The 55749-nt window shown below is 64.1% G+C and carries 55 protein-coding genes (1 of these 55 cut by a window edge); 26 read left to right on the forward strand and 29 right to left on the reverse strand.

Annotation, left to right across the window (positions count from 1 at the left end; all coding sequences use genetic code 11):
- Positions 1 to 171 precede the first annotated feature (171 nt).
- On the reverse strand, positions 172 to 432 hold the full coding sequence (locus AYJ54_RS40015; RefSeq protein WP_063708003.1) for a PepSY domain-containing protein: 261 nt from the start codon (positions 430 to 432) through the stop codon (positions 172 to 174).
- Between the two features lie 253 nt (positions 433 to 685).
- Entirely contained in the window at positions 686 to 2479 is a 1794-nt protein-coding gene (locus AYJ54_RS40020) for a potassium/proton antiporter (protein ID WP_063708004.1), read from the reverse strand.
- 216 nt (positions 2480 to 2695) lie between these two features.
- Between AYJ54_RS40020 and AYJ54_RS40025 the strand changes: the two genes are divergently transcribed.
- Both AYJ54_RS40025 and map read left to right on the forward strand, forming a co-directional pair.
- Entirely contained in the window at positions 2696 to 4012 is a 1317-nt protein-coding gene (locus AYJ54_RS40025) for a mechanosensitive ion channel family protein (protein ID WP_063708005.1), read from the forward strand.
- A gap of 129 nt (positions 4013 to 4141) precedes the next feature.
- Positions 4142 to 4960, forward strand: a complete 819-nt coding sequence (gene map, locus AYJ54_RS40030; protein WP_063708006.1) for a type I methionyl aminopeptidase — start codon at positions 4142 to 4144, stop codon at positions 4958 to 4960.
- Positions 4961 to 5030: 70 nt separating this feature from the next.
- Here map and AYJ54_RS40035 read toward each other — a convergent pair whose 3' ends face one another.
- Positions 5031 to 5627 (reverse strand): bifunctional transcriptional activator/DNA repair enzyme AdaA, encoded by a 597-nt coding sequence (locus AYJ54_RS40035; protein WP_063708007.1) that lies wholly within the window; start codon positions 5625 to 5627, stop codon positions 5031 to 5033.
- 131 nt (positions 5628 to 5758) lie between these two features.
- Here AYJ54_RS40035 and AYJ54_RS40040 point away from each other — a divergent pair, with 131 nt between their 5' ends.
- From AYJ54_RS40040 to radC, 3 genes are all read left to right on the forward strand, one after another.
- Positions 5759 to 6703: a DMT family transporter gene (locus AYJ54_RS40040; protein WP_063708008.1), complete on the forward strand. Its 945-nt coding sequence runs from the start codon at positions 5759 to 5761 to the stop codon at positions 6701 to 6703.
- A gap of 78 nt (positions 6704 to 6781) precedes the next feature.
- Positions 6782 to 7630 carry an intradiol ring-cleavage dioxygenase gene (locus AYJ54_RS40045; protein WP_063708009.1) on the forward strand — a complete coding sequence of 283 codons (849 nt, stop codon included), beginning with the start codon at positions 6782 to 6784 and terminating at the stop codon, positions 7628 to 7630.
- Between the two features lie 60 nt (positions 7631 to 7690).
- Positions 7691 to 8410, forward strand: coding sequence for a RadC family protein (gene radC / locus AYJ54_RS40050; protein ID WP_063708010.1), 720 nt, complete (start codon positions 7691 to 7693; stop codon positions 8408 to 8410).
- A gap of 154 nt (positions 8411 to 8564) precedes the next feature.
- Here the strand turns inward: radC and AYJ54_RS40055 are convergent, their stop codons facing one another.
- From AYJ54_RS40055 to AYJ54_RS40065, 3 genes are all read right to left on the reverse strand, one after another.
- Positions 8565 to 9746 carry an esterase/lipase family protein gene (locus AYJ54_RS40055; RefSeq protein ID WP_063708011.1) on the reverse strand — a complete coding sequence of 394 codons (1182 nt, stop codon included), beginning with the start codon at positions 9744 to 9746 and terminating at the stop codon, positions 8565 to 8567.
- A complete protein-coding gene (locus AYJ54_RS40060; protein WP_136624263.1) occupies positions 9730 to 10374 on the reverse strand; it encodes a hypothetical protein in 645 nt (214 codons plus the stop codon). Before AYJ54_RS40060 ends, AYJ54_RS40055 begins: the two co-directional genes overlap by 17 nt.
- 107 nt (positions 10375 to 10481) lie before the next feature.
- Positions 10482 to 10988 carry a hypothetical protein gene (locus AYJ54_RS40065; RefSeq protein WP_063708013.1) on the reverse strand — a complete coding sequence of 169 codons (507 nt, stop codon included), beginning with the start codon at positions 10986 to 10988 and terminating at the stop codon, positions 10482 to 10484.
- Positions 10989 to 11252: 264 nt separating this feature from the next.
- Between AYJ54_RS40065 and AYJ54_RS40070 the strand changes: the two genes are divergently transcribed.
- Positions 11253 to 12041: a bestrophin-like domain gene (locus tag AYJ54_RS40070; RefSeq protein WP_063708014.1), complete on the forward strand. Its 789-nt coding sequence runs from the start codon at positions 11253 to 11255 to the stop codon at positions 12039 to 12041.
- A gap of 27 nt (positions 12042 to 12068) precedes the next feature.
- On the opposite strand, the gene AYJ54_RS40075 is transcribed toward AYJ54_RS40070, so the two are convergent.
- Together AYJ54_RS40075 and AYJ54_RS40080 are read right to left on the reverse strand one after the other, a co-directional pair.
- On the reverse strand, positions 12069 to 12374 hold the full coding sequence (locus AYJ54_RS40075; RefSeq protein ID WP_063708015.1) for a YMGG-like glycine zipper-containing protein: 306 nt from the start codon (positions 12372 to 12374) through the stop codon (positions 12069 to 12071).
- A gap of 151 nt (positions 12375 to 12525) precedes the next feature.
- Positions 12526 to 12900 carry a hypothetical protein gene (locus tag AYJ54_RS40080; RefSeq protein WP_063708016.1) on the reverse strand — a complete coding sequence of 125 codons (375 nt, stop codon included), beginning with the start codon at positions 12898 to 12900 and terminating at the stop codon, positions 12526 to 12528.
- A gap of 313 nt (positions 12901 to 13213) precedes the next feature.
- Between AYJ54_RS40080 and AYJ54_RS40085 the strand changes: the two genes are divergently transcribed.
- Complete coding sequence (locus tag AYJ54_RS40085) at positions 13214 to 14590, forward strand: peptidoglycan-binding protein (RefSeq protein WP_063708017.1); 1377 nt, start codon at positions 13214 to 13216, stop codon at positions 14588 to 14590.
- 32 nt (positions 14591 to 14622) lie between these two features.
- Here AYJ54_RS40085 and AYJ54_RS40090 read toward each other — a convergent pair whose 3' ends face one another.
- The 5 genes from AYJ54_RS40090 to AYJ54_RS40110 are packed head-to-tail and all read right to left on the reverse strand — an operon-like array spanning position 14623 to position 18967.
- Positions 14623 to 15315: an AprI/Inh family metalloprotease inhibitor gene (locus AYJ54_RS40090; protein ID WP_063708018.1), complete on the reverse strand. Its 693-nt coding sequence runs from the start codon at positions 15313 to 15315 to the stop codon at positions 14623 to 14625.
- Positions 15315 to 16304, reverse strand: a complete 990-nt coding sequence (locus AYJ54_RS40095; RefSeq protein WP_063708019.1) for a 2-hydroxyacid dehydrogenase — start codon at positions 16302 to 16304, stop codon at positions 15315 to 15317. Before AYJ54_RS40095 ends, AYJ54_RS40090 begins: the two co-directional genes overlap by 1 nt.
- On the reverse strand, positions 16304 to 17122 hold the full coding sequence (locus AYJ54_RS40100) for an ABC transporter permease (RefSeq protein ID WP_063708020.1): 819 nt from the start codon (positions 17120 to 17122) through the stop codon (positions 16304 to 16306). Before AYJ54_RS40100 ends, AYJ54_RS40095 begins: the two co-directional genes overlap by 1 nt.
- On the reverse strand, positions 17119 to 17934 hold the full coding sequence (locus AYJ54_RS40105) for an ABC transporter ATP-binding protein (RefSeq protein WP_063708021.1): 816 nt from the start codon (positions 17932 to 17934) through the stop codon (positions 17119 to 17121). Before AYJ54_RS40105 ends, AYJ54_RS40100 begins: the two co-directional genes overlap by 4 nt.
- Before the next feature lie 10 nt (positions 17935 to 17944).
- Positions 17945 to 18967, reverse strand: coding sequence for an ABC transporter substrate-binding protein (locus AYJ54_RS40110; protein ID WP_063708022.1), 1023 nt, complete (start codon positions 18965 to 18967; stop codon positions 17945 to 17947).
- Positions 18968 to 19145: 178 nt separating this feature from the next.
- Between AYJ54_RS40110 and AYJ54_RS40115 the strand changes: the two genes are divergently transcribed.
- The 6 genes from AYJ54_RS40115 to AYJ54_RS40140 all read left to right on the forward strand — a co-directional run bounded on the left by AYJ54_RS40115 (position 19146) and on the right by AYJ54_RS40140 (position 27212).
- Positions 19146 to 19952, forward strand: a complete 807-nt coding sequence (locus tag AYJ54_RS40115) for a creatininase family protein (RefSeq protein ID WP_063708023.1) — start codon at positions 19146 to 19148, stop codon at positions 19950 to 19952.
- 139 nt (positions 19953 to 20091) lie between these two features.
- Complete coding sequence (locus tag AYJ54_RS40120) at positions 20092 to 20352, forward strand: hypothetical protein (protein WP_063708059.1); 261 nt, start codon at positions 20092 to 20094, stop codon at positions 20350 to 20352.
- Positions 20353 to 20782: 430 nt separating this feature from the next.
- Entirely contained in the window at positions 20783 to 22723 is a 1941-nt protein-coding gene (locus tag AYJ54_RS40125; protein ID WP_082906051.1) for a carbohydrate porin, read from the forward strand.
- A 16-nt stretch (positions 22724 to 22739) separates the two neighbouring features.
- A complete protein-coding gene (locus AYJ54_RS40130; protein ID WP_063708025.1) occupies positions 22740 to 24473 on the forward strand; it encodes an ABC transporter permease in 1734 nt (577 codons plus the stop codon).
- Positions 24474 to 24486: 13 nt separating this feature from the next.
- Entirely contained in the window at positions 24487 to 25803 is a 1317-nt protein-coding gene (locus AYJ54_RS40135; RefSeq protein ID WP_063708026.1) for an ABC transporter ATP-binding protein, read from the forward strand.
- 110 nt (positions 25804 to 25913) lie between these two features.
- Entirely contained in the window at positions 25914 to 27212 is a 1299-nt protein-coding gene (locus tag AYJ54_RS40140) for a hemolysin family protein (protein ID WP_063708027.1), read from the forward strand.
- Between the two features lie 235 nt (positions 27213 to 27447).
- On the opposite strand, the gene AYJ54_RS40145 is transcribed toward AYJ54_RS40140, so the two are convergent.
- The 4 genes from AYJ54_RS40145 to AYJ54_RS40160 all read right to left on the reverse strand — a co-directional run bounded on the left by AYJ54_RS40145 (position 27448) and on the right by AYJ54_RS40160 (position 31667).
- On the reverse strand, positions 27448 to 27687 hold the full coding sequence (locus AYJ54_RS40145; protein ID WP_063708028.1) for a PilZ domain-containing protein: 240 nt from the start codon (positions 27685 to 27687) through the stop codon (positions 27448 to 27450).
- Positions 27688 to 27788: 101 nt separating this feature from the next.
- Positions 27789 to 29408, reverse strand: coding sequence for an FMN-binding glutamate synthase family protein (locus AYJ54_RS40150; protein ID WP_063708060.1), 1620 nt, complete (start codon positions 29406 to 29408; stop codon positions 27789 to 27791).
- A gap of 216 nt (positions 29409 to 29624) precedes the next feature.
- On the reverse strand, positions 29625 to 30497 hold the full coding sequence (locus AYJ54_RS40155; RefSeq protein WP_245329249.1) for a patatin-like phospholipase family protein: 873 nt from the start codon (positions 30495 to 30497) through the stop codon (positions 29625 to 29627).
- Between the two features lie 396 nt (positions 30498 to 30893).
- Complete coding sequence (locus AYJ54_RS40160; RefSeq protein WP_063708029.1) at positions 30894 to 31667, reverse strand: ferredoxin--NADP reductase; 774 nt, start codon at positions 31665 to 31667, stop codon at positions 30894 to 30896.
- Positions 31668 to 32041: 374 nt separating this feature from the next.
- Here AYJ54_RS40160 and AYJ54_RS40165 point away from each other — a divergent pair, with 374 nt between their 5' ends.
- Positions 32042 to 32971: an ATP-grasp domain-containing protein gene (locus AYJ54_RS40165; RefSeq protein ID WP_063708030.1), complete on the forward strand. Its 930-nt coding sequence runs from the start codon at positions 32042 to 32044 to the stop codon at positions 32969 to 32971.
- Positions 32972 to 33254: 283 nt separating this feature from the next.
- Here the strand turns inward: AYJ54_RS40165 and AYJ54_RS40170 are convergent, their stop codons facing one another.
- On the reverse strand, positions 33255 to 34175 hold the full coding sequence (locus tag AYJ54_RS40170) for an amino acid ABC transporter substrate-binding protein (protein WP_063708031.1): 921 nt from the start codon (positions 34173 to 34175) through the stop codon (positions 33255 to 33257).
- 12 nt (positions 34176 to 34187) lie between these two features.
- Positions 34188 to 35483, reverse strand: coding sequence for a dicarboxylate/amino acid:cation symporter (locus AYJ54_RS40175; protein ID WP_063708032.1), 1296 nt, complete (start codon positions 35481 to 35483; stop codon positions 34188 to 34190).
- 209 nt (positions 35484 to 35692) lie between these two features.
- Between AYJ54_RS40175 and AYJ54_RS40180 the strand changes: the two genes are divergently transcribed.
- The 4 genes from AYJ54_RS40180 to AYJ54_RS40195 all read left to right on the forward strand — a co-directional run bounded on the left by AYJ54_RS40180 (position 35693) and on the right by AYJ54_RS40195 (position 40633).
- Positions 35693 to 36694 (forward strand): NADP-dependent oxidoreductase, encoded by a 1002-nt coding sequence (locus tag AYJ54_RS40180; RefSeq protein WP_063708033.1) that lies wholly within the window; start codon positions 35693 to 35695, stop codon positions 36692 to 36694.
- Positions 36695 to 36864: 170 nt separating this feature from the next.
- Positions 36865 to 37680 carry a cysteine rich repeat-containing protein gene (locus tag AYJ54_RS40185; protein WP_063708034.1) on the forward strand — a complete coding sequence of 272 codons (816 nt, stop codon included), beginning with the start codon at positions 36865 to 36867 and terminating at the stop codon, positions 37678 to 37680.
- A 203-nt stretch (positions 37681 to 37883) separates the two neighbouring features.
- Positions 37884 to 39023: an FAD-dependent monooxygenase gene (locus AYJ54_RS40190; protein WP_063708035.1), complete on the forward strand. Its 1140-nt coding sequence runs from the start codon at positions 37884 to 37886 to the stop codon at positions 39021 to 39023.
- Positions 39020 to 40633, forward strand: a complete 1614-nt coding sequence (locus AYJ54_RS40195; protein ID WP_063708036.1) for a benzoate-CoA ligase family protein — start codon at positions 39020 to 39022, stop codon at positions 40631 to 40633. Before AYJ54_RS40190 ends, AYJ54_RS40195 begins: the two co-directional genes overlap by 4 nt.
- 223 nt (positions 40634 to 40856) lie before the next feature.
- Here the strand turns inward: AYJ54_RS40195 and AYJ54_RS40200 are convergent, their stop codons facing one another.
- Together AYJ54_RS40200 and maiA are read right to left on the reverse strand one after the other, a co-directional pair.
- Positions 40857 to 41369 carry a MarR family winged helix-turn-helix transcriptional regulator gene (locus AYJ54_RS40200; protein WP_063708037.1) on the reverse strand — a complete coding sequence of 171 codons (513 nt, stop codon included), beginning with the start codon at positions 41367 to 41369 and terminating at the stop codon, positions 40857 to 40859.
- Positions 41359 to 41991, reverse strand: coding sequence for a maleylacetoacetate isomerase (gene maiA / locus AYJ54_RS40205; RefSeq protein ID WP_063708038.1), 633 nt, complete (start codon positions 41989 to 41991; stop codon positions 41359 to 41361). Before maiA ends, AYJ54_RS40200 begins: the two co-directional genes overlap by 11 nt.
- Positions 41992 to 42218: 227 nt before the next feature.
- Here maiA and gtdA point away from each other — a divergent pair, with 227 nt between their 5' ends.
- Positions 42219 to 43259 (forward strand): gentisate 1,2-dioxygenase, encoded by a 1041-nt coding sequence (gtdA, locus tag AYJ54_RS40210; protein ID WP_063708039.1) that lies wholly within the window; start codon positions 42219 to 42221, stop codon positions 43257 to 43259.
- 313 nt (positions 43260 to 43572) lie between these two features.
- On the opposite strand, the gene AYJ54_RS40215 is transcribed toward gtdA, so the two are convergent.
- From AYJ54_RS40215 to AYJ54_RS40230, 4 genes are all read right to left on the reverse strand, one after another.
- The gene (locus tag AYJ54_RS40215; protein WP_063708040.1) at positions 43573 to 44397 is read right to left on the reverse strand and encodes an ABC transporter permease; all 825 of its coding nucleotides are present in this window, start codon (positions 44395 to 44397) and stop codon (positions 43573 to 43575) included.
- Entirely contained in the window at positions 44390 to 45163 is a 774-nt protein-coding gene (locus AYJ54_RS40220; protein ID WP_063708041.1) for an ABC transporter ATP-binding protein, read from the reverse strand. Before AYJ54_RS40220 ends, AYJ54_RS40215 begins: the two co-directional genes overlap by 8 nt.
- A 111-nt stretch (positions 45164 to 45274) precedes the next feature.
- Positions 45275 to 46279, reverse strand: a complete 1005-nt coding sequence (locus AYJ54_RS40225) for an ABC transporter substrate-binding protein (RefSeq protein WP_063708042.1) — start codon at positions 46277 to 46279, stop codon at positions 45275 to 45277.
- Positions 46280 to 46313: 34 nt separating this feature from the next.
- Positions 46314 to 47678 (reverse strand): FAD-dependent oxidoreductase, encoded by a 1365-nt coding sequence (locus AYJ54_RS40230; RefSeq protein ID WP_063708043.1) that lies wholly within the window; start codon positions 47676 to 47678, stop codon positions 46314 to 46316.
- Between the two features lie 112 nt (positions 47679 to 47790).
- On the opposite strand from AYJ54_RS40230, the gene AYJ54_RS40235 reads away from it, so the two are divergent.
- Positions 47791 to 48675 carry a LysR family transcriptional regulator gene (locus tag AYJ54_RS40235; RefSeq protein WP_063708044.1) on the forward strand — a complete coding sequence of 295 codons (885 nt, stop codon included), beginning with the start codon at positions 47791 to 47793 and terminating at the stop codon, positions 48673 to 48675.
- A gap of 69 nt (positions 48676 to 48744) precedes the next feature.
- Positions 48745 to 49017, forward strand: a complete 273-nt coding sequence (locus AYJ54_RS40240; protein WP_082906050.1) for a hypothetical protein — start codon at positions 48745 to 48747, stop codon at positions 49015 to 49017.
- Between the two features lie 13 nt (positions 49018 to 49030).
- On the opposite strand, the gene AYJ54_RS40245 is transcribed toward AYJ54_RS40240, so the two are convergent.
- On the reverse strand, positions 49031 to 49834 hold the full coding sequence (locus AYJ54_RS40245; RefSeq protein WP_063708045.1) for an enoyl-CoA hydratase-related protein: 804 nt from the start codon (positions 49832 to 49834) through the stop codon (positions 49031 to 49033).
- Positions 49835 to 49994: 160 nt separating this feature from the next.
- Between AYJ54_RS40245 and AYJ54_RS40250 the strand changes: the two genes are divergently transcribed.
- Positions 49995 to 50969, forward strand: coding sequence for a ketopantoate reductase family protein (locus tag AYJ54_RS40250; protein WP_063708046.1), 975 nt, complete (start codon positions 49995 to 49997; stop codon positions 50967 to 50969).
- Between the two features lie 3 nt (positions 50970 to 50972).
- Here the strand turns inward: AYJ54_RS40250 and AYJ54_RS40255 are convergent, their stop codons facing one another.
- Positions 50973 to 51671, reverse strand: a complete 699-nt coding sequence (locus tag AYJ54_RS40255) for an alpha/beta hydrolase family protein (RefSeq protein WP_082906052.1) — start codon at positions 51669 to 51671, stop codon at positions 50973 to 50975.
- A gap of 119 nt (positions 51672 to 51790) precedes the next feature.
- Between AYJ54_RS40255 and AYJ54_RS40260 the strand changes: the two genes are divergently transcribed.
- Positions 51791 to 52936 (forward strand): acyl-CoA dehydrogenase family protein, encoded by a 1146-nt coding sequence (locus tag AYJ54_RS40260; RefSeq protein ID WP_063708048.1) that lies wholly within the window; start codon positions 51791 to 51793, stop codon positions 52934 to 52936.
- Positions 52937 to 52941: 5 nt separating this feature from the next.
- On the opposite strand, the gene AYJ54_RS40265 is transcribed toward AYJ54_RS40260, so the two are convergent.
- The gene (locus tag AYJ54_RS40265; protein WP_063708049.1) at positions 52942 to 53826 is read right to left on the reverse strand and encodes a LysR family transcriptional regulator; all 885 of its coding nucleotides are present in this window, start codon (positions 53824 to 53826) and stop codon (positions 52942 to 52944) included.
- 100 nt (positions 53827 to 53926) lie between these two features.
- Here AYJ54_RS40265 and AYJ54_RS40270 point away from each other — a divergent pair, with 100 nt between their 5' ends.
- Genes AYJ54_RS40270 through AYJ54_RS40280 form a run of 3 tightly spaced genes read left to right on the forward strand, consistent with a single transcriptional unit; the run spans position 53927 to position 55442 of the window.
- Positions 53927 to 54358, forward strand: a complete 432-nt coding sequence (locus AYJ54_RS40270) for a DoxX family protein (RefSeq protein ID WP_063708063.1) — start codon at positions 53927 to 53929, stop codon at positions 54356 to 54358.
- 21 nt (positions 54359 to 54379) lie between these two features.
- Entirely contained in the window at positions 54380 to 54844 is a 465-nt protein-coding gene (locus AYJ54_RS40275; protein WP_245329248.1) for a DsrE family protein, read from the forward strand.
- A gap of 25 nt (positions 54845 to 54869) precedes the next feature.
- Positions 54870 to 55442 (forward strand): TlpA family protein disulfide reductase, encoded by a 573-nt coding sequence (locus AYJ54_RS40280; protein WP_430641461.1) that lies wholly within the window; start codon positions 54870 to 54872, stop codon positions 55440 to 55442.
- 299 nt (positions 55443 to 55741) lie between these two features.
- Here the strand turns inward: AYJ54_RS40280 and AYJ54_RS40285 are convergent, their stop codons facing one another.
- Positions 55742 to 55749 carry the 3' portion of an amidohydrolase/deacetylase family metallohydrolase gene (locus AYJ54_RS40285; protein ID WP_063708065.1) on the reverse strand. 1132 nt of this gene lie beyond the right edge of the window, so the window shows 8 of its 1140 coding nt (coding positions 1133–1140); its start codon lies off the right edge, out of view; the stop codon is at positions 55742 to 55744.

The following is a 55749-nucleotide window of genomic DNA, read 5'->3' on the forward strand; positions in this document are numbered from 1 at the left end:
GCCGCACCAACAGGCCGGACATATGGACGCAAGCGATCCGATCAAACCTCACAAAGCTCTTGTGCCACGGGGGCCGTCCACATATGGGTCCCGGGCTCGCGCTTTGCGCGCCCCGGGACGACAGTTGAGAATGACGCCACTTTATCGCGTCATTTGCAGATCGCGCCAAGGCTACCACCCGCGCTCGACGTTGCGCACGTCGCCGGTGCTGGCGTCGACATAGACCTGCATCCAGCGGCCGGCACGATCGCGGCCCTCGATCCGCCATTCGTCGCCGAGGAACTGAGTGTGGGAGACGGTCATGACGCCGATATCGGTCGCGACGTCGAGCGCGGCCTGCATCGAGATCTGATCGCCTGAATCATAGGCCATCGCCGGCGCGGCCGATCCGAGGCCGATCGCGACAATGGCCGGCAAGATGAGTTTTCGCATGACTGCTCCTGTCAAACAGGTTGACCGTTACGCGGGTAACGGGCGGCATCGGCATGCGTTCCGGCCACCGCCTTCATGGAACAGCGGAAATTTTCAGCCGTTGCGGCAATCTGGTGGCAGGTTCCCTGGCTCTTTACATTCGTCATTCCGGGGCGCCCGAAGGGCGAGCCCGGAATCTATTTCGCCACCCGTTCCTCGGTGAAATGGATTCCGGGTTCTCGCTACGCGCGCCCCGGAATGACTTGTGGAGAGGCTAAATCCCCGCGACCGAGGTCCAGAGGTCGGCGAGCCTGCGCCGCAGGGCCTTCGCGCGCGTCACGGACTCGGGCTTGTCCTCGTCCTCCGGCAGGCGCAGGCCGACGACGTTGACGCGGCCGCCGGAGATCGAGCGGGCCACCAGCACGATCTCGCCGAGCGCAAGCTCCGCGCCCTCTTTCGGTGCGCGGTCGAGATGGACATCGAAATAATCGGCCAGGGTCAGCTGGCACTCGTCCTCGCTCACCTTGACACCATAGATCTCGGCAAGCTCGGCGAGCGTATGCTCGCCGGAGACCATGAAGTCGCCGAGCAGATGCGGATCGGGCGCCGAGCTCGGCTGCATGTCGACGAAGAAGCGGTCGAGCGCCTCGGCCTTTTCCGGCGGGGCGAGCAGATAGATGTAGTCGCCGGGCGCGATCGGATCGGCTTCCGTGGGCGTCAGGATGCTCTCGTTGCGGATCACCAGCGTCGGCTTGGACCAGGACGGGATCAGGCCGCGGCGGAAATACAGGCTCTTGGGACGCACCGAATAGCCGACGAGCTGCTGCTCGAGCTGGCCGGGCAGGTCCAGTTCGACGCGGCGCGGACCGCGCTCGGCGCGCGGCAGCGCCACGTGCAACTTGCGCGCGGCGGGCGCCAGCGTCCAGCCCTGTAGCAGCAGCGAGATGATGACGACGACGAAGGCGACGTCGAAATAGAGATAGGCCTTCGACAAGCCGACCAGCATCGGAATCGATGCGAGGAAGATCGCGACTGCGCCGCGCAGGCCCGTCCAGGCAATGAAGACCTTTTCGCGCCAGTTGAAACGGAAGGGGGCGAGGCACAGGAACACGGCCAGCGGCCTTGCGACCAGCATCAGCACAAAGGCGACCTCGACTGCCGGCAACGCACTTGCGCCGAGCCGTTGCGGCGAGACCAAGAGACCAAGGAGAACGAACATCACGATCTGCGCGAGCCAGGTCGCGGCATCGAGGAACGTCACCACCGAATTATGGGCGCGCGTCGGACGGTTGCCGATGATGATGCCGGCGAGATAGACCGCGAGGAAGCCGGAGGCATGCATGATCTGCGAGCCGCCGAAGAGGACGAGCGCGGCGGTGGTGACGAACGGCGCATGCAGGCCCTGCGGCAGCGCCACCTGGTTGAGCGCCATGACGACCAGCCGTCCGCCGATCACGCCGACGACGGCGCCCAGCAGGGCCTCCTGGACGAATTCGAACAGCACATGGCTGGCCGTGCCCGAACCCAGCGAGATGTATTCGACCAGCATGAGCGTGAGGAAGATCGCGAAGGGATCGTTGGTGCCGGACTCCGCCTCCAGCGTCGCACCGACGCGCGGGCGCAGGCGCAGGCCCTGGGTGTGCACCAAGAGGAACACCGCGGCGGCGTCGGTCGAGGCGACCACCGCGCCGACCAGGAGCGACTCCGCCCAGTTGAGATCGAGCGCGTATTTGGCAAAGGGGGCGGTGATCAGCGCGGTGAGGAGCACGCCAACGGTCGCGAGCACCACCGATGGCGCGAGCACGGTGCGGATGCTCGCAAATCGTGTCCGCAAGCCGCCGTCGAACAGGATCAGGGCGAGCGCCACCGAGCCGACCAGATAGGTCGTGCGCACGTCGTCGAACTGGAGCTGCCCGGGGCCGGAATCGCCGGCCAGCATGCCGATCGCGAGGAAGACGAGCAGCAGCGGCGCGCCGAAGCGCAGCGCGAGCAGGCTCGAGAGAATGCCAGCCATCACCAGGACGGCGCCGAGCAGAATGGCGATGCTGACCGAATCGAGGGAGGCCATCCACCTTCACAGGTACAAATCGTTGGAATGGCATCCTTATCGTCGTCATCCTGCCGCGCCAACCCATTTTCTCCCGCTCGCGGCAATCTGCCCGCATTTTGCGGCCTTAACTCGCATCACATGGAGGTGTATCGATAGTCCCGCCGCTCCCTTTGTGGGATTCTGCGGCGCCCACGAATCAAATCTTTCCCCGGGATCGCCGACGAGACCGCCCGAATGGACATGGACCTCAAAGACCTCATGGAGTTCGTGCAGACGACCGCGCGTAGCGTCGGGGCCGAGATCTTATCGCCCTGGTTCTACCTGCAATTTGGTCTCATTCTGGCTGCGGCCGGCATCGCCTATGCCGCAGAAGCCGGCGTTCGCAGCCGCGTCGAGATGACATCGCTGGCGATGCGGTGGCCGCTGCCGCTTCGCCATTTCGCCCGCGTGATGGTCTCCAGCGCCTCCACGGCGGTGTTCACCGTGCTCGTGATCGTCTCCCGCGTGGTGATGTATCATGCGACCTGGCCCAGCCGGAGCTATCTCCTGATGGTCGCCGCGAAGCTGGGGCTGGCCTGGCTCGCGATCCGGCTCGTGACCTCGGTGCTGCGCAACGCCTTCATCGTGCAGCTGGTGTCGATCGCGGCATGGCTCGTCGCAGCCCTCTCCATCATCGGCGAGCTCGATGCGACGGTGGAGCTGCTCGACTCCTTCGCGATCGTGCTCGGCGGCCTGCGGCTGACGCCGCTGCTCCTGATCAAGGCCGGCGCGCTCCTGATCATCGCGCTCTGGCTCACCAACATCGCGAGCAACTTCGCCGAGAGCCGGATCAACTCAACGACCGACCTGACGCCGTCGGTGCAGGTGCTGTTGGTCAAGATCATCCGGATCGGCCTCCTCACCGTCGCCATCGTGATCGCGCTCGGCGCGGTCGGCATCGACCTCTCCGCGCTCGCGGTGTTCTCCGGCGCGGTCGGCGTCGGTATCGGTATCGGCCTGCAGAAGATTGTCGCCAATTTCATCTCCGGTATCATCCTGCTTGCCGACAAGTCGGTGAAGCCCGGCGACCTCGTTACCATCGGCGACAATACGGGTCGCATCAGCGCGATGAAGACGCGCTATATTTCCGTTGCCGCCGGCGACGGCCGCGAATTCCTGGTGCCGAACGAGGACCTGGTGACGCAGAAGGTCGTCAACTGGACCTATACCGACAAGAACACGCTGGTGAAGATCACCTTCAGCACCAGTTACGACGCCGATCCCAGGCTGGTCTGCAAGCTCGCGATCGAGACCGCCGCCGCCCATCCGCGCGCCCAGAAGGGCAAGCCACCGAACAGCATTTTGACCGAGTTCGCGGAAGCCGGGATGAAGTTCTCGCTGACCCTCTGGCTCGCCGACCCCGACGGCATGGACAACGTCAGGAGCGACGTCATGCTGGCGCTGTGGGACGCCTTCAAGCGCGAGGGCATCCGGGTTCCCTACCCCGTCCGCGAAATCCGAGTCCGCGGCGGCGCCCTGCCGGTCGAAACCATCGTAGAGGTCCCGAATTGAGCGCCTTTCGGACGCAAGGCGGCCAAGCTTGGCTTGCATGAAGGCACGCGATCATTAGATTAAGGCCTGAAATCAAGCCCTTCCACCGACATCGCAACCAGCCTCGAGCCCGTAAAGACCATAACCCGCATGAGCTACGTCGAAGCCACCGATACCTCGCTCCGCAAGACCGGACAGATCAAGCTGCATGGGCCGGGCGCCTTTGTCGGCATGCGCAAGGCGGGTGCGTTGGTGGCGAAGTGTCTGGACGCGCTCACCGACATCGTCGGCCCCGGCGTGCCGACCTCGCGCATCGACGAATTCGTCCGCGACTTCGCCTTCAGCCACGGCGCCTATCCGGCGACGCTGATGTATCGCGGCTATCGCTACTCGACCTGTACCTCGCTCAACCACGTGGTCTGCCACGGCATGCCCGGCGACCGGCCGCTGAAGGAAGGCGACATCGTCAACATCGACGTCACCCTCATCGTCGACGGCTGGTACGGTGATTCCAGCCGGATGTATGCGATCGGCCCGATTGCGCGCAAGGCCGAGCGACTGATCGAGGTGACCTATGAAGCGATGATGCGCGGCATCGCCGCGGTGAAGCCCGGCGCCACCACCGGCGACATCGGCCACGCCATCCAGAGCTTCGTCGAGCCGCAGGGCATGAGCGTGGTGCGCGATTTCTGCGGCCACGGTCTGGGCCGCATGTTCCACGACGAGCCCAACATCATCCATATCGGCCGGCCCGGCGAGGGCGTTCAGCTCAAGCCGGGCATGTTCTTCACCATCGAGCCGATGATCAACCTCGGCAAACCGCATGTGAAGATCCTGTCCGACGGCTGGACAGCGGTAACGCGGGACCGCTCGCTGTCGGCGCAGTTCGAGCATTCCGTCGGCGTGACCGCCACGGGCGTCGAGATCTTCACGCTGTCGGAGCGGCACGGCGAACAGCAGATCGGCTGACTGCCTGCGTGTCATTCCGGGGCGCCCGCATGAGCGAGCGAACCCGGAATGACAGCGAAGTAGGCGTCCCCTATTGCCGACGGCGGAATGACGATGGTGGCCGCTTGTAGGTCGCGGCAAAGGCTTCGTTGAAGCGGCGAACGCTGCCGAAGCCAGCCGCGAACGCGATCTCCGCCAATGTCATATCGGTCCGGTCGATCAGGCGTTTGGCGTCCTGCACGCGCCGCGTCGCCGCAATCTCGCTCGGGCTTGCACCGGCATGGCGCATGAACAGGCGCAGCAAATGGCGCGGCCCGACGCCTAGGGCTTCGGCAAGCTCCGTCACGGACGCACGGTCCAGAAGACCGTCGTTGATCAGGCGCATCCCGCGCGCAACGGTGGTGGCTGTGCCCATCCAGGCCGGTGATCCCGGCGCCGCTTCCGGACGGCAGCGGAGGCATGGGCGAAAGCCGGCCCGCTCGGCAGCGGCCGCGGTCGCATAGAAGGTGACGTTCTCGGAGCGCGCCGGGCGAACCGGACAGACCGGCCGGCAGTAGATGCGCGTCGTACGAACGCCGGAAAAGAACAGGCCGTCGAACGCGCGGGCACGCGCCAGCCGCGCCCGATCGCAGGTCTCCCGGTCGAGATGCGGTGGCAGCGTTTGCCGCTGCGCCAAAGCCTTCGCCATGACGAAATCATAGTTTCACCGCGACCCACCGAGTAGCTGAAATCGGACTCGATCGGACGATGAGGTCCGAATTCAGCCAGCCTGCGCCGCCGCCCCGGATCATGGTCCCGACAAATCCCGGAGCGAATCGCATGAGCACGCAGGCGCCACAGGCAGCATCAGATCAAACCACCCTCACGCTCGAGATCGGGCTTTTGCTGCTGCTTTCGCTGATCTGGGGCAGCTCATTCACATTGATCAAGATTGCGATCCCCACGATTCCGCCGTTCACCATGGTTGCCGCACGGGTTGCAATCGCTTCAATCCTCCTGATCCTGATCGCAGGCGCACAGGGACATTCCCTTCCCCGCCGGGGATCGGTCTGGGGAGCTTTCTTCGTGCAGGGGCTGCTGCAAAGCGCGCTGCCGTTCACTTTGATCAGCTGGGGCGAGGTGCATATCGCAAGCGGGCTCGCCGGCGTGCTCAATGCAACCCCGCCGATCTTCGTGCTCGCGATCGCGACGATCACGGGGCGCGGGCGCCGGACGATAAGCGGCCAGAAAATCATTGGCGTCGGTCTCGGCCTCGCCGGCGTCGCCGTGACGATAGGTACCGATGCGCTGTCCGGGATCGGCACGACGGCGCCGCCGGCGCAGGCGGCCGTACTCGGCGCCAGCCTCTGCTATGCGCTGGCGCCGATCTGGGGACAACGGTTCTCGAACCTTCCCGCAATCGTCACGGCGGCCGGGGCCATGAGCTGCGCCGCGATCCTGATGCTCCCGACAGCCGCCCTGCTTGAGCGGCCATGGACGCTGCTCCCGCCGCCGGCGCAGGCGATCACGGCGGTCATCGCTCTCGCGGTCATCTGCACCGCGCTTGCGATGGTGATCTATTTCCGGCTGATCCGCACGCTCGGCCCGCTTGGCACGACCAGCGGCAGCTACCTGCGCGCGGGATTCGCCGTGGCGCTGGGCACCGCATGGCTCGGCGAGCGCTTTACCTGGTCCAGCCTTGCCGGAATGACGCTCATTCTGATCGGGGTGGTCGCCGTGACGGTCCCCCTGCCCGCGCGAAACGGCGAGAAACAGCCGGCCTGATTGCCGCCACCGCCGCAGCTTGATCTTGCCATCCTCCCTTCTGATGACGATCTCTTGTCGATACGAAGGGAGAGATGCGTGAGCCAGTCGACGCGTCGTGGCTTTCTCGGAGTCCTGTCGGCCGGCGCCGCCGGCCTGCTGCAAACCCGCGCAGAGGCGGCTCCTGCCACCGCGGACGTCGAGACGACCTGCATCCTGACGCCGCAGGCGGAGGAAGGGCCGTTCTATGCCGACCCGAAGCTGGTTCGGTCCGACATCACGGAGGGCAGGCACGGCGTGCCGCTGACGCTGCGGCTGCGCGTGATCGAGGCCGGCCCCTGCACGGCCATCAGGGACGCGCGGGTCGACATCTGGCATTGTGACGCGAAGGGACTCTATTCGGCCTTCCCCGGCCAGGGCGACGGCCACAACATCGACGCGACCGGCAAGACGTTCCTGCGCGGCACGCAAATGACCGACGAGGCCGGCTGGGTCGCGTTCGATACCATCTATCCCGGCTGGTATGACGGCCGCACCACGCACATCCATTTCAAGGTGTTTCTCGACCAGCGCACGGTGCTGACCGGGCAGACCTTCCTGCCCGACGCCCTGAACGAGTTCATCTACACCAACGTGCCCGACTACACCGACCGCGCGCGGCAGCGCATGGTGATCAATGCCAATGACCACGTCATCGAACGCTCCGACCCCGAGCATCGTGCCTTCTGCGCGGTGAAGGAGGAGCGCGACCGCTACGTCGCGACGCTGACGCTCGGCGTCGACCGTCGTGCCGCGCCGACCGTCGGGCGCGCCGGCCCGCCTCCGCCGGGGACGCGCGGCGGACCTCCGCCCGGTCCACCCCCACCGGGCATGGGCAGACCGATGTTCGGACGTGCGATCAAGGACCGTCTCGCCGCGCTGGTGCCAGGGTTGAAGCCCGGGCGCTAGAGCAGCGCCGTCGCAATTGACGGTTGCAAAAGAAGTGGCCCGCAGCGATGCTGGCTGGCGATGCCCGCCAAATCCAGCGACCCGTCCAAAGCGCCCGAACCTTCCGAACCGCCGCACTATCTCGGCCATCGCGAGCGGCTGCGCGAGCGCTTCTACAGCGCGGGCGCGGATGCGCTCAGCGACTATGAACTCTTGGAGATGGCGCTGTTTCCGGCGCTGCCGCGCCGCGACACCAAGCCGCTCGCAAAAGCTCTGATCAAGACGTTTGGCTCGTTCGCCGAGGTCATTCATGCGCCTGTCGCGCGGCTGCGCGAGGTCGAGGGCGTGGGCGAATCCGCGATCAACCAGCTCAAGCTGATCGCAGCCGCTGCGAGCCGCGTGACCAAGGGCGAGGTCAAGAGCCGCAATGCGCTGTCGTCGTGGAACGAGGTGATCGACTATTGCCGCTCCAGCATGGCCTTTGCCGACAAGGAGCAATTCCGTCTCCTCTTCCTCGACAAGCGAAACCAGCTCATCGCGGATGAGGTGCAGCAGACCGGCACCGTCGACCACACGCCGGTCTATCCGCGGGAGGTCATCAAGCGCGCGCTGGAACTATCGGCGACCGCGCTGATCCTCGTGCACAACCACCCCTCCGGCGACCCCTCGCCGTCGCAGGCCGACATCCAGATGACCAAGGCCATCATCGACATCGCCAAGCCGCTCGGCATCGCCGTGCACGACCACATCATCGTCGGCAAGAGCGGGCATGCGAGCCTGCGCGGGATGCGGCTGATCTGAGATCCGGAATATCAGCCTCGACCCCCGTGATGGAAATTGCCATGCGCGGGCTCACGATAGCGCACTACCTCTTCGGACTGCTTCGCGGCTGGATACACGATGAAAATCATAACCGCGCTCTCGGTTCTCTCTGGATAACTCTGCTCGAGCTTTCCTAGCATGCCGCGCTAGGACAAACAGTTCGGCCTGTTGGGCATTGCTTGGCTGCATCCGGAGAAGAAAACCTCAGCTCGCGCCGGCTGCTGCTCGCCGTAAAGTGTATGCATGTGTTCGCCGCAACGATGTGATCAAACATGTCAGCCCAGGTTGCCGCCCGGTAGGTGCCCATCACTGATAGCCGGCCGACGTCGTTGATCGCGGAGGCATCACCCGAGATCTTGAGATTAAATCCATCTCGCCTGGCAGTCGGAAGCGAGAATTGACGGATAAGGCTATCAAGTCTTTCCCAAGCTCCCGGTCCCGAACCCCATTCCTTGAAAGGTACTGCTGCATGGGCCTCCGAAGCCTCTTCAATTCTGTGTTTCACCCAATCGTAGACGCGCGAATTTCGATCTGCAGGTTTTACGATTGAGAGATGATCGGCTGTGACGGGATAGGCGCGATCGTCCTGCGGCGTCTCCGTGTACAACTGCGGAACTACCAGGTAGCCATGAGTAGGCTGCGTTTCATAGGCAACGAACACTCGCGGGACCCGATCTCTTCGGCCTCTGTCTACATAATCCTTCCACTGGTTTTCGAGAATCTGAAGATACGTATTTACGTCATACGTTCGCAAATCTACCAATGGCCGTACTCCGCCGAGGCGGGCCAAGAGCTCGAGGTAGTTGGCTCCATTTGCTCCTTTCGCTGGGGTCGAAATAAAGACTATGCCACTCACCTGCTGTTCAAGGAACGCGCTTCGTGCCTGCCACAGGTCAATCAGCATTCGCTTCACGACTAAACCGCCCATGCTGTGACATACAAAGTAAATCTCATTGTAATCGTCAAAGACTCGATGATCCTCCAGCGTGGTTCGCACCACAGTCGCGATCTGTTCGATGCTCATTTTTGACGTGAGGGCTGCATCGTAGTTGATTGCGAGAATATCAAAAGAATCCATATCAGGATCTTCGGCGACGAGCCGTGGCCAATACGCCTGGGTTGTCTCGTTTGTGAAGGTCCCCTGCGCATCCCCCAGGATTCCGTGCACAAAAACAACGATCTTATCTGTGCCCTTCCTTTTGACGAATACGTCCGGCTCTTGGGGAGCTACATGCGGGGTCAGGAACAAAAAGCCCGCCAACAAGCAAACAACACCCGCCACCAGAAGGTAAAAACGTCTACCGCGCACCATCATCGCAGTCCCTCCGCGCCCTTGCGTATTGCGTCTTCAGCATGAGTAGAAACTGCTCGTCCCGAAACTGCACACAGCCGAAGGTGATGGCGACGCTGTAGTTCCTGCCTCCAGCAGAAAGCTGATCTCGTTGGATTTTTTCTGCCGATTCCGGCCCAAATAGCGAGCGGAAGCGAGAATCTGAATAGCGCTCAAGAAAGGCACGATACAGCGGAAGCCGATCGGGAGCGTTACGCCCGAGCGCACCGGCTAACAGCGTCGCCATTGCAGGAACAACACTATCCAGCCGCGATGGATCGAGTAGGGCGATGGCGGCGCGGTCAAACGGATCGTCGCCGCGACCTCCCACATCAGGCACGGAGCTCCCTTGACGTTGCAGCTCATTCAAAAGGCGGACGTGCTGGTCTCGATTCCCGGCGGCACCTGCATTCCAATCCATTTTGCACGACTGACTGCCGCTTTGCGTCTTCGTACATGTACCACTTGCTGATGAGTCGGCTGGAATCGCGTCGCGACAGGTACACTCTGTAGCCAAGGCTGACGCGCTCATGGTGAGAGAAAGTGTCATAACCGGGAGAATTCGCCCTAAGCGCAGCGCCACTCCTGACGCTTCAATCGGACCAATCGTCATTCGACGCTCCCCCTGCATCGCAGGTTGCGGACAGCTGTGCTTGATGTGACACGAGCGGCGCCAGCGCGATGTGACGGCAGCAAGCGGCCGGCGTGCCACTCTACCTGCTAGTTATTGCGCTTCAGATATTTCGCGGCTTCCTGACGAGCCACCATGTAATGATCGTCGAGGTACAGGCCCATCTTCTCGACAAATGTAAGCACCTTGATCAAGGGGTCGCTCATCTGTCGTGCAAGGTATCCTAGTTGGCCTCTAAGTCCGCCGACGTCCATCCCGCTCGCTAACGCCCTCTGCTCGTATACAGAGAGCCATTGACGTTGGTAACTGTCCATCGCGCGCCCGGGGGTCTCAATGTATTCCCGGTCGCCGTCGGAGAGGCGCTCGCATAACTGCTTATAAGTCACCGTTTGATATAATTGAGCGCTTTGGCGCGACCGAGCCACAAACGCGTTTTGATGGGGACTATTGACATCGGCGAAGGCTGGCGGCGGTAGCGTTGGGACAGTAGGTACCCTCTTAAGAACGTCCATGTACCCGCGAAAAACCTTGTCAAAAGCGCCGACGGCGTCAGAAACTATCTTTGCAATCACCGCTGCTGTGGCGAGATCCACCATAGCACCCTCCCCGGTGGGATCGTTTCAAGATGATCTGCTGCATCCACTTCAACTCGTGGCTCACGCGCAATAAATCGAATCCGTTGCTCTACGAACGCTAGATGAAAAGCTGTCCAGCACTATATCGAATCTTTTGTCAACTTTAAATAGATAGTTCAGTGCCGACAAATGTGTTGCGAGTGCGAAATGCAGTCGATGAGCTGACATCACGGTCGTGGCCGTCGGTGATCGCAAAGGAGCTCCGAATCAAGTGACAAGGACACAATGAGCGACTGGCTGCACAACCTGCCGGTGCCCTGGATGGCGCTGGTGATTTTCGGATTCACCTACCTGCTTGCCGCAGTCATATTCGCGGCCGTCGCGATGGTCGCGACGGAGGAGCGCGCAAAATCGCTGAAGGCGATCTCGCCCGGCATGCTGCCGGTGCTCGGCATCATCTTCGGCCTGTTCGTCGCCTTCACCGCGGCGCAGGTCTGGGGTGACAGCGACCGCGCCAGCGCGGCGGTGAGCCGCGAGGCCAGCGCGCTGCGGAGCGCCGTGCTGCTGGCTGCGGGCCTGCCGGCGGAGCAGGAGACCCGGTTGCGCGGGCTGGTGCGCGACTATATCGGGCACGCCGCAACGGTGGAGTGGCCGATGATGGCACATCAGGAGGTGTCGCTGAGGGTAACCCCGCCGGCGCTCGCCGAGGCTTTGCAGCTCGTCGTCGCGATGACGCCGCAAGGCGGGGGGCAGGAGACGGTGCAGCGCGAGATCATCGCCGCGCTCCAGCAGGCGCTGGATGCACGACGGCAGCGGATCATCGTCAGCCTCGCCGCAGTGAATTCGGTCAAATGGTGGTGCCTGTACCTCCAGGGTGCCTGCGCACTTCTGGCGATCGGTCTGGTCCATTGCGACAACCGCCTCGGAGGGGCAATCGCAATGGGACTATTCGCAACCGGCGTCGCCACCTCGGTGCTCTTGATCGCCGCCCATGACCGACCATTTGCCGGCCAGATCTCCATCCATCCGGAGCCGCTGCTCCAGATCATGCCGGACGCAGCGGCAAAGAACTAGAGCGCGAGGGCTCGTGGCAGGATCTCGTCAGTAGCAATACCTGGGATCGACCCGCACATAGTAGCCGTCGGGACGCTGCATGTAGCAGCCCCGCTGATAGGCATAATAACCGGAGCGGCGCCGCTCGCCTTCGGAGGCGATCGCAGCACCCGTGCCGGCGCCGACAACCGCGCCGATCGCGGCCCCGCGGCCTCCGCCAAGCGCGCCGCCGAGGATCGCCCCGCCGACACCGCCGATGATGGCACCGCCGACGGCATCCTGAGCCGCCGCCTCATGGACCGGCATCGCCATGGCAACCGTCAGACACGTCATAATTCCAAGACTTCGAAGCATTTTCGGCCCTCCCGATGCTGACGCAAGTCATAGCGCCCGACGCGGATTCGAGCCAGAACAATTGCCGTCAGGAACTGGCGCGTCAGGCGATGTCGCCGGGAGCGCCGATCAAGGATCGCGTCCAGCCATATCGCGCGACGAGCAACGGATGTCAGGGGTCGATCCAGCGCTGCACGGCTTCAGCCGTGTCGGCAGGAGTCGTGTTGAAGCAGATCGCAGCGCCCGGCGCGAGCCGGTGGACGAGGTTGAGCACCCTCTCGAACAGAAGGAGGCGCTCCTTCGGCTCACGCAGGCCGGCGCCGATAACGATGCAATCGAAACTCTCGTCGCGCAGCGCCGCCGTGACACCGGCTTCCGCGGTCGCATCGAGATCGATCAGGCAGCTCGTGACCTCGTAGCCAAGATCGCGCAGGCGCAGGAGTTGCGCGTCGATGTAAGTGCGGACGAGTTCAGGCGTGAGCTGCGGGAACGCGCTGTAGTCGGCGTTGCCGGGTTCGATGCCGATCGCAAGAACACGCTTGGCCATACAGGGCTCTCCTTGCGGATCATCTCTGTCGCTAACGGATGACGGGTCCGGCCGGTTCCCCGGATTTCGGCGAAGTCGTATCGCAATGGGACAGCTTTGGAGGCGCTTGCGCGATATCTTCCTGAGATTGCGGCGTTTGATCGCAGCCACTCTGCGGATTTCGCGCTCGACGTGTAAGCCATTTCACACTCGGTTGCGCCGGCAGGCTGCAACATTGCAGCATTACGCAGAGAGCTCATGCCGTGACGACGGCACAGCTCACACCAGACTTGCACAAAGACCCAGCAATTTAATTATTCGCGGGAGCGGGGAAATGGTGTCATTTCAGGATTTGAAAAGCGAATACGAGAGGAATTGGGCCAATCTCAAGATCCGGCCATCGCGCCTCGATGACGCGAACGCGGTGGCGCATCGGGCGATCAACGGCAAGACGACCTACCAGCAGATCGAGCAACGCACCGGCGTACCCTGGCATTTCGTCGCTCTCTGCCACTATCGGGAATCCAATTTCGATTTCGATACCTATCTAGGCAATGGCCAGTCGCTGCATCGCACGACGACGATCGTCCCGAAAGGGCGCGGCCCGTTCGGCTCGTTCGTTGACGGCGCCGTCGACGCGCTGAGGATTCAGGACTTCGTCGGCACGAGCGACTGGAGCATCGCGCGAACCCTGTTCCGGCTCGAGGCCTTCAACGGCTTCGGCTATCATGCCAAGGGCGTCAACTCACCCTATCTCTACGGCGGCTCGACGCTCTACGGCCCGCCCGAGGCAAGGGCTGGCAAGTTCGTCCGCGACCATGTGTTCGATCCGAGCAACGTCGACGTGCAGCTTGGCACTGCCGTGATCCTGCATGCGATGATGGCGCTCGATCCCTCGATCACCGTCGACGGCAGTCCACCGGGCACGGGCAATCCGGAGCCCGACGACGAGATGGCGGCGACGGTTCTTCTGGTGCAGCAGGCGCTCAACCGGCTCGGCGCCAATCCGCCGCTCGCCGAGGACGGCATCAGCGGACCGAAGACCATGGCCGCGGTCTCGCGGTTTCAGCAGCAGCACGGCATCAACGATTCCGGTCTCCTCGACGGCGCCACCATTGCCGCCATCACGCGGGCGGCCCAGCCGGGAGCGGTCGTGCCGGCTGTCGATCTGTCGCAGATCCTGAAACGGCTGGAGGACCTCGCGCAGCTCGTGCGGCCACAAGCGGGAGGCACGGCACCGGGCGGCACCACACCGGCGACCAACGATCCGATCAACCTGTTCGAACGCCTCCTCTCCCTCGTCAACAGGACGGCCCCCATGCCCGGAACAGTCACCCCGACCAACCCCGCACCCGTCGACCAGTTGAAGCAGGTGGTGGATCTGGTCGGCGTCCTCCTCAACAACGGCAACGGCAAACCCGTCCTCGGCCAGGTCAACGGCGCGCTCGGCGAGACGATCGGCAAGCTCCTGGACGGCAGGAAGACCGCCCTCGGCGTCGGCGGCACGCTGATCACCGCCCTGCTCTCCGCGGTGACGGCAAGCCCCAATGCAGGAGGCCTTGCCGGGCTGTTCGGAACGATCGTGTCCGCCGTGCCGGGACTGGGCCAGTTCGCCATGCCGATCTTCCTGGCGCTTTCGGCCTGGGGCGTGCTCGGCAAGCTGGAGAAATGGGCGCAGGGAACCGCGCCGCCGCCCAAGCTGACAACCTGAGCGCGATCGAAAGGTCGCGCAATGTGGCGCGTCTACTGACGCAGCATGATCAGGGGATCGGCGGTGTCGGGAACGCGCCGCCATTGCGCGTTGTCATCGGCCTCGAACTGCCAGGTCTCGCCGGCCTTCGACATCAGGATGATCTGGCCGCGTTCGAGCCGCCATTGCGTCGGATTGAACTGCGCGATGACGGGATCGCATTTCGGCTTGAGGAAGACCTGGAAATTGTCCGGGCCCGCCTCTGTGTTGGTCAGCGTCAGACCGCAGATCGGCTGGCCGTTGCCGCGTACCATGGCCCAGTCACCGATCATCTGGTCCATCGACTTGGCCATCGAGCGTGCCGCGGCGAGATCTTGCAGGATGTAGACGCCCTCGCCCTGCCGCAAGCCTTCGAAGATGCCGGCCTCGACCTCGGTGAAGTCGATGACGGCTTCACCGGTCGCATCCTGCAGGCGAACGATATCGAGGCCCTTGACGCTCCAGGCAACGATGTCCTTGGTGAAGGGCAGCGCGGTCTTGCAGGCCGGCTCAAGCTCCAGCTTGAGGCCGTGGCCCGCAGCGTCACCCTTCAGCGTGACGACGCAGGTCTTGCTGCGCTCGGTGGTCGAGAGCTCCCACTGCCCGACCATTTCTTTCTTCAGGGTCGTCGCATCCTGCGCTCGCGCAGGGCTCATCGCGGCGACACATGCCGCGATGATCAACGCAAAGCCCCGTAGAATTATCATCAGCGGCCCTTCACCGGGGTTTCCGCCACCGGCGTCAACGGCGCCTTGCCGGCGAACCAGGTCTTGAGATTGTCGACCACGAGCTGGTCCATGGCGTTGCGCGTGACCACTGACGCCGAGCCGATATGCGGCAGCAGCACGACATTCTGCATGGACTTGAGCTCGTCGGGCACGTTCGGCTCAGCCGCGAACACGTCGAGGCCGGCAGCGAGGATGGTGCCGGACTTGAGCGCCTGGACCAGGGCCGGCTCGTCGACCACGGAGCCGCGCGCGACGTTGATCAGCACACCACGCGGCCCGAGCGCCTTCAGCACCTCGGCGTTGATCATCTTGTTGGTGCTGGCGCCGCCGGGCACGATCACCATCAGCGTGTCCACCGCCTTCGCCATCTCGATCAGGTCGGGATAGTGCTCGTAGGAGACATCCTTTGCCGGGTTGCGCGAATGATAGACCACTGGCACCAGCGAGGCGTCGAGCCGGCGCGCAACGGCCTGGCCGATCCGGCCCATGCCGACAATGCCGACCTTGCGGTCGCGCAGCGAGCCGACGCTGAGGGGATAGTTCTGCGTCTGCCAGAGCCCGGAGCGCACGTAGCGGTCGGCCTTGATGAATTCGCGCAAGGTGGCGAGCAGAAGGCCCATCGCGACGTCAGCGACCTCTTCAGTCAGAACGTCGGGCGTGTTGGTGACAATGACATTGTGCTCGCTGGCATATTTGGCATCGATGTGGTCATAGCCCACGCCGAAGCTCGCCACGATCTCGAGTTTCGGGAAATGCGACAGCGAATCCTTGTCAGCGCGCACGGTGTGATAGGTCACCGCGACGCCGCGGATCTTCTCGCGAACCGCCGGCGTCAGCCGCTCCAGATCGGCGCGGGTCTCGGCCTTATGGACGACGAAATGATCGGAAAAGCCGTTGTCGAGAATCGGCCGCACCGGCCCATAGATCAGAAGGTCGATCTTTTCGGACGAAATCGAACCGGTGGTCATCAGCTTTCCTTTCCAAGCGCGCTCTCATGCCAGCGCCGCAAAACGAGGTGCGAAATTAGCGCCAGCAACCCATAAATGACAATCCCGGCCAGCGACAACAAAAGCAGCGCCGCGAACATGCGGGGTATGTTGAGACGGTAGCCGGACTCGGCGATCCGGTAGGCGAGTCCTGAGCCCGCGCCGGCGGTGCCCGCCGCAATCTCGGCCACGACAGCACCGATCAGCGACAACCCGCCGGCAATGCGCAGGCCGCCGAGAATATAGGGCAGCGCCGATGGCAATTTCAGGAAGCGCAGGGTCTGGGGTGCGGACGCGCCATAGAGCTGGAACAGCCCGGCGAGGTTGCGGTCGACCGAACTGAGCCCGAGCGTTGTGTTCGACAGCACCGGGAAGAAGGCGACGATGAAGGCGCAGACAACGACGGCTGTCTGCTGATCCAGATAGATCAGGAGCAGTGGCGCAATCGCGATCACCGGCGTGACCTGGAGGACGACGGCGTAGGGGAACAGTGAATATTCCACCCATTTCGACTGGTTGAACAACAGCGCCAGCGCGATGCCGCCGATGCTTGCTGCCACAAAACCTTCAAGCGTGGTGAGCAGTGTGGTGGCGAGCGATTGTGACAGCACCGCCCAGTCATTGATCAGCGTCAGGAAGATGGCCGACGGCGCCGGCAGCACATAAGGCGGGATCTCCTTGACGCGAACCACGAGTTCCCAGGCTGCAAGGCCGGCCGCGAAGACGATCACGGGAAGCACGAAGCGCACCGCGCGCTGCGCCGCGGATGGCTTTGCAGTGATGGAGGGCTGCGCGCTCATAGCATCGACTGCCCCGAATAGGACGGCGCAAGCGCGCCCGACACTTTTCTGCAATAATCGGCGTAGGCGGCTGAGGTACGAAATTCCTCGCCGCGCGGCTCGACAGTCTCGATGCGGACGTCGGCCTGGATGCGGCCGGGCCGCGCCGTCATGACCACGACGCGCTGCGACAGGTAGACGGACTCGAACACCGAGTGGGTGACGAAGATGATCGTCTTGCCCAGGTCTCGCCACAGCGTCAGCAGGTCGTTGTTGAGGCGAAAGCGCGTGATCTCGTCGAGCGCCGCGAAGGGCTCGTCCATCAGCAGGATATCGGGATCGGTGACGAGCGCGCGCGCCAGCGACACCCGCATCTTCATGCCGCCGGAGAGTTCGCGCGGGAAGGCCGCGGCGAATTCGGCGAGGCCGACGCTCGCCAGCGCCTCATCGACACGCGCGCGCGCCTCGGCCTTCGGCACACGTGCGAGCTTCAAGGGCAGCCGCACGTTTTCGCGGACGCTGGTCCAGGGCATCAGGGTCGGCTCCTGAAACACGAAGCCGATGCCGTGGCCCGGCTGCGCCACGCCCTCATGGCGCGACACCCGCACCGTGCCGGACGAGGGCGCGGCGAGGCCCGCGATCAGGCGCAGCGCGGTGGACTTGCCGCAGCCGGACGGCCCGAGCAGCGAGACGAACTCGCCCTTGCGCACGGCGAGATCGAGCGGACCAAGCGCCATGACGCCGTTGTCGTAGGTCTTCGTCACGCCGCGCAGCCTGACGGCCAGGGCCGTCAGGCCGGTCTCGCCCCCGGACGAAGCTCTGGCGTCTGACATCAGCTTTGCGTTACGGCTTGGCGGGACGCAGCTCGACGCCGACGCCCTTGTTGACGAAACGCAGCGTATAGGATTTGCGATAGTCGAGATCGCGCTTCACGACGCCGGCCTTCACCATCTTGTCGAAGAACGAGGTGTAGCGCTCATCGCTCATCGCGCCGATTCCGTTCTTCAACGACTCGCCGGAATCGACGATGCCGTATTCCTTCATCTTGGCGACGGAATAGGCGAGCAGCTCGTCGGTCATCTCCGGATTGAGCTTCTTGATCATCGCGTTGCCGGCGGAATTGTCGCCGTAGATGTAGTTGTACCAGCCGACGATCGAGGCATCGACGAAGCGCTGCACGAGATCAGGCTTCTTCTCGACCATGTCGCGGCGGGTCTCGATCAGGGTCGAATAGGTGTTGAAGCCATAATCGGCGAGCAGGAGCACGTTGGGCTTGAAGCCGGCTGCCTTCTCCACCGCGAAGGGCTCGGACGTTACGTAACCCTGCATTGCGCTCTTGGGATTGGCGATGAAGGGCTGCGGATTGAAATTATAGGGACGGACGTTCTTCTCGCTGAAACCGTATTCGGACTTCAGCCACTGGAAGTAGCTGGTCATGCCCTCCTTGGAGACGAACAACGTCAGCGGCTTGAGGTCCTCGATCTTCGTGACCTTGGCATCCGGCTGCGTCAGCATCACCTGCGGATCCTTCTGGAAGATCGCGGCGATCGTGACCACGGGGACGTTGTTGGTCACGGCATCGAACGACATCAGCGTGTTTGCCGCCATGAAGAAATCGATCTTTCCCGCGATCAGCAGCATCCGGTTGTTCTCGTTCGGCCCGCCGGGGACGATTGTGACGTCGAGCCCGTAGCGCTTGTAGGTGCCGTCGGCGACCGCCTGGAAAAAGCCACCATGCTCGGCCTCGGCGACCCAGTTGGTGCCAAAGGAGACCTTGTCCAGGGTCTCGGCGCGCGCCGGGAGAAGCGACACGAAGACGGCCATCAAGCCCGCCGTTAACGCTCGCCGCAGATGAGAGGGGCTCATGATTGCACTCCGTCGATCGCGTCTAGCCCAAGTGACTGGCCCAAGTGACTGGCCCATGTGACTAGCCCATGTGAAACCAACGCGATAAAACCGCAAGAAGTTCGGGGACGCAGCCGGCCGGGCCCGCGTCCCCTCGATATGTACAAACTACGTGACAAATTCGCGCAAAGAAACCTCGATGACGCCTCCCCGCGACTGGACCGAGATCGGCTGGACTGAGGCTAGCCCTGCGGAGGTGTCGCGCTGGATCGCGGTGCTGCCGTTGGCGGCGACCGAGCAGCACGGCCCGCATTTGCCGTTTGAGACCGACGTCCTGATCGCGGACGCCTATCTGGCGCGCGTGCGCGAGCTCTTGCCCGCAAACGTCCCAGCGACCTTCCTGCCCGTTCAACCCGTCGGGATTTCCACCGAGCATATCGACTATCCGGGCACGTTGACGCTGCCGACCGACGTCGCGCTCAAGACCTGGACCGGACTTGGCGAAGACGTCGCGCGGCGCGGCGTGAAAAAGCTCGTCATCATCACCAGCCATGGCGGCAACAGCGCAGCAATGATGCTGGTCGCGCAGGATCTTCGCGCGCATCAGAAGTTGTTCGTGGTCACGACATCCTGGTCGCGGCTGTCCGCAGCAGACAAACTGTTCCCGGCCGAGGAAGTGCGCCATGGCATCCATGGCGGCGCGGTCGAGACGTCGATCATGCTGGCGCGCTATCCCGATCAGGTGCGCATGGATGCAATCGCGGATTTTCCCGCGAGCAGCATCGCGATGGAGAAGCAGTATCGCTGGCTGTCGACACAGCGGCCCGCGCCGTTCGCCTGGCAGGCGCAGGATCTCAACGCAAGCGGCGCCGTCGGCAACGCGACGCTGGCCTCGCGCGAGCAGGGCGAGCAGCTTGTCGACCAGGGCGCGCGCGCCTTCTGCGAGCTGCTTGCCGAGGTCGATAACTTCGACGTGAGCCGGCTCGCCAGGGGCCCGCTCAGCTAGGCCGCATCCTTCTGTAATCTTTCAGGAAAGCGTTGGACTCGATGGCCGCATTTGGCGGCTTCGAACCGGACGCGAAGAGCCTCCGTCCAATTGGGCACGCGGACCACAACGCACCGCCTCAAGCCGGATGGAGTTTCAAATGTCGGTCAAGACCAAGATTGCCGCAATCGCTCTCGCTGCCCTCACTGTGGCCGGCAGTGTCGTGTCCACCACCTCGCAGGCCGAGGCGAAGCCGCTCGGCTGGGGCTGGGGGGTCGGCGCCGGCATCGCCACCGCCGCCATCGTCGGCAGCGCGATCGCCGCCAGCGACCCCTATTACAATGGCTATCACCGTTGCGGCTGGGTCGCCCAGTACAACGCCTTCGGCCGGTACGTCGGCCGCGTCCGTACTTGCTACTGATTTGAGTAGCTGAGGCCGATCTCACGTGGATCCTGCGTTCGACACGGGCGCCTCATCCACCCCGTGTCGTGCCCCCGACCCGCCCGGCTGTCCCCCCGGGCGGGTCTTCCATTTTTGGGGCCAGGATTTTGTTGCAGTCCCGTCACACAAGGATGCCAACCATCGTCTGCGGCAGACCGCGCCAGTTGCTATTGCGAATTACTCGCAATAAGGTTCGCAACGAGCGCAGGGACTTGGGAAGAAATCGTACCGGGCGGGGATCATCTCGCCGGTTCGGACGAACAACCAGGACCTGATGACAGGATCGCCGCGAATCGGCAGTGATATCGCGCCGGTTGGGGCACATTTGCGTCTGGGGGACGTGCGTTTGACGTTGAGAGGTCACCGACACCGGGTCTTGCGGACGGCTGCGATCGCCTCCAGCGTGCTGATGCTGCCCGCCGCGGGTTTTGCGGCCGACCTGCCGCTGAAAGCGCGGGCAGCAAGAACTCTCTATGACTGGACCGGCTTCTATGTCGGCGGCCATTTTGGCTATGGCGATGCGAGCTTCGGTCCCGGCACTCACCCGCTGCCGGAGCAGGGCGTGTTCCTGCCCCACAGCGCGATGGGACTGAACGGCGGATATCAGCTCGGCTATAATCGTCAACTCGCCAACAACGTCGTTCTCGGCATCGAGGCGGACGCCACGTTCCCCGGCCCGCTGGATACACCGGCGCTGGAACGGGACCCTCAACCCTTCAACACCACCATTGACTATGTCGGCACCGTGCGCGGCCGCATCGGTTACGCGTTCGGCCGCTTGATGCCTTACGTCACCGGCGGCTTCGCCTGGGGACACACCCATGTCGACATCAACGATCCCCCCGTCAGCGACGTCATTGCGCGCGTCGGACACTACCAGACGGGCTGGACGGCAGGACTTGGCCTGGAATACGCCGTCAGCGGCAACTGGACCGCAAAGGCCGAGTACGAATATGTCGACTTGTCTCGTCGGACCTACGACCTAAGCAGCTTCGGCTTCGGCGACCTCAACGTCGAACCGCGCGTCCATCTGTTCAAGCTCGGCCTGAACTATCAATTCGGCGACACGCCGTGGATGCCGCCCGTCGACGGCAAGACGAAGCTGCCTGAGTCCAGCGACTGGAATGTCCACGCACAGACGACGTTCCTGCCGCAGGGCTATGGTCCCATCCATTCGCCCTATGCCGGCCCGCAAAGCCTTCCCGGCGGTGGCCAGCTGCAGGCGACGTGGACGACGACGGCCTTCCTGGGCGCACGCCTGTGGGACGGCGGCGAGTTCTATTTCAATCCCGAGCTGGCGCAGGGTTTTGGCCTCAACGGCACGCTCGGGCTTGGCGGCTTTTCCAACGGCGAAGCGCAGAAGGCCGGCGCGGCTTTCCCGAAGATCCGGCCGCAACGCTACTATTTCAAGCAGACGTTTGGCCTCGGCGGCGAGCAGGAAGATGTCGCCGATGCGCCGAACCAGCTCGCGGGCAAGCGCGACATCGACCGCGTCACGCTGATCGTCGGCCGCTTTGCCATCGGCGATTTCTTCGACGGCAATGCTTATGCGAAGGATCCGCGCGCCGACTTCATGAACTGGGCAATGTGGGCGTCGGCAGCATACGACTTCCCCGCCGATCTTCCCGGTTATACCCGCGGCGCAGTGGTCGAGCTCAACCGCAAGGACTGGGCGATCCGCGCCGGCCTGTTTCAGGTGCCGTCCGCGCCCAATAGCGACATCCTTACCTTCAAGACGGGCGGTACCGCGGTCGAGTTCGAGGAACGCCATGCGATCTTCGAGCAGCCCGGCAAGCTGCGCGTCGGCGTCTTTGCCAACAGCGGCAACACCGCCAACTACCGCGAGGTGGTGGACCTTGCTGCGGCAAATCCGGCGCTCGACATCAACGACATTGCCACTGCGACCCAGCGCAACCGGCCCAAATACGGCTTCTACGTCAATCTCGAACAGCAGATCGTCAACGACGTCGGACTGTTCGCCCGCGCAAGCTGGAACGACGGGCAGAACCAGATCCTGTCCTTCACCGACATCGATCGCAGCATTTCAGGCGGCCTTTCGATCAAGGGCAGCCGGTGGGGACGGCCGGACGACACGGTCGGCATCGGTGGCGCGATCAATGGTTTGTCGGCCGCGCATCGCGACTTCCTTGCGGCCGGCGGGCTCGGCCTCCTGATCGGGGACGGCCAGCTCAACTATCGCACCGAACGCATCCTCGAGGCCTACTACGCCTATTCGGTGGTCAAGAACGTGACGCTGACCGCCGACTATCAATTGATCACAAACCCGGCCTATAACGCCGACCGCGGGCCGGTCTCGATCTTCTCGGGCCGCCTGCACGCCGAGTTCTAGCCCAAGGGCGGGCCCCATGAAGCCGAGATATATCCGCACGGCCGCGATCGGCCGGGCGCTGCGCCCCAATGTCTGGGACGTCGTCGCACTGATCCTGGTGATTGGCGCCATGGTGCTGATCGTCTACGGCGGCGAGCAAACCACCGCGCCCCTGTCCGAGCTGGAGCGCACGCCGGTCTCGCTCGATCCGGCAAACCTGCCGCTCTACGCGCTGCGCACCGTCTTGCGCATGCTGCTTGCGATCGTGTGTTCGACGGTCTTCACCTTCATCTACGCAGCGATCGCCGCCAAGAGCCGGCGGGCAGAGATGGTCATGATCCCGGTGCTGGACATCCTCCAGTCGGTGCCGATCCTGGGCTTCCTGACCTTCACCGTCGTCTTCTTCATGAACCTGTTTCCGAGCCAGGTGCTCGGCGCCGAGCTCGCCTCGGTGTTCGCGATCTTCACCAGCCAGGCCTGGAACATGACGTTCAGCATGTACCAGTCCATGCGCAACGTGCCCAAGGATCTGGAAGAGGCCACGCAAAGCTTTCACTTGTCCGGCTGGCAGCGCTTCTGGCGCCTCGACGTGCCGTTTGCGATGCCGGGGCTGATCTGGAACGCAATGATGTCGATGTCGGGCGGCTGGTTCTTCGTAGTCGCCTCGGAAGCGATCACTGTCGGCAATACCACGGTGACCTTGCCGGGCATCGGCTCCTATGTCGCGCTGGGCATCCAGCAGCAAGATTTGCCCGCGATCTTCTACGCCATCCTGGCGATGCTGCTCGTCATCATCGCCTACGATCAATTGCTGTTCCGTCCGATCGTCGCCTGGGCCGACAAATTCCGCTTCGAGCAGACGGCGTCCGGCGAGGCGCCGGCTTCCTGGGTACTCGACCTGTTTCGCCGGACCCGGGCGCTGCGCGCTCTCACACTTCCCTTTTCGGCGATCAATCGCGCGATCTCGAATTTACGGGTTCCGCTGCCAGAACTGCGGCCGGCGACCAAAGCCAAAGGCCGGCCGTCGCGGCTGATCGACGGGGTTTGGATTGCGCTCATCCTCGCCGGGACCGCCTATGCGGCCTGGCTGAGCTATCGTTACCTCTCGGCGAGTCTCGGCATGCCCGACGTCCTCATAGTGATCCGTGACGGGCTGATCACGTTGTTGCGCGTCGCCGTCCTGATCACCCTCGCAACGCTGATCTGGGTGCCGGTCGGCGTCTGGATCGGTTTGCGTCCGAAACTTGCCGAACGCATCCAACCGCTGGCACAGTTTCTCGCCGCGTTTCCGGCCAATCTCGCCTTTCCCGTCTTCGTCGTCGCCATCGTCAGCTTCAGGCTCAACCCCAATGTCTGGTTGAGCCCGCTGATGATCCTGGGCACACAATGGTACATCCTGTTCAACGTCATCGCGGGCGCCAGCGCCTTTCCGACCGATCTGCGCGAGGCCGCGAGCAGTCTCCACCTTGGTGGATGGCGGTGGTGGTTCAAGGTGATCATTCCCGGCATCTTCCCCTATTACGTCACCGGCGCGATCACCGCTTCCGGCGGCTCCTGGAATGCGTCGATCGTCGCGGAGGTCGCGAGCTGGGGCGACACGCATCTGAAGGCCACCGGGCTCGGCGCCTACATCGCTTCTGCGACGGAAGCCGGCGACTTCCCACGCGTCGTTCTCGGAATCGCCACGATGTGCATCTTGGTAACGTTGTTCAATCGTCTGGTCTGGCGGCCGCTCTACGCCTTCGGCGAGCGCCGCCTGCGGCTCGGGTGACGAGGAGGCCATCATGCTCGATAAAGCTTCTGCCCTTATCGATATTCGTGGTGTCTGCCGATCCTTTCCGAAGGGCAGCGGCGAGGAACTGTTGGTGCTGGAGAAGGTCGATCTGACCATCCGCTCGGGCGAGATCGTCGGCCTGCTTGGCCGTTCCGGCTCCGGCAAATCCACGTTGCTGCGGATCATCGCCGGTCTGGTAGCCCCATCCTCGGGACAGGCAACCTGCCGGGGCGAGACCATCATCGGGCCGCCGAACGGCGTCGCCATGGTGTTTCAGTCGTTCGCGCTGTTTCCCTGGCTGACGGTGCTGCAAAACGTCGAGCTTGGGCTCGAAGCGCTCGGCGTGGATGCCACGGAGCGCCGCACGCGCGCGCTGGCGGCGATCGACCTGATCGGCCTCGACGGGTTCGAGTCGGCCTATCCCAAGGAACTCTCGGGTGGCATGCGCCAGCGCGTCGGCTTTGCCCGGGCGCTGGTCGTGCATCCGGACCTACTCTTGATGGACGAGCCGTTCTCGGCGCTCGACGTGCTCACGGCCGAGACGCTGCGCACAGATCTGATTGATCTCTGGATGGAGGGCCGGCTGCCGATCAAGTCGATCCTCATGGTGACGCACAATATCGAGGAAGCAGTCTTGATGTGCGATCGCATCCTGGTGTTCTCATCGAATCCAGGTCGTGTCGCCGCCGAGATCAAGGTCGAACTCACGCATCCGCGCAACCGGCTCGATCCGCATTTTCGCCAGCTCGTCGACAGCATCTACGCGCGCATGACCCAGCGCGCGGAGCCCAAGGCGCCCGCCATCGAAGGCATCCCCGGCTCCGGCGTCGGCATGACCCTGCACCACGCATCCTCCAACGTGCTGTCCGGCCTGATCGAGACGCTGGCGGGGGCGCCCTATCACGGACACGCTGACCTGCCGGTGCTCGCAAGCCAGCTTCAGCTCGAGGCCGACGAGATCCTGCATCTCGGCGAGTCCCTGCAGCTGTTACGGTTCGCCCAGCTTAGCGAAGGCGACCTGATGCTCACCGAAGCGGGTAAGCGCTTTGCCAATCTCGAGACCGACGCGCGCAAGAGGCTGTTCGCCGAACATCTCGTCACTTACGTTCCGGTGATGGGGTTGATCCGCCGCGTGCTGGACGAACGTCCCTCGCACACCGCACCCGCAGCGCGCTTCCGCAACGAGCTCGAGGACTATATGTCCGAAGACTATGCAGACGAGACGCTGAAGACGGTGGTTTCCTGGGGCCGTTACGCAGAGCTGTTCGCCTATGACGAGCAGTCCGAGACGTTCAGCCTGGAAAACCCCGGCGGCGAGAGCGCCTGAATTTCGCCTGCGACATTTTGATCGGAACCGGCGAAACCGGCCATGAAGATCATATATTGAGGGTTCGGCCCGGCGCTCCGCCGGACCGTTAACCCATCCATTTGCGAACAATGCTCTCTGTCGAACTCGTCATCGTCGTTGTCCTGATCGTCATCAACGGCCTCTTGTCCATGTCCGAGCTGGCGGTCGTCTCCTCCCGCCCTGCGCGGCTTTCGCTGCTGGCCGCCAGGGGCGTGCGCGGCGCCGAGCGGGCGCTGATGCTGGCGGCCAATCCCGGAAAGTTCCTCTCGACGGTGCAGATCGGCATCACGCTGGTCGGCGTGCTCTCGGGCGCCTTCTCGGGCGCAACGCTGGGGCAGCGGCTGACGCAATGGCTGGTCGAACTCGGCCTGTCGGCCGGCATCGCCGACATCGTCGGCGTCGGCATCGTCGTCACCCTCATCACCTATGCGACGCTGATCGTCGGCGAGCTCGTGCCGAAACAGGTGGCGCTGCGCGACCCCGAGAGCATCGCGGTCAAGGTCGCGCCGGTGATGGACTGGCTGGCGCGGATCTCGCTGCCGCTCGTCGTTCTGCTCGATCTCTCCGGCAAGCTGATCCTCACCCTGCTCGGCCGCGGCGGCAAGGCCGAGGAGAAGGTGTCGGAGGACGAGATCCATCATCTCGTCAGCGAAGCCGAAAGCGCAGGCGTGCTGGAGCCCGGCGAGAAGGAGATGATCGCCGGCGTGATGCGGCTCGGCGACCGGCCGGTCGGCGCCGTCATGACGCCGCGCACGGAAGTCGACGAGATCGACCTGAACGACAGTCCGGAAGAGATCCAGGCGCTCATCACGAAAAGCCCGCATTCGCGCTTCCCCGTCTCGGACGGTGACCGCGACAAGCCGATCGGTGTGCTCCAGGCCAAGGACCTTCTCGTGGCCTATATGCGCGAGCGGACGCCCGATTTGCGCGCGCTGGTGCGAGAGACGCCGATCATTCCGGCCTCGGCCGACGCGCGCGACGTGCTCGCGATCCTCAAAGAAGCGCCCGTGCATATCGGCCTCGTGCATGACGAGTACGGTGCCTTCGAGGGTGTGGTGACGGCGGCCGACATTCTGGAGTCGATCGTCGGCGCGTTTCATTCCGAGGAAGGCCCGCCGGAGCCCGCCTATGTCCGGCGCGCGGACTCTTCGCTGCTGATCTCCGGCTGGATGCCGGTCGACGACTTCGGCGAGCTCCTCGGCATCGAGCTGCCGCCGCACCACCGCTACAACACGGTGGCGGGCCTCGTGCTGCAGCAGTTCAACGTGCTGCCGAACGTCGGCGACGCCTTCGATCTCGGCGACTGGCATGTCGAGGTCGTCGATCTCGATGGCCGCAGGATCGACAAGATCCTGGCGAGCCGGAGAGATGAGCGGGCGGCGGCGTAAATTTCGCTGCAAAAGCTACACGTCCGGAGTGCGCTTTTGTCTGGCGTAAAGGCATAGCCGCGCACCAACCTCCGCTCGTCGTCCCGGCGAAGGCCGGGACCCATACCCACAGGGAGAAGTTTGGTGCGAGATCTCCGTCGACGAGCCTTCGCCTAACTCGATCCTGGGGTTGGGTCCCGGCCTTCGCCGGGCAGACGATTGAGTTGTGTCAGGGGCTCGCGTCAAACGCCAGCCCTCAGCCGAACTGCACCCCGATCCGCTTTTCCTTGCGCCAGACGACACGGCAAGACAGATGCGTTCCGTCGGCCTGGATGAACAGCGTGAAGTGTTCGGGGATGCCGACCGGGCTGGTGACGTCGAGCGCTGCGCCGGTGTGCGAGAAATTGCGAACGGTGCAGTCGATCGCGCCGCCGCCGAACTCGATCGTTCCGGCCTTCAGTACGCGATGCCTAGCTTTGCTGCGTCGTTCGTCCATGGGACCAATTTGCACCCAAAGCTGACACAGACCTTAAACCTTGGCTTGGCTCGCGACGAATCCACGCCGCCGGCGGGGATATCATGCGGTGGGCCGGCGCCTCAAAGCGCCGGCTGGAACGTCTCCGCCCGCGCCATCCGCCAGGCGTCGCGGAAGCGCGAGTCCTCCGTGCCTTCGAGCAGCTCGCCCGGGCGGAGCGACGGATAGAGCTGTGCAAAGGACTTCACCTCGGTCGTCGAATTGCGCTGGGTGAAGTGGATCGGGCGCAGCTGCTGCGGATGTTCGAGGCCGGCGGCGGCGATCAGCTCGGATAGCGAGTGCAGCGTCGCATGGTGATAGTTGTGCACGCGGTCGATCTTGAGCGGCACATAGAGCGCGCGCGCCCGCGTCGGATCCTGCGTCGCGACGCCGGTCGGGCAGCGGTCGGTGTGGCAGCTCAGCGACTGGATGCAGCCGAGCGAGAACATGAAGCCGCGCGCCGAATTGCACCAGTCGGCGCCGATCGCCATCGCGCGCGCCATATCGAAGGCGGTGGCGATCTTGCCGGACGCGCCGATCTTGATGCGGTCGCGCGCATTGATGCCGACTAGCGCATTGTGGACGAAACTGACGCCTTCCCGCATCGGCATGCCCAGATGATCCATGAATTCCAGCGGCGCGGCCCCGGTGCCGCCCTCATTGCCGTCGACGACGATGAAGTCGGGGTAGATGCCGGTCTCCAGCATCGCCTTGCAGATCGCCAGGAATTCCCAGGGGTGACCGATGCACAGTTTGAAGCCGGCCGGCTTGCCGCCGGACAGCCTGCGCATCTCGGCGACGAACTGCATCATGCCGACCGGGGTCGAGAACGCGCGGTGCGAGGCCGGCGAGATGCAATCCTCGCCCATCGAGACGCCGCGGATCTTGGAGATCTCTTCCGAGACCTTGGCGGCCGGCAGCACGCCGCCATGGCCGGGCTTGGCGCCCTGGCTGATCTTGAGCTCGACCATCTTGATCTGGTCTTCGCTGGCAACACGTGCGAACGCGTCCGGATCGAAGCTGCCATCGAGATGACGGCAGCCGAAATAGCCGGAGCCGATCTCCCAGATGATGTCGCCGCCCATCTCGCGGTGATAGGGGCTGAAGCCGCCCTCCCCGGTATCATGCGCGAAGCCGCCCTTTTTCGCGCCGGCGTTCAGCGCGCGCACCGCGTTCGGGCTGAGCGCGCCGAAGCTCATCGCGGAGATGTTGAACACCGACGCCGAATAGGGCTTCTTGCAGTCGGGGCCGCCGATGGTGATGCGGAATTTCTCCTCCGCCCGCATCTTCGGCGAGACCGAATGATGCATCCACTCATAGCCCTCGCGGTAGACGTCCTCCTGGGTGCCGAACGGACGCTTGTCCAGCTCCATCTTGGCGCGCTGATAGACCACCGCGCGGGTGTCGCGCGAGAACGGCATGCCGTCCTTCTCGCTCTCGAAGAAATACTGCCGCATCTCGGGCCGGATCTCCTCGAGCAGGAAGCGTATGTGCGCCGAAATCGGGTAGTTGCGCAGGACCGCGTGACTCTTCTGGAGCAGATCGCGGACGCCGAGCAGCGTCAGCGCGCCGAAAATCAGGATCGGTGTCAGCAGGATGTCGAAGATCTTGCGGTCGGCGATGCCGATCAGGAGCGCAGTGACGACCGCGCAAATCGTCAGGACGATGAAGCGCGGCGAGAATGGAAGCAGCAGAGTTTCCATGACACTCTCTTCCATGTCCCCCTTCATGGCCCCCTGCGGGGAGTTTAGTTCTTTGTTGTCGTCGGCCACGATCACATCCTCTCGTCGAAAATGACGGGATACGGTACGCCCGCGTCGTCCTGCGGTTATGACGCGATTAAGGTTCAGGCTACCGAATTCGGTTGGCGCAAATCAATCCATCCGGTGGGCGGCTTTTGCGGTGCAAAAGATGACAAGTCAGTGACCATGCGGCATCGCCTCATGGGGAATATGGCCGTGTCGTTCGAGGCCATCCTGCGCCAGCCAGGCATCGGTGCTCCTGATGGCGCGCTCGATATGGTCGTCGGTCCGCGAAAAATCGTAAGGTGAACCCACCAGCGGACAGAGCGGCGGCACTACGACATATTCGATATCGGAGGCGAGTCCCTTGAGCTCCCCCACCAGCTGCCGCGCGATCAGCAGCGTCAGCGCATGCAGGGCGTTGGCGACAGCACCCACCGGGGGATTCTCGATCGCGCAGGCATGCCCTGCAGGCAGCACGATCAGCCGCTTTGCGCCCTTCTGCACCGCGACCCGGATCGGCGTGTTCGACGAGATCGCGCCGTCGGCGAGGAACTGATTGCGATAGTGGACTGGCGTGAAGGCGCCGGGAATCGCCGTGGACGCCAGGATCGCCTCCAGCGCCGGCCCCTCCGAAAGCACCACGCTTTCGCCGGAGATGAAATTGGTGGTGACGATGTGGATGGGAAGCCCGGCATCCTGGAGGTTGCGATAAGGCAGGTGATCCTCGACCAGCTTGCGGATGCCGTCATGCGAGATCAAAAAATCCCGCCGCCACATGAAGCCGAGCAGGGTCCGCCAGGTGACCGGAAAGACGTCGCGACGCTTCAGGCCGCGCCAGATCGCCTCCAGCCCAAGGACCCCCTTGAGCGAGGGATCCCCGGCATAGTAGGCGCCGTTGATCGCACCGACGCTGGAGCCGACCACAAGATCCGCGACGACCCCGTGCTTGGCCAGCGAATGCATCATGCCGACCTGGATCGCCCCGAAGCTGCCGCCGCCCGCGAGCACGAAGGCGGTCGGCTTCGCCGAACGACCATGGTCGATCACGGACAAGGCGTGCGCAGCTCCCCCAGCTCTCGCACCGCAACATCGCCGCGAGATTTTGGAGCGAACTTATAGCAAGGCCCGCGCGAAGCGCGCCAATAACAAAGTCGGGGGAGGATGGTGAGTGGGGAGAGAGAGGGAGGCGAATGCTTGAGATGAAGCGAGGACCGAGCCTTACACTCCGGTGTCGTCCCGGCCTAGTGCGCAATTGCGCACGGGGGGCCGGGACCCAACCCCAGGGAGTTGTTGTGGCGCGAAGCTAGTGGTTACAAGTCTTCGCCAACTCAATCTTGTGGTTGGGTCCCGGATCTGCGCTTCGCTTGTCCGGGACGACGGCCGTCTGAGTGGCAACGCCTCAAATCGACGGCGGCAATGATCAGAGATCATCGCCCGCGGCGATCAGCGCTCCACGAACGCCTTCTCGATCACGAAATGGCCGGGCGAGTTGCTTGCGCCCTCGACGAAATCGCGGCCTTCGAACATGACGCGCAGCTCTTCCAGCATCGCCGGGCTGCCGCACATCATGATGCGGTCGGTGGCGATGTCGAGCGGGGCCTGGCCGATGTCGTTGAAGAGCTGCTCGGAGTTGATGAGGTCGGTGATGCGGCCGCGATTGCGGAACGGCTCGCGGGTCACGGTCGGATAATAGACGAGCTTCTCCGACAGCAGCGGCCCGAACAGCTCGTCTTCACGCAAGTTGGCGACGAGCTGCTCGCCATAGGCGAGCTCGGAGACCTGGCGGCAGCCATGCACCAGCACGATGGTCTCGAACTGGTCGTACACGTCGGGATCCTTGATCAGGCTTGCGAATGGCGCGAGCCCGGTGCCGGTCGACAGCAGCAGGAGCCGCTTGCCGGGAATGAGGTTGTCGGTGACGAGCGTGCCGGTCGCCTTGCGGCCGACCAGGATGGTGTCGCCTTCCTTGATCTTCTGGAGGCGCGAGGTGAGCGGGCCGTCCTGAACCTTGATCGAGAAGAACTCGAGCTCCTCCTCGTGATTGGCGCTCGCCATGCTGTACGCGCGCAGCAGCGGGCGGCCGTCGACCTCGAGGCCGATCATTGCGAACTGGCCGTTCTGGAAGCGGAAGCCGGTATCGCGGGTGGCGCGGAAGCTGAACAGCGTGTCGGTCCAGTGGTGGACGGAAAGAACCTTCTCTCGGTAAAACGCGCTCATGATTTTCGATATTCCGAATATTTGCGGTTTTAGAACAAAAGCGTTGCCCGGCCCCTGAAAGCGAGGCGAACACCACTTGTCATGGCGGAGGATTTCGCGTGTGTGATCTACGCCATTGAGGCCAGGAATCAACCTCGTTTCTGCTGCAATTGGCGCCGATCAGACCGGCTTTTCCGGCGGATTAGGCCTATCACTAACGAATTTTCCGCGCCGTGCGCGCAGCGGGCAATTTCTTTTCCCTGCAAGCCTCGATCGCAGCACTTAATTTCCAACCTGCTCGCGAGAATTTCATTAAGAATAGCTCTGATTTTCAGCCCGGTTTGGCGCCGTTTCCCGCATTTTTGCGGCTTTCGGCAGGTGGAACGCTTCAAGACATGGCAAGCGAGCGAGTCTTCGTCCAGGCAATCAGGCGCTATTGCGCCCGCCACAACGTCACGGTCGATGTCCGCCCCGGTGGCTGGCTGGTCGCAATGCGCCGGGGCGCAAAATGCCACTTCGCCTTCGGCTACGACATCGGCCTCAACAGCGCCATCGCACATCGCCTCGCCAACGACAAATCCGCGACCGCGGAGGTGCTGGCGCTCGCGGGCGTGCCGTGCATTGCCCATCACCTCTTCCTCAATCCGAAGATGGGTGTGCACGTCGTCGGTTCCACCTGGCGCGAGGCGATGCTGGCGCTGCTTGTGCAGAATCCGCAAGGCGTGGTGGTGAAACCCAATGAGGGCACCTCGGGACGCTACGTGTTCAAGGCAACGAGCCGCGACGAACTCGACCACGCGGTCGGCGAGGTCTTTTCATCGAGCCTCGGGCTCGTGATCTCGCCCTATGTCGCGATCGAGGAGGAAGTCCGGGTGATCCTGCTCGATCAGACGCCGATGATCGTCTACAGCAAGAAGCGTCCGTTGGTCGTCGGCGATGGCGTGCACAGCCTGCGCGAACTGGCGCGTGCGGCGGGACACGACGGGCGTCTCGGCGAGTGCGATGCGCAGACGTTGGACGCCGTCGTGCCCAGTGGCGAGCGGCGCGTCCTGACCTGGCGGCACAATCTCGACGCCGGCGCGCAGCCGGTGCTCGTGGAGGACGGTGCAGCTCAAGCGGCCTGCGTGAAGCTCGCCATCGACGCCGCAAGCGCCATCGGCATCGCCTTCGCATCGATCGACGTGATCCGCGTCGATGGCGCCTGGCAGGTGCTCGAAATCAATTCCGGCGTGATGATGGAGGCGCTGGCAAAGCTCTATCCGGAGCTGGTGCAGGCGACGTACGATGCGGCGCTGGATCGGGTGTTTGGGGAAACGGTGTGTTGAACGCGGAGTTAGATTCTTCTTCAGCCACGCGCTCGCCGCCTTCCCTTCTCCCCTTGTGGGAGAAGGTGGCATAGGCGGCCTTCGGCCGCCGTTCTTAAGAGAACGCCGAAGCGAAGCTTCGGCTATGGCGCCGGGGATGAGGGGTTGCATCCGCGTGTCCTGCTGCGAGAGGCGCACTCGTGGAGAGAGACCCCTCACCCGGCTTCGCTACGCGAAGCCACCCTCTCCCACAAGGGGAGAGGGTGCACCGAGCCTGCGGCGCGATCACAGCAACGCAAACGCACTAATTATTCGCGCTGGCTGAATCGTCCATCGCTTTGAACGCCTCTTCCAGCTGCAGCGAGATCGGCACGTTCAGCCGCTCGCCGGTGGGAAGCCGTGCGGTGAACCATTTGTTGTAGAGCGGCACCAGGTCGTGGTTGGAGCCGAGCTTGCGGAAGGTACGCTCGACCACGGCGGAGAGCTGCGGCTCGCCCTTGCGGAACATGATGCCGTAGGGATCGTAGGACAGATAGTCGCCGGTGACGCGGAACTTGTCCTGCGCCTTGTGGCGCACGATCAGACCGTAGAGCAGGATGTCGTCGGTTGCGAACGCGTCCGCCTTGCCGTCGGCGAGCGTCTGGTATGACTGCTCGTGGTCGGCTGCGGTGATGATGTTCAGTCCCAGCGAGAACTTCTTGTCGGCCGCATGCATCGCCTGCTCGTTGGTGGTGCCCTTGGTCACCACCACGGTCTTGCCCTTGAGATCTGTGACGGCCGAAACGCTCGAGGCTTTCGGCACCATAAGCTTGGTTCCGGCGACGAACATCAGGGGCGAGAAAGCGACGCGTTTGCCGCGCTCGGCATTGGCCGTCGTCGAACCGCATTCCAGATCGATCTTGTTCTGAAGCACCGCGTCTATGCGGTCGTCGGATGTGACCTTGACGTACTCGATCTTCAAATTGGGATCGTCCACCTCGATGCCGATCTCCTCGACGATGGCCTCGCAGAGCTCGAGGCTGTAGCCGATCGGACGATTGGCCTGGTCGAGGAAGGAGAACGGCGGCGAGCTCTCGCGATAGCCGAGCCGCACGGTGTGCGCATTCTTGATGGCCGACAGCGTCGGGCTAAGCCCTTCACTGCCGCCGCCCTGGGCGGAGGCGCCGGTTGCCAGCAGACAAGCCGCCAGCAACAGACCGCCCGAAATCGCCGTTAAGGGGCGCATGAGGCACTCCCATCAATGGCCGGCCATCGCGGGCACTTCGCCGGGCACCATGTCGCCCGGCACGACCTCGTCCGGTCCGAGCGCATGCTCAGGCCCGAGTTCGCCTTCCCACTTCGCGACCACGGCGGTGGCGAGCGAGTTGCCGATCACGTTGGTGGCGCTGCGGCCCATGTCGAGGAAGGTGTCGATGCCCATGATCATCAACAGGCCCGCCTCGGGAATGCCGAACTGGGCCAGCGTGGATGCGATCACCACCAGTGAGGCCCGCGGCACGCCGGCGACCCCCTTGGACGTGATCATCAGCGTTGCCAGCATCGCGAGCTGCGTCGCGAGCGACATCTCGATGTGGTAGGTCTGCGCGATGAAGATGCTGGCGAAGGTGCAGTACATCATCGTGCCGTCGAGGTTGAAGGAGTAGCCGAGCGGCAGCACGAAGCTCGATATCCGCGAAGAGGCGCCGAACTTGGTCAGACCCTCCAGCGTCTTGGGATAGGCGGCCTCCGAGCTCGCGGTCGAGAACGCGATCATCAGCGGCTCGCGGATCAGTCTGAGCAGATGGCTGTATCGCGGCCCGATCACGATGAAGCCGACGATGACCAGGACGCCCCACAGGATCAGGAGCGACAGATAGAAGCCGCCCATGAACACGACGAGCTTCCACAGCACCAGAAGACCATTCTTGGCGACCGTCGCGGTGATGGCAGCCCAGACCGCGAGCGGCGCGAACAGCATCACATAGCTCGTCACCTTGAGCATGATGTGGGAGATGTCGTCGATCAGGCTGAGGATCGGCTTCGAGCGCTCGGGCATCGCGCCCATCGCCACCGAGAAGAACACGGCGAAGATGACGATCTGCAGGATCTCGTTCTGCGCCATCGCGTCCGCAATCGAGGTCGGGATCAGATGGGTCAGGAATTTCTCGATCGAGAAGGCCGAGACCGGCAGGCCGGTCGACTGCGCCTTGTCTGGCAACGTGCCGGGGAAGTTCGCACCGGGCTGGAGCAGGTTGACCATGATCAGCCCCAGCATCAGCGACACGAAGGAGGCGCTCACGAACCAGCCCATGGTCTTGGCAAAGATGCGTCCGAGCTTCGAGCCCGAACCCATATGGGCGATGCCGCCGACCAGGGTCGCGAACACCAGCGGCGCGATGATCATCTTGATCAACCGCAGGAACATCATGGCGATCAGGTTGATGGACGCAGCCCATTCGGCTCGCGTATCCGGGAGGAAGTTGTAGATCGCCGAGCCCATGACGATGCCCAGCACCATCGCGGCCAGAATGTATTGCGTAAACCTGTTCGACATCGCTTACCCCCAGGTACACCGGCGCTTCATGATGTCGCAGATATTACAACTACGCAACACGCTTGGCGTGCGGTCGCAACGCCTGGATGTTCCCGTTGCGAAACTGAGGCCACCGCTCTAGCCTTCATGCAGCGCACAACGAATGCGGCTTGCACGTTTTCCTTGCGGCGGCTGCATCAATAATCGTCAGACGATCAAGGGGGAATGCAATGAGCGGAAACGTCAATCGCCAGATTCTTCTGGTTGAAAAGCCGAGCGGCAAGCTCGGTCCCGAGCATTTCAAGATGGTGGAGAGCGTGGTGCCGGAGCCGAAGAACGGCGAGGCCTTGCTGCGCGTGCGATACATCTCGCTCGATGCCGCCAACCGCGCCTGGATGCACGGCGCGACCTACCGCTCCGCGGTCGAAGCGAACAGCGTCATGGCCGGCGGCGCCATCGCCGAGGTCGTGAGCGCGAAGGCGCCGGGGCTCGCGCCCGGCGACATCGTGTTCGGCGACACCGGCTGGCAGGATTATGCCGCGGTGCCGGCGAAGCACCTCACGAAAATGCCGAAGCTCGAACCGCTCACGCACTTGCTCAGCGTGTTCGGCATCGCTGGCCTCACCGCCTATTTCGGCCTGCTCGAGATCGGCAAGCCAAAAGAAGGCGAGACTGTCGTGGTCTCGGCCGCGGCGGGCTCGGTCGGCTCGATCGTCGGACAGATCGCGAAGATCAGGGGATGCCGCGTCATCGGCATCGCCGGCGGCGCGGACAAATGCAACTGGCTGACCTCCGAGCTCGGCTTCGATGCGGCCGTCGACTACAAGGACGGCGCGGTCTTCAAGGCGCTGCGCGCGGCCGCGCCAAAGGGCATCGACGTCTATTTCGACAATGTCGGCGGTGACATTCTCGAAGCCTGCCTGCCGCAGATGAACAATTACGGCCGCATCGCCTGCTGCGGCGCGATCTCGCAATATGACGGCGTGCCCTCCGCGCACGGCCCGCGCGGCGTGCCCGGGCTGATCGTGGTGAAGCGGCTCGTCATGCAGGGATTCATCGTGATGGATTTCATGGATCAGCGCGATCGCGCGCTTGCGGAGCTCCAGGCCTGGGTCAAATCCGGCAAGCTGAAGGTCCAGGAGGACATCATCGACGGGCTGGAGAACACGCCGAAGGCGCTGATCGGATTGCTTGCGGGCGAGAACCGCGGCAAACGCATGGTCAAGCTCTGACGTCGTTACGTCGTATCCGACCGGTACAATCTACTTGCGGTAGCGGCCGAAGCGGCCAATGATGAGGCTTGCGAGGCCATAACTCGCGACGATTGCGATCGCATCAATTTTGAATTTTGGGAGCGGCGAGCAGAACGCCGCGCGCTTCCTGACAGGGCAGGATTTTGCAGATGTTCAAGACATTGAAACATGTCGCAACACGCCGGGCGTTGCTGGGGGCGGCGCTCTTCGCAGTTGCAACACCAAGCTTCGCACAGGCCCCGACCGATGCCCAGAAGAGCGCGATCCGCTCAGCATGCCGGGCCGACTTTCAGGCACATTGCTCGAGCGTTACGCCGGGCGGCGCGGAGGCGCTGCAATGTCTCCAGAGTCACATGTCGAACCTGTCATCGGCGTGCCAGAGTGCGGTGCGAGCGATCCAGCCTGCGGCGGCACCCAATACTGAACCCAAGGCCGAAGCCGCGCCCAAATCTGAACCGGCAAAGTCTGAAGCGGCCCCTGCCGCTGAACCCGCGGCCAAGCCGGCGGCCGCGGCCACTCCGAAAGCCGCCGCGCCAAAGCAGCCGAGCAGCGCGCAGGTTGCGGCGATCAAGAGCGCCTGCCGTGCCGACTATCCCAAGGTTTGCGCCGGCGTACCGCCGGGCGGCGCTGCCGCGCTCGAGTGCCTGGAGAAGAACAAGGCGAAGGTGTCGCCGGCCTGCGAGAGGGCCGTGAGCGCCGCATCCGGCGGTGGCGCGGCAGCGGCCGCGCCTGCAGGTGCCGCGACCGCGGCCGCTCCCGCGGCGGCTCCCACCGTCATCGTGCTCCGGCCGTTGCGCCCGCGCGAAGAGCTGTTGATCGTCCGGTCGGCGTGCGGCGGCGACATCCGCACGGTGTGCGCCGGCGTGGCGCCGGGCGGCGGCCGCATCGCGCAATGCCTCGCATCCAACGCGGCATCGCTGTCGCCCGCCTGCAAAGAGGTCCTCGCGCCATTCGCGGCGCGATAGGGCCGCACGCGACCGCGCGCGGCCCGGGTGGTCAGGCCGGCACAGTTTGGCTATGCTGGCCGGCATGAACTTTCGCGTCGAGCGCGGGGCCGGACCATGTTCCGGCGCGCCGTGCCTTGCCGATAATTCCTCTGGCGCCGGACGCTGGAGGAGATTAGTCTAGCCCTAGATAGTAAGTATACTGTCAATTAGGGAGGCAGACTTTGCAGATCGCCGTGATCGGCGGGGGGCCCGGCGGGCTCTACTTCGCCTATCTCTGGAAGAAGCGCCACCCCGATGACCAGGTCGACCTGTTCGAACAGAACCCGGCCGACGCGACCTGGGGCTTTGGCGTCGTGTTCTCCGACCAGGCGCTGGAGTTCCTGCGGGCCGACGACCCCGAGACGGTCGACGCGATCGCGCCGCATATGGAAAGCTGGGAGAACATCACGCTGAACCTGCGCGGCGACAGCGTGGCGATCGACGGCGTCGGCTTCTCCTCGATCGGCCGGCTCGAACTCCTGAAGTTCCTGCAGCAGCGCGCGCTTGATGCCGGCGTCACGCCACGCTTCGATACTCAGGTCAATTCGATCGACCAGCTCAACGGCCACGATCTGATCGTCGCGGCCGACGGATTGAACTCGCTGGTGCGCCGCGCCTACGAGGGCGATTTCGGCACCTCGCTATCCTACTCCTCCAACAAGTTCGTCTGGTATGGGACGTCCAAGCGCTTCGACACGCTGTCGCAGACCTTCGTGAAGACCGACCGCGGCGCCTTCAACGCCCATCACTACCGCTACTCGCCGAACATGAGCACCTTCCTGGTCGAGTGCGACCACGCCACCTGGCACGCTTATGGCTTCGCCTACAAGGACGTCGAGCAGTCCAAGGGCATCTGCGAGGAAGTCTTTGCAGATACGCTCGGCGGCCACTGCCTGGTCTCCAACAAATCGGTCTGGCGCAATTTCCCCTGGGTCTGGAACGAGCACTGGTCTTTCAAGAACATGGTGCTGATCGGCGATGCCCTGCACTCGGCGCATTTCTCGATCGGCTCGGGCACGCGGCTCGCGATCGAGGACGCCATTGCGCTGGTCAAGGCGCTGGAATCGGATGCGCATCTTGCGACCGCGCTGCAACGCTATCAGGCCGAACGCAAGCCGGTCGTGCAGAAGCTCGTCGATGCCGCGCGCACCAGCGCCGACTGGTACGAACATTTCGCCGACCACATGAAGCTCGACCTGATGGATTTTGCCTACAGCTACATCACCCGGTCCGGGCGCATCGACGATTCCCGGCTGCGCGCGATGTCGCCGGCCTTCATGGCGCAGTATGAGGTCGCCAAGAACGGCGGGAGCCCGGAATGAACAGCGAGATCCCCGACCACGTGCCCGCCGGCAGCCCGGGCGCGCGCGAGATCGGCTTTGCCGTTCCGCAAACCTACAATGCGAGCCGCGTGTTGTTCGACAACCTCGCCAAGGGGCGCGGTGACAAGGTCGCACTGATCGGACCGGCCGGCACGCGCACCTATGCCGAACTTTGCGCTGAAGCTTGCCGGTGGGGTAACGGCTTCGCCTCGCTCGGATTGAAGCGCGGCGATCGCGTGCTGCTGTTCCTCGACGACACGCCGGCCTATCCGGCCGCTTTCTTCGGCGCGGTGCGTGCCGGCTTCGTGCCGCTGCTGATCAACACGCTGACGCCGCCCGATCTCCTGCAATTCTATCTCGCCGATTCCGGAGCGAGTGCTGCGGTGGCGGATGCCGAATTCGCCTCGCGCTTCACTGCGGAGGCCTGCAAGGCTACCTCTCTGCGCGCGCTGGTCGTCGTCAACGGCGCAGTTCGCGATCACGCCGCGCCTGCGGCGATCGCCGCAGCCAGCTGGCTCGCGCAGTTTCCGACCGAGCTCGCTGAAGCTGCGACGCATCGCAACGAGATGGCGTTCTGGATGTACTCCTCCGGCTCGACCGGCCGGCCCAAGGGCATCGTGCATCTCCAGCACGACATGGCCTATAGCGACGTCGCCTTTGCGCAGAGTGTGTTGAAGCTCACGCCGGACGACATCTGCTTCTCGGTGCCAAAAATCTTCTTCGCCTATGGCTTCGGCAACTCCGTCACCTTTCCGTTCTCGGCCGGTGCGGCGACGCTGCTCCTGCCGGGCCAGCCGAAGCCCGCAGCGATCTTCGCCGCAATCGAACAGTACAAGCCGACGGTCTTCTTCGGCCTGCCGACGCTCTACACCTCGCTGACCAAGGCGGAGGGCGCGCAACAGACGGACTTCTCGTCGCTGCGCATGGCGCTCTCGGCGGCAGAAGTGCTCTCGGCCGAAGTCTTCAACGGCTGGAAGAAGCTCACCGGCCTCGAGATCGTCGAAGGCCTCGGCTCGACCGAGGTGCTGCACATCTATCTCTCCAACCGCGAGGGGCAGAAGAAGCTCGGCGCCGCGGGCCTGCGCGTGCCCGGCTACGAAGTCGCGCTGCGCGACAAGGACGGCCGTGATGTCGGCGACGACGAGGAAGGAATCCTCTGGGTGCGCGGCGATTCCAACACGCCGCTGTACTGGAACCGGCCGGACAAATCGGCGGAAACAATCCGCGAGGGTGGCTGGATCTACACCGGCGACCGCTTCGTGCGCGATTCCGACGGCTTCCACTTCTTCCGCGGCCGCGCCGATGATCTCGTCAAGATCTCCGGCCAGTGGGTCTATCCGCTCGAGGTCGAGCTGTGCCTCGCCGATCACCCCGACATCCGCGAATGCGCGGTGTTCGCCGCCGAATTGCCGGACCGCCGCATGACGCTGAAGGCGGTGGTGGTGATGAACCAGCGGGGCGTCGACCAGAGTGAGACGACGCGCAGACTGCAGGACTATGTGAAGGGCAAGCTATTGCCGTACAAATATCCGCGCGAGGTGATATTCATCGACGAGCTGCCGAAGACGGGCACGGGGAAGATCGACCGGCAGGCGTTGTTGCGGATGTGAGGGGCGGACGATCGTGAGGAACGCAACGCGCCACCACATTCTCAACTGTCGTCCCGGCGAAGGCCGGGACCCATAACCCCAGGGAGAAGTTGTGGTGCGAAGTCGGTAACCACGAGTCTTCGCCAAACTACTCCCTGTGGTTACGGGTCCCGGATCTGCGCTTCGCTTGTCCGGGACGACGACTGTGTGTGAGGCCGCTCACGACCTCCCTAACTACATCCCCTCACCCCGACTTCCCCAGATGCTCCAGCGCATCCTCGGCGCGCAGCGGAACCCGCGACGCTTCATTGTTGAGGTCGACGAGCTGCACAAGCAGCGTCATCAGCGCCTTGCGGTCGGCGGGCTTCAGCGGCTCCAGCATGCGCGCCTGCGCGCGTTCGACGGCAGGAATGATCTCGCGCAGGATCGCGGCACCCGGCTTGGTCAGATAGAGCAGCTTGATCCGCTTGTCCTCGGGCGCGGGCTTGCGCTCGATATAATCCTTGGCCTCCAGCCGCTCGATCACGCTGCCGAGCGTGGAACGGTCGAAGGCGATCACCGCCGACAGCCGCGTCGCATCGATGCCCGGGTGTGTGTGGATCGCGATCAGCGCCGCATATTGCACTGGGGTGAGGTCGAACGCCTTGCACTCCTCCATGAAGATCGAGACCGCGATCTGTTGCATGCGCCGGAACAGATAGCCCGGCGCGGCATAGACCGCGTCCATCGTGATCGGAGGAAGAGGCTTACTCGGCATCGGGCTGCTTCTCCGGTGCGGCGTTGGCAAACGCTGGCAGCGCCTTCGCCGCGGCTTCCGCCTTGAGCAGGCGCGGATAGGCCGAGACATCGACGCCGAAGCGGCGCGCATTGCCGAGCTGCGGCACGAGGCAGAGATCGGCGAGCGTCGGCGCCTCGCCGAAGCAGAATGGCCCCGGCTCGTCCTTAATCAAGGTTTCGCAGGCCGACAGCCCCTCGCGGTTGACCCAGGCCGCCCATTCCTGGACCTTTTCCTCGGGCAGGCCGAGCTCGCGAAGCCGCGCCAGCACCTTCAGGTTCTGCACCGGATGGGTGTCGCAGGCGATCGCCAGCGCAAAAGCCCTCACCTTGGCGCGTTGCAGCGGATCCTTCGGCAGCAGCGGCGGGTTCGGGTGGATCTCGTCGAGCCATTCGATGATGGCGACCGACTGGGTCAGCACGGCGCCTGCGTCGTTCTCCAGCGCCGGCACCAGGCCCTGCGGGTTGATGGCGAGATAGGCGGGCGCGCATTGCTCGCCCTTGCGCAAATGATGTGGCAGGTGCTCGGCCCCGAGCCCCTTCAGGTTCAGCGCGATCCGCACCCGATAGGCGGCGCTGGAACGGAAATAGCCATGCAGCTTCATCGGAACCCTCCCTCTCAGTTTGGTTTGTCATTCCTGGGCGACGCGCCAGCCTCGAGCCCGGAATCCATAGCCACTATCGGGAGTATGGATTCTCAGATGCGCAATTGCGCATCATAGCTCGCGCCTTTCGGCGCGCCCGGAATGACAGCCGCTATATAGCTGCCATTGACGCTACAAAGATTGTCAGTATGCTGTCAATCTAGACAAGAACGAACAGGAGGCGCGCCATGGAAGCCGTGACCAAGACGCCGGAACGCGAAGCGTTCTACCGGAAGATCGACGGCGAAAATCTCACCGCACTCTGGACGGTGATGAGCGACCTGATCACGCCGGAGCCGAAGAGCGCCTGCCGGCCACACTTATGGAAGTTCGACGTCATCCGCGACTACATGACCGAAGCCGGCAAGCTGATCACGGCCAAGGAGGCCGAGCGGCGCGTACTGGTCCTGGAAAATCCGGGCCTGCGCGGGCAATCCAAGATCACGACGTCGCTCTACGCCGGCGTGCAAATGGTGGTGCCCGGCGACGTCGCGCCCGCCCACCGGCACAGCCAATCGGCGCTGCGCTTCGTGCTCGAGGGCAAGGGCGCCCACACCGCAGTCGACGGCGAGCGCGCCGCCATGGAGCCCGGCGACTTCATCATCACGCCGTCGATGACCTGGCACGATCACTCCAACGAGACGAGTGAGCCGATGTTCTGGCTCGACGGCCTCGACATCCCGCTGGTGCAGTTCTTCGACTGCTCCTTCGCGGAAGGATCGAAGGAGGACCAGCAGAAGATCACGAAGCCCGCCGGCGACAGCTTTGCGCGCTACGGCCACAATCTGCTGCCGGTCGATGTGAAGCGGAATTCGAAGACCTCGCCGATCTTCAGCTATCCCTATGCCTACACCCGCGAAGCGCTGGAGAAGGCCAAGGCGCGCGAGGAGTGGGACGCCTGCCACGGCTTGAAGCTGAAGTTCAGCAATCCCGAGACCGGCGATTTCGCGATGCCGACCATCGGCACCTTCATCCAGCTCCTGCCGAAGGGTTTTGCGACCGCACGCTATCGCTCGACCGATGCGACCGTGTTCTGCCCGATCGAGGGCAAGGGGCGCACCCGCATCGGCGAAGCGACCTTCGAATGGGGCCCGCGCGACCTGTTCGTGGTGCCGAGCTGGCACTGGGTCACACATGAGGCCGACACGGATGCCGTGCTGTTCAGCTTCTCCGACCGTCCGGTTCAGCAGAAGCTCGACCTGTTCCGCGAGGATCGCGGGAACGCGTGAGGCTTGCGCGGCTTGCTTCACCTTCGGTGTCGTCCCGGCGAAGGCCGTGAGCCCCGCGCGAGCGCTTGCGCTCGTCGCGATAACCCCAGGGAGCAGTTTGGCGAAGGCTCGAAGTCAAACCTTCGCCGGTACGAACACCGCCCTTACTCGATCGATCACGCGGTATGGGTCCCGGCCTTCGCCGGGACGACGGTGGAGGTTTTGGCGCGCGTCTCCATCCACATCGTCATTGCGAGCGAAGCGAAGCAATCCAGAATCTTTCCGCGGAGACAGTCTGGATTGCTTCGCTGCGCTCGCAATGACGGAGAATGCTTCACCGCCAGTGCAGCAGTTTGGTCTCGAGAAGATTGATCACCTTCCCCACCGCCAATCCGAACACCGACAGGATCACCACGCCCGCGAGCAACTGATCCGTCTGCATGAGATTGCCGGCCTGGAGCACGAAGGCGCCGATGCCGTACTGGGCGCCGATCATCTCGGCGCTGACGACCAGCAGCAGCGCGACCGAGGCAGTGATGCGGAAGCCGGCGAGGATCGAGGGCAGCGCGCCCGGCCAGATCACCTTCCGCACGATGGTCGCAAACGGCACGTTGAAACTCTGCGCCATGCGGATGAGGTTGCGCGGCACCGCATCGACGCCGCTATAGACCGAGATCGCGGTCGAGAAGAACACGCCGAGCGCAATGGTCGCGATCTTCGGCTCTTCGCCGATGCCGAGCCAGAGGATCAACAGCGGCAGCAGCGCGATCTTCGGGATCGGAAACAGCGCAGAGATGAAGGTGATGCCGACGCTGCGCGCGAGCCGGGACAGGCCGATGGCAAAGCCGACGGCCACGCCCGCCGCCGTCCCCAGCAGCCAGCCGACACCGATGCGAAGGAGAGAAGCGGACAGGTGCTGCCAGAGCGCGCCCGAGATCGCGAGCTCGTAGATCGCCCGCGCGATTGCCGACGGCGCCGGCAGGAACAGCGGGTTGACGATTCCGGCACTGCCGGCCGCCTGCCACACCGCGATCACCAGCGCGAGCGCGATCCAGCCGCCAAAACGGCTGCTCGCCGGCACGAAGCCCGCGCCGCGGAAGCGGACGCGTCGCGTCGCTTCGTCTTTCGCCGGTATTTCCGTCGCCGCGCGATCAAGCATGTTGGACCTCGCGCTCGGCATCGATCGCCTCGTTGCGGATCAGCGACCAGATCTGGTTCTGAAGCGCGAGCAGCTTCTCGCGCGCAGCCGTCTCGCCGCGCGCCGCGCGCGTCATCGGCACGGTCACGACCTCGCGAATGCGCCCCGGCCGCCGCGACAGCACCACGATGCGGTCGGCGAGCCGCGCCGCCTCTTCGAGATTGTGCGTGACATAGACCGCGCCCATGCCGCCGTCGGCGAGCAGGCGAACGAAGTCTTCCATCAGGAGCTCGCGCGTCTGCGAATCCAATGCCGAGAGCGGCTCGTCCATGAGCAAGATGGCGGGACGCACCGCAAGCGCACGCGAAATGCCGACGCGCTGACGCATGCCGCCGGAGAGCTGCTTTGGATAAGTCTTGCGAAAATCGCTGAGGCCCGTGCGGCGCAGGGCATCGTCGACCAGCGCGCGGCGCTCAGCGGGCGAGAGCTGGGTGTGCAGCAGCGGGAATTCGACATTCTCCTCCACCGTGGCCCAGGGCAGCAGCGCAAAATCCTGGAACACGAAGGTCAGCGGATTGAGACTGTCCGCCGGCGGCGCCCCGCGCAGCTCGGGCGCGCCCGACGTCGGCTGCAGCAGTCCGCCGAGGATCGACAAGAGCGTGCTCTTGCCGCAGCCCGACGGCCCGACGATCGCCACCACCTCGCCTGCGCTAACCGTGAACGAGATGTCGTCGAGCACGGCAAGGTCGCCGAAGCGGTGGCTGATGTGGTTGGCGATCAGGTCCATTCTGTCTCGTCTATTTTCTGCTCCGTCGTTCCGGGATGGTCCGTAGGACCAGACCCGGAACCTCGAGATTCCGGGTTCGATGCTTCGCATCGCCCCGGAATGACGAAATCATCAATCCGCCTTCACAAAATCCTTGGCGATGATCGCATTCGCATCAAAGCCCTTGTCGGCAAAGCCCTGCTCCTGCAGCCATTTGATCTGGTTGTCGACATTCTTCACGTCGAGCTTGCCGTCCGGATCGATATAGGCGCAGTTGCCGACCACCTGCTCGACCGGCAGGTTGGTGTATTTCGCGATGATCTCCAAGAGCGGCTTGGTCTTGTCGTTGATCGGCGCGACGCCGTCCTTCATCGCGGCGAGGATGACGTCGTGATATTCGCGGTCGGCCTTGGCGAGCGCGCCGAGCAGCTTTGTCACCAGCACCTTGTTGGTCAGCGTCTTCGGCGAGGCGAACACGGCGCCCAACTGCCAGGGCGTCTCGTCGCCGACCCAGCCCAGAAACTTTGCGCCGCCTTCATCCATCAGCTTTCGCGCGGTGGAGATCGGAAGCAGCGCGGCATCGACGGTCTCGCCCTTCAGCGCGGCAGCCGCATTCGACAGCGATTGCAGCGGCACGATCTTCACGTCCGCGAGCTTGAAGCCGTATTTGTCGGCGAGCAGCCCCAGCGAATAGTGGAAGGAGGAGCCGACCTGCGTCACCGCCACGCGCTTGCCCGCGAGGTCCTTCGGCGTCTTCAGCCCGGCCGCGTAGGCGTTGTTGCTGGCGAAATAGCCGATCAGGGGATAGCCGGCCTTCTCCCGGCTCATGCCGCCGATCACCTTCAGCGTGCCCTTGCCGGCGAGATTATAGAGACCGGCGGTGAAGGCGGTCACGCCGAAATCGACGTCACCCGAAGTGGTGGCGACCGCGATCGGCTGCGCCGCATCGAAGAATTTCAACTCGACGTCGAGACCGGCCTCGCGAAAATAGCCCTTGTCCTGCGCGATGAAGACGGGCGCGGACGACGACAGGCGGAGCACGCCGATCTTGGCCTTCAGCATGTCGTCGGCCCGCGCCGTGCCCATCGCCATGATCGCCAACAGGCCCGCAAGTGCGAACCGCGCAATCCCGATCATCCCGTGTCCTCCGTCGTTATTCTCTTGCAGTCCGTTACAGCCCCTCGGGCACGGGCTGGTCCCGCCCGATGAAAGCGCCCTGTTGTTTCAACGTTTCCTGCAATTTTTCAACCGGGATGTCACGCGGGATCCGGTTTCCAGAGAGCGCCAGCGCCGCCGCGGAACCGGCTGCCTCGCCCATCACGAAACAGGCACCGGAGACCCGCGCCGCCGACTGGCCCTCATGGGTCATCGAGGCGCAGCGGCCGGCGACCAGCAGATTGTCGACGCCTTCGGGCACCAGCATGCGGTAGGGCAGCTCGTTGTAGCCGCGCGACTCCGGGATCGGCGGGAAGGTGAAGACGACGTCGCCGGGAACATGGGCCTCGATCGGCCAGCCATTGACGCCGATGGAATCCTCGAACGAGGCACAGCCGAGCACGTCCTCACCGCTGAGCTGATAGCCGCCCTTGATGCGACGGGTCTCGCGGATGCCGAGCTGCGGCGGCAGGTCGACGATGTAGGACTTTTCGAAGCCTGGCACGGTGCGCAAGAATTCGAACGCGGCAAGCGCCTGCTTGCGGCCCTCGATCTCGCCGCGGGTGAGATCGTCGGGCTCGATGCCGTTGATGGCATGGCCGTCCTCGCGCGCGACCTGCGTGAAATTCACCCGCCATTCAATGCCCGACTTCTGCGGCCGCACGATCGCGCTTTTGCGCGGGAATTTGTGCGTGCCGGCGGCGATTGCCTTCTCCATCAGTTGCGGGATGGTCCGCCAGGCATCGCCCGCCTTCTCCGGATCGATGCCGTTGAGGCGGAGCATCATCGACGGGTAAAGCGGATGCCCATGCTCGTCGCCGACCTCGAACGGCGCACCGGCCCAGGCCGCGAGATCGCCGTCGCCGGAGCAGTCGATGAAGATCTCGGCGCGCACCGCCTGCCGACCGGCCTTGGTCTCGACCATCAGCGCGTCGATGCGGCGATCGTCGCCCATCACCACGCCGGCGCCGAGGGCATGGAAGAGGATATGCACCTTGTGACTTGCAAGCAGTTCGTCGGCCGCGATCTTGTAGGCGGCGGTGTCATAGGCCTGGGCAAAGACCTTGCCGAGGATCAGATGCGGCGCGTTCAGACCGTTCAACAGATCGATCCGCGCCAGGAGCTCGGACGCCATGCCCTGCACCAGCCGATGGGCCTTGCCGTAGACATTGCCGTGCAGACCGCAGAAATTGGTGACGCCGGCGGCGGTGCCCATGCCGCCGAGAAAGCCGTAGCGCTCGATCAGCAGCGTCCGCCGCCCCGCGAGCGCCGCAGACGCTGCCGCCACGATGCCGGCCGGTCCGCCGCCGAGCACGACGACTTCATATTCGCCGTAGAGCGGCACCTGGCGTGCCGGTTCCTCGATCGTCGTGGCCCGCATGGCGCGTCCTGCTCCCAAAATCCTTTGCTTGAGCCCGACTATGAATTAACGCGGGCAGCGCTACAATCCACCAAAATATGCGATCAGCTTTCGCGAATCGAGAAAGGTCGAGATGGACATCCTGGTGAACCTTCAGGCGTTCCTCGCCACCGCTGATACGGCCGGCTTCTCCGCCGCCGCGCGAAAGCTGGGCGTCTCGACCTCGGTGGTCGCCAAGCGCGTCACGCAATTGGAGGCGCGGATCGGCACGCCGCTGTTTCACCGCTCGACCCGCCAGTTGCGGCTCACCGAAGCCGGACAGCGCTATGTGCATCGCGCGCGCGGCGTCGTGGCTGACGCCACCGACCTGCTGTCGCGCATGGGCGAGAAGGGCCACGATCTCGTCGATCATCTGCGCATCAAGGCGCCGACCTCGCTCACCGTGGCGCGGCTCGCCGATGCCTTCAGTGCGTTCCAGACGCAGAACCCGCGGCTCAAACTCGAAATCGTGCTGATCGATCGCCCCGTCGATCCCGTCACCGAAGGTTTTGATATCGCCATAGGTGCCTTCCCGCATTCGTTTGGCGGCGTGGTCGACGAGCCGTTGTGTCCGCTGAAGCGGCTGCTCTGCGCTTCACCCGCCTACCTGAAGAAGCACGGCACGCCAAAGCATCCGCGCGACCTCGTCGATCATCGCTGCCTCAGCTTTCTGCCGACGGGACCGGAGTGGATTTTTGACGGACCGCGCGGCCGCATCAGCATCCAGGTCAGCCCGCTGCTCTCCTCAAACGAAGGACATGTGCTGGCGCGCAGCGCGATCGCCGGCAACGGCGTCGCGCTGATCTCGCATTATCTCGTCGCGGACGCGTTGCGCGACGGCACGCTCAAGGCGGTGCTGCGCGATTTTCCGATTCCCGAGCTGTGGGTGAAAGCCACCATCCCCGAGCGGCGCCGCAACGCAGCCGCGGTGCAGGCGCTGCTCACCCTGCTCAAGACGTCGCTCGCAGCGGCGCTGTGAGGCGCTTGTCGCGCCGTTGTCACGAGATGGCGGTTGCTCTCGATCCGCAGACCTGAAAGAAGTGCGACCATGGATTCGACGCTTCTGAAATTCGTTCTGCCTGCCCTGATCATTCTCGGAATCTCCGCCGGCCCCGCCGTGGCGCTGGAGCAGAGCTGCCGCTTCATCCAGGCCAAGGCCGATCGCGAGGCCTGCTACAAGCGCCAGGAGGAAGAACTGGCCGCGAGGCGCAAGCCCGCTCCGCCGGCCGACGAGAGCAAGACGCTCGAGTCGCTCCACCAGATGCGCCAGGACGACGAAGCCGTTTACCGCAGCATCCACAGCATCTGCCGCGGCTGCTGAAGCGGCGTCACGCTCAGGCCTTGAGCGGCCCCCAATTCGCCGCGCGCTTCTCGGCGAATGACGCCAGCCCTTCCGCGGCTTCCGCGCTCTGGCGCTTCAGCGAATGCAGGTGCACGAGCCGCGTGTAGGCGGCGTCATCCACCGCCATCCCGCCGAACGAGCTCTCCAGCGCGAGCCGCTTGGTCTCTGCCATCGCTTCCGGCCCGTTGGCGAGTAGTTGCTCGACCACCTTCGCGCCGGCAGCCTCCAGTTCGGCGAGCGGCACCACCTCATGGACGAGGCCGATGCGGCGGGCGTCCTCGGCGCCGAAACGCTCGCCGGTGAGCGCGTAGCGGCGCACCTGCCGCACGCCGATGGCGTCGCAGAGCTGCGGGATGATGATCGCGGCGGTCAGGCCCCAGCGCACCTCGGTGATCGAGAACAGCGCGTTGTCGGCGGCGATCACGACGTCGCAGGCTGCGATCACGCCGGTGCCGCCGCCGAAGCAGCCGCCCTGCACCAGCGCCACCGTCGGGATCGGCAGCGTGTTGAGCCGCTGCACCGCCTCGAAGGTCGCCCGGGACGCCGCCTCGTTCGCCTCGGCCGATTGCGGTCGCACGCTGTTGATCCATTTGAGGTCGGCACCGGCCTGGAAATGCTTGCCGCTGCCCCGGAGCACGACGACGCGGAGGCCGGGCTTCTTGCCGAGATCGTCCATGGCTGCAAGCACGCCCGCGATCAGCGCTCCGTCATAGGCGTTGTTGACCTCGGGGCGGTTCAGCGTGACAGTCGCGACCCCGCGTTCGTCGAGGGTCCACAGGACGGGGTTGGCGGTCATCGGCGATCCTCCGGTCATTTCGTTCGCCGCGCACTATGGCCGAGGCCACGCGCCCTGATCCATATCTTTCCGTGGTGGGGCGGTCGCGCCCATCGCATGGCGGGTTGTGTCATGCTGGTGCCGTGCGGCAGCCAACGGATTAGGGTCGGGACATCACACCATGCGCATTTGCATTTTCGGCGCGGGCGCCGTCGGCAGCCATCTTGCGGTACGGCTGGCGCGCGCCGGCCATGAGGTCTCATGCGTGATGCGCGGCGCGCATCTCGAAGCGGTGCGCGCAGGCGGCCTCAAGCTGCGCGTCGGCGATTCCGAGGTCAGTGCCAAGGTGAACGCCTCCGGCGATCCGGCCCAGCTCGGCCCGCAGGACGTCGTGATCAGCACGCTGAAGGCGACCGCGCTTCAGGGGCTGATCGCCGGCCTCAAGCCGTTGCTCCAGGACGACACCGCGATCGTCTTTGCCCAGAACGGAATTCCCTGGTGGTACGGTATCGGCCTGCCGCCGCGGCACCCCACCCCGCCCGACATCGCATTTCTCGATCCGGGCGGACGGCTGCGGGCCTGCATAGCCAAGGAGCGGATCATTGGCGGGGTGATCTTCTCCTCCAACGAGGTGGTCGCGCCGGGCGTCGTCCAGAACCTCACGCCGGACCGCAACCGCCTGCTGATCGGCGAATGCGACGACCGCAATTGCGAGCGCATCACCAAACTGCGCGGCGTCCTGAACGACGCACGGCTGGAATCGCCGAAGGTGGCCGAGATCCGCGAAGCGATCTGGTCAAAGCTATTGACCAACATGTCGCTGTCGGTGCTGTGCCTGCTCACCGGCCAGACCGCGCGCGGCGTCCGCGACGACCCCGCCTTTGCCGAGCTCATTCCGCGGATGCTGAACGAGGCCAACGATATCGCGCAGCACTTCATCCCCGAGGTCAAGCGCGTGACGCGCAGCGGTCCCGCGCCCAACCACAAGCCGTCGTTGCTCCAGGATTACGAGCTCGGCCGCGCCATGGAGATCGACGTGCTGGTGAAGGCGCCCGCGGCCTTCGCTCGCGCCGCCGGCCTGTCGACACCGACGCTCGACCTGATCGCCGCGCTCGCGATCCAGAAGGCGCGCGACAAGGGGCTCTACGCCGCCTGAGCCTCAGGCAATCTCGTCGATCCAGGCCATGAGCGTATCGAGAACTTCCTCCAGCGCCTCTTCATTGGTACGGCCGGACTTTCGCAGCACCGCAAAGGAGTGATCGCCGCCTGCGACCTCGTGCAGCTTCGCCTTCGGACCGAGTTCCTCGATCACGGGCTTGAGGTAGCTGAGATCGGCGAGCCGGTCGCGCGTGCCCTGCAGGAACAGCATGGGGATATCGACGCGGGCGAGGTGCTCGGCGCGCTCGGTCGACGGCTTGTTGTCGGCATGCAGGGGAAAGCCGAGGAAGGCGAGCCCTTTTACGCCCGGCAGCGGCGCCTTCGACTGCGCCTGCGACGTCATGCGCCCGCCGAACGACTTGCCGCCCGCGACGAGCTTTAATCCGGGGCACAGCCGCGCCGCCTCCTCGACCGTCGCACGGATGGCGGCATGCGCGACCGTCGGCTGGTCGGGGCGGCGCTGTTTGTTCTCCATGTATGGAAAATTGAACCGCAACGTCGCGATGCCACGATCGGCCAAGCCCACCGCGACCTCGTCCATGAACGAATGCCGCATCCCGGCGCCGGCGCCATGCGCCAGGACGTAACAGGCGCGCGCATTGCCCGGTTGCACCAGAATGGCGGAGACCGTGCCGATGCGCTCGATGTCGAGCTTGAGCTCTTCGGTTTTGACGGCTTCGGTTTTGACGGCCAAAATCAGACATCCCAACAGACGCGAATCCGGCCGCCTTGGTAGCGTCACCGGCGCAGCCTGAAAACACAATAATTGCCGCGGTCCGCTGGCTTACCAAGCCGGCAGCCGCATCAACCGAGGTTTCCATGTCTTATCGCTCCTCCTGGATGACTGAAGAGCTCGACGTCTTCCGCGACCAGTTCCGGAAATATCTCGCCAAGGACCTGGCGCCGCACGCCGAGAAATGGCGCGAGCAGAAGATGGTGGACCGGTTCGCCTGGCGCGGGCTCGGCGAGATGGGAGCGCTGCTCGCGAGCGTGCCGGAGGCCTATGGCGGCCTGGGTGCGACCTTCGCCTACGATGCGGCCGTGCTGGAGGACCTCGAAAGCACGGTGCCGGAGCTGACGACCGGCGTCTCCGTGCACAGCGCCATCGTTGCCCACTACATCCTCAATTACGGCTCGGAGGAGCAGAAAACGCGCTGGCTGCCGAAGATGGCAAGCGGCGAGATGGTCGGCGCCATCGCCATGACCGAGCCCGGCACCGGCTCGGATCTGCAAAGCGTCAAGACCACCGCGAAGAAGCAAGGCAACTCCTACGTCATCAACGGCCAGAAGACGTTCATCACCAACGGCCAGGCCGCAGATCTCGTCATCGTCGTCGCCCGCACCGGCGAGCTTGGGGCCAAGGGCATTTCGCTGATCGTGGTCGAGACCGCGGGTGCGGATGGCTATCGCCGCGGGCGCAACCTCGACAAAATCGGCCTGCATGCCTCCGACACGTCCGAGCTGTTCTTCGACAATGTCGTGGTGCCGCCGGAGAACCTGCTCGGCCGGGAGGAAGGCCAGGGTTTTGTCCAGCTGATGCAGCAATTGCCGCAGGAACGGCTGGCGCTCGCGGTCGGCGCCGTCGCCTCGATGGAGCGCGCGGTCAAGCTCACCACCGACTACACCAAGGAGCGCACGGCCTTTGGCAAGCCGCTGATGGATTTCCAGAACACCGCCTTCAAGCTCGCCGAGCGCAAGACCGAGGCGATGATCGCGCGGGTCTTCGTCGACTGGTGCATCGAGCGCCTGGTCGCAAAGGACCTCGACACCGTCACCGCCTCGATGGCGAAATACTGGTGCTCGGAAAAGCAGGTGCAGACCGCCGACGAATGCCTCCAGCTGTTCGGCGGCTACGGCTACATGCAGGAATATCCGATCTCGCGCATCTTCATCGATTCCCGCATCCAGAAGATCTATGGCGGCACCAACGAGATCATGAAGCTCCTGATCGCGCGGTCGCTGTAGCGCGGCTACCTCATCCGCTTGTCGGCGGCGACGAAATCGATGAAGGTCCTCACCTTCGCGGAGAGATATTTGCGGCTCGGATAGACCGCGAACAGACGCCCCTCGAAGATGACCTCGTCGGGCAGGAGGTGCTCGAGACGTCCGGCGGCAATGTCGTCGGCGACCAGCCATTTCGGCAGGAAGGCGAGGCCCATGCCTTCCAGCGCGGCCATGTGCAGCAGTGTTTCGTTGCCGCTGCGCAGGACCGGATTGAGCCTGACGGTCTCGACGACGCCCTCCCGCGTCAATGAGAAGCTTTCTCCCGGATAGAGCGCATAGTGCAGGAAAGCCTGGCCGGCGACATCAGCCGGTTTCGCCGGGCGCCCGACGCGATCGAGATAGGCGGGTGCCGCGACCAGGCGGAACGCGACCTTGGTGATCGGCCGCGCGATCAGCGCCTCGTCGGGTGCGCCGGTTGCGCGCAAGGCAAGATCGAATCCCTCCTCGACGAGATTCACCAGCCGCCCGCTGAGATCGACATCCAAGCACACCTCCGGATAGCGGGCCTGGTAGTCCGCCAGTAGCCCTGCGAACATCGGATTCGCCATCCACACCGGCGCGGTCAGCCGCAGCGTGCCGCGCGGAACAACGGTCGCCTTGCTCACGGCAGCCTCGACCTCATCGAGCGAATCGAGCATCTGCCGCGCCTGCTCGAAATAGAGCGTCCCGCTCTCGCTCAGGCTCACACGCCGGCTGGTTCGGTTCAAAAGCCGTGTGCCCAGCCGCTTCTCGAGCTGCATCACGTGCTTGCTCGCCATGGCAGGCGAGATGCGCAGGCGCTGGGCCGCGGCCGCAAAGCTCTTCAGCTCCGCGACCAGGCAAAACACCCTCATGCTGACCAGAGAATCCATTAGATCATCAACACTGGGGAAAGGAATCCATCCCGTAGCATATAATGATCAAAGATGGTGAAACTATCAAATGGTGGCGACCCTCAACCGGAGAACCACCATGTCCACCACCGCCCTTGAGACCGCCGCCGCGCCCGGCCGCGCCCTCCGCATCGGCCTCTGGACCGCGCAGGTCCTGATTTCCTTCGTCTTCACCTCGGCCGGCCTGGTCAAGCTGCTCACGCCCATCCCGCAGCTTGCCGCGATGATGCCCTGGGCGGGCGAGTATTCCGAAACCTTCGTGCGCGCCATCGCCCTGATCGATCTCGCCGGCGGGATCGGCATTCTGCTGCCGGCGCTGACCCGAATTATGCCGCGCCTGACGGTGCTGGCCGCGCTGGGCTGCGCTGTGCTGCAGATCTTTGCCCTCGTCTTCCACGTGTCGCGCGGCGAGGCTCCCGTCACCCCGCTCAATCTCGTGCTTCTGGCCCTCAGCGTCTTCGTTCTGTGGGGACGCGGCCGCAAGGCACCGATCGCACCGCGTCAGTTTTGATAGAAAGCGGGCACGCCAACCGTGACGATCCTTTCCGATCGATTCTCCCGCCGGGGACTGCTCGCCGGCGCCTCGATCCTCACGGCCGGCGGCACCGCCGCGGCCAGGGAGGATCGCCTCGTCGATGGCGTCGTGATTCTGATCGACAGCAACGAGCCCTATGTCATGGGACACGCCGTCAGCTACTCGGCCAACCTTGCCAGGCATTTTGCCGAGAAGGGTGCGAAACTGCTGATCGAGGTCGTCGCCAACGGCAAGGGCATCGACGTGTTCCGGGCGGACAAGAGCACGCTGACCGAGCCGCTCGCGACGTTGCGCCAGTCGCTGCCCAATCTCAGCTACAGCATGTGCGCGTCCTCCAAGGCGATCGCAGAGGCCAAGGAGCAGATCTCGATTCCGCTGATCGCCGGCGCAAGCCTCGTGCCCTTCGGCATCGGACGCGTGGTCGAACTGCAGCTCAAGGGCTGGGCCTATATCCATGCGTGAGAGATCTTGCGAGAACGGCCCGGCCTTGTCCCGGCGATCGCTCCTGATCGCCGCTCCGGCGCTGATCGCTTCCTTTCGCGCAAGCCGCGCGCAGGGAAGCGATCCGGCCTGGCCGCCGGTGTTCGAGACCAGCCGCAGCCAGTTCACGGTGGTGCGTCCGCGCGCGTCGATGCCGCAGCTAAGGCTTCAGGACCTGCATGGCAGGGACGTCGTCGTGGCAGCGAAGCTAGGCCATATCACGCTGGTCAATTTCTGGGCGACGTGGTGCGCGGCCTGCCGGCTCGACCTGCCTGCACTCGCGAGCCTTGCGGGATCGCGGCCGGACCGGCTCGATGTTGTCGCGATCTGCACGGACACGAAGGACCTCAAAAAGATCCGCGCGTTTCTGGGTGGTCTCGCCGTGCAAAACCTCGCCTGCTACGTCGATGCGTATGGCGCGGCGGCGGACTCGTCCGCCTCCGTCTTCAGGCTCGTTGGCATGCCCGTCACCTATCTCGTCGGAGCAAGCAATCGCGTCGAGGGCTACATCGCCGGAGCGCCCGACTGGCTTTCGCCGGCAGGGAGCCGGTTGCTGCAATTCTATCGCGAGCAGGCCTAGCGCAGGATGAGCTTTGGTTGAGTCGATGCGCGCCCAGAACTCAAATCACCTCTCCCGTAGGGAGAGGCATAGGCCGCCTTTTGGCGGCCGTTCTTGAATTAAGGACGCCGAAGCGAAGCTTCGGCTATGTCGCATCGAAAGATGCGATCCGGGTGAGGGGTTACAGTCTCACTGAGCGCTGCGGCCCCTCACCCGGATTGCGCTGGACGATGCTTCGCATCGCCAGGCGCAATCCGACCTCTCCCCGCTGGGGAGAGGTGAGCACCGACCGAGCTGATCTCGTCATCCACTAGCGCCGCTCAATTCG

It is taken from the genome of Bradyrhizobium centrolobii (assembly GCF_001641635.1).
In the GTDB taxonomy this organism is placed as follows: Bacteria; Pseudomonadota; Alphaproteobacteria; order Rhizobiales; family Xanthobacteraceae; genus Bradyrhizobium; species Bradyrhizobium centrolobii.

Bases quoted from the DNA above. Each gene is read 5' to 3' on its own strand.
- AYJ54_RS40250 (WP_063708046.1), top strand. From the start codon at position 49,995: ATGCGCATTTGCATTTTCGGCGCGGGCGCCGTCGGCAGCCATCTTGCG.
- AYJ54_RS40260 (WP_063708048.1), top strand. From the start codon at position 51,791: ATGTCTTATCGCTCCTCCTGGATGACTGAAGAGCTCGACGTCTTCCGC.
- AYJ54_RS40220 (WP_063708041.1), bottom strand. From the start codon at position 45,163: ATGGACCTGATCGCCAACCACATCAGCCACCGCTTCGGCGACCTTGCC.
- AYJ54_RS40215 (WP_063708040.1), bottom strand. From the start codon at position 44,397: ATGCTTGATCGCGCGGCGACGGAAATACCGGCGAAAGACGAAGCGACG.
- AYJ54_RS40175 (WP_063708032.1), bottom strand. From the start codon at position 35,483: ATGTCGAACAGGTTTACGCAATACATTCTGGCCGCGATGGTGCTGGGC.
- AYJ54_RS40150 (WP_063708060.1), bottom strand. From the start codon at position 29,408: ATGGAAACTCTGCTGCTTCCATTCTCGCCGCGCTTCATCGTCCTGACG.
- AYJ54_RS40020 (WP_063708004.1), bottom strand. From the start codon at position 2,479: ATGGCCTCCCTCGATTCGGTCAGCATCGCCATTCTGCTCGGCGCCGTC.
- AYJ54_RS40200 (WP_063708037.1), bottom strand. From the start codon at position 41,369: ATGCCGAGTAAGCCTCTTCCTCCGATCACGATGGACGCGGTCTATGCC.
- AYJ54_RS40110 (WP_063708022.1), bottom strand. From the start codon at position 18,967: ATGAGCCCCTCTCATCTGCGGCGAGCGTTAACGGCGGGCTTGATGGCC.
- AYJ54_RS40225 (WP_063708042.1), bottom strand. From the start codon at position 46,279: ATGATCGGGATTGCGCGGTTCGCACTTGCGGGCCTGTTGGCGATCATG.
- AYJ54_RS40060 (WP_136624263.1), bottom strand. From the start codon at position 10,374: ATGACGATTGGTCCGATTGAAGCGTCAGGAGTGGCGCTGCGCTTAGGG.
- map (WP_063708006.1), top strand. From the start codon at position 4,142: ATGAGCTACGTCGAAGCCACCGATACCTCGCTCCGCAAGACCGGACAG.
- AYJ54_RS40065 (WP_063708013.1), bottom strand. From the start codon at position 10,988: ATGGTGGATCTCGCCACAGCAGCGGTGATTGCAAAGATAGTTTCTGAC.
- AYJ54_RS40055 (WP_063708011.1), bottom strand. From the start codon at position 9,746: ATGATGGTGCGCGGTAGACGTTTTTACCTTCTGGTGGCGGGTGTTGTT.
- AYJ54_RS40035 (WP_063708007.1), bottom strand. From the start codon at position 5,627: ATGGCGAAGGCTTTGGCGCAGCGGCAAACGCTGCCACCGCATCTCGAC.
- AYJ54_RS40070 (WP_063708014.1), top strand. From the start codon at position 11,253: ATGAGCGACTGGCTGCACAACCTGCCGGTGCCCTGGATGGCGCTGGTG.
- AYJ54_RS40230 (WP_063708043.1), bottom strand. From the start codon at position 47,678: ATGCGGGCCACGACGATCGAGGAACCGGCACGCCAGGTGCCGCTCTAC.
- AYJ54_RS40040 (WP_063708008.1), top strand. From the start codon at position 5,759: ATGAGCACGCAGGCGCCACAGGCAGCATCAGATCAAACCACCCTCACG.
- gtdA (WP_063708039.1), top strand. From the start codon at position 42,219: ATGGAAGCCGTGACCAAGACGCCGGAACGCGAAGCGTTCTACCGGAAG.
- AYJ54_RS40170 (WP_063708031.1), bottom strand. From the start codon at position 34,175: ATGCGCCCCTTAACGGCGATTTCGGGCGGTCTGTTGCTGGCGGCTTGT.
- maiA (WP_063708038.1), bottom strand. From the start codon at position 41,991: ATGAAGCTGCATGGCTATTTCCGTTCCAGCGCCGCCTATCGGGTGCGG.
- AYJ54_RS40135 (WP_063708026.1), top strand. From the start codon at position 24,487: ATGCTCGATAAAGCTTCTGCCCTTATCGATATTCGTGGTGTCTGCCGA.
- AYJ54_RS40090 (WP_063708018.1), bottom strand. From the start codon at position 15,315: ATGATAATTCTACGGGGCTTTGCGTTGATCATCGCGGCATGTGTCGCC.
- AYJ54_RS40185 (WP_063708034.1), top strand. From the start codon at position 36,865: ATGTTCAAGACATTGAAACATGTCGCAACACGCCGGGCGTTGCTGGGG.
- AYJ54_RS40245 (WP_063708045.1), bottom strand. From the start codon at position 49,834: ATGACCGCCAACCCCGTCCTGTGGACCCTCGACGAACGCGGGGTCGCG.
- AYJ54_RS40015 (WP_063708003.1), bottom strand. From the start codon at position 432: ATGCGAAAACTCATCTTGCCGGCCATTGTCGCGATCGGCCTCGGATCG.
- radC (WP_063708010.1), top strand. From the start codon at position 7,691: ATGCCCGCCAAATCCAGCGACCCGTCCAAAGCGCCCGAACCTTCCGAA.
- AYJ54_RS40235 (WP_063708044.1), top strand. From the start codon at position 47,791: ATGGACATCCTGGTGAACCTTCAGGCGTTCCTCGCCACCGCTGATACG.
- AYJ54_RS40265 (WP_063708049.1), bottom strand. From the start codon at position 53,826: ATGGATTCTCTGGTCAGCATGAGGGTGTTTTGCCTGGTCGCGGAGCTG.
- AYJ54_RS40240 (WP_082906050.1), top strand. From the start codon at position 48,745: ATGGATTCGACGCTTCTGAAATTCGTTCTGCCTGCCCTGATCATTCTC.
- AYJ54_RS40100 (WP_063708020.1), bottom strand. From the start codon at position 17,122: ATGAGCGCGCAGCCCTCCATCACTGCAAAGCCATCCGCGGCGCAGCGC.
- AYJ54_RS40085 (WP_063708017.1), top strand. From the start codon at position 13,214: ATGGTGTCATTTCAGGATTTGAAAAGCGAATACGAGAGGAATTGGGCC.
- AYJ54_RS40125 (WP_082906051.1), top strand. From the start codon at position 20,783: ATGCTGCCCGCCGCGGGTTTTGCGGCCGACCTGCCGCTGAAAGCGCGG.
- AYJ54_RS40115 (WP_063708023.1), top strand. From the start codon at position 19,146: ATGACGCCTCCCCGCGACTGGACCGAGATCGGCTGGACTGAGGCTAGC.
- AYJ54_RS40105 (WP_063708021.1), bottom strand. From the start codon at position 17,934: ATGTCAGACGCCAGAGCTTCGTCCGGGGGCGAGACCGGCCTGACGGCC.
- AYJ54_RS40025 (WP_063708005.1), top strand. From the start codon at position 2,696: ATGGACATGGACCTCAAAGACCTCATGGAGTTCGTGCAGACGACCGCG.
- AYJ54_RS40145 (WP_063708028.1), bottom strand. From the start codon at position 27,687: ATGGACGAACGACGCAGCAAAGCTAGGCATCGCGTACTGAAGGCCGGA.
- AYJ54_RS40160 (WP_063708029.1), bottom strand. From the start codon at position 31,667: ATGAGCGCGTTTTACCGAGAGAAGGTTCTTTCCGTCCACCACTGGACC.
- AYJ54_RS40120 (WP_063708059.1), top strand. From the start codon at position 20,092: ATGTCGGTCAAGACCAAGATTGCCGCAATCGCTCTCGCTGCCCTCACT.
- AYJ54_RS40080 (WP_063708016.1), bottom strand. From the start codon at position 12,900: ATGGCCAAGCGTGTTCTTGCGATCGGCATCGAACCCGGCAACGCCGAC.
- AYJ54_RS40140 (WP_063708027.1), top strand. From the start codon at position 25,914: ATGCTCTCTGTCGAACTCGTCATCGTCGTTGTCCTGATCGTCATCAAC.
- AYJ54_RS40165 (WP_063708030.1), top strand. From the start codon at position 32,042: ATGGCAAGCGAGCGAGTCTTCGTCCAGGCAATCAGGCGCTATTGCGCC.
- AYJ54_RS40270 (WP_063708063.1), top strand. From the start codon at position 53,927: ATGTCCACCACCGCCCTTGAGACCGCCGCCGCGCCCGGCCGCGCCCTC.
- AYJ54_RS40180 (WP_063708033.1), top strand. From the start codon at position 35,693: ATGAGCGGAAACGTCAATCGCCAGATTCTTCTGGTTGAAAAGCCGAGC.
- AYJ54_RS40075 (WP_063708015.1), bottom strand. From the start codon at position 12,374: ATGCTTCGAAGTCTTGGAATTATGACGTGTCTGACGGTTGCCATGGCG.
- AYJ54_RS40095 (WP_063708019.1), bottom strand. From the start codon at position 16,304: ATGACCACCGGTTCGATTTCGTCCGAAAAGATCGACCTTCTGATCTAT.
- AYJ54_RS40195 (WP_063708036.1), top strand. From the start codon at position 39,020: ATGAACAGCGAGATCCCCGACCACGTGCCCGCCGGCAGCCCGGGCGCG.
- AYJ54_RS40130 (WP_063708025.1), top strand. From the start codon at position 22,740: ATGAAGCCGAGATATATCCGCACGGCCGCGATCGGCCGGGCGCTGCGC.